This is a genomic window from Cohnella sp. AR92, assembly GCF_003990975.1.
In the GTDB taxonomy this organism is placed as follows: domain Bacteria; phylum Bacillota; class Bacilli; order Paenibacillales; family Paenibacillaceae; genus Cohnella.
In genome coordinates, this window is sequence record NZ_RZJR01000010.1 from 115,344 (window position 1) to 173,014 (window position 57,671).

51 protein-coding genes (2 of these 51 cut by a window edge) are annotated in these 57,671 nt (G+C 56.2%); 35 read left to right on the forward strand and 16 right to left on the reverse strand.

The features are described 5' to 3' along the window. On the forward strand, positions 1–1,079 hold the 3' portion of the coding sequence (locus tag ELR57_RS17800; protein WP_126960431.1) for an ABC transporter substrate-binding protein. Its footprint begins 601 nt before the window's first position; 1,079 of the gene's 1,680 nt are visible here — the last part of the coding sequence; its start codon lies off the left edge, out of view; it ends in the stop codon at positions 1,077–1,079. Between the two features lie 106 nt (positions 1,080–1,185). Further along, positions 1,186–4,665 (forward strand): glycoside hydrolase family 2 TIM barrel-domain containing protein, encoded by a 3,480-nt coding sequence (locus ELR57_RS17805; RefSeq protein WP_126960432.1) that lies wholly within the window; start codon positions 1,186–1,188, stop codon positions 4,663–4,665. Here the strand turns inward: ELR57_RS17805 and ELR57_RS17810 are convergent. Both ELR57_RS17810 and ELR57_RS17815 read right to left on the reverse strand, forming a co-directional pair. Next, on the reverse strand, positions 4,655–5,452 hold the full coding sequence (locus ELR57_RS17810; RefSeq protein ID WP_126960433.1) for a Nif3-like dinuclear metal center hexameric protein: 798 nt from the start codon (positions 5,450–5,452) through the stop codon (positions 4,655–4,657). The two genes, ELR57_RS17805 and ELR57_RS17810, sit on opposite strands and share 11 nt — an antisense overlap. A gap of 246 nt (positions 5,453–5,698) precedes the next feature. Continuing rightward, on the reverse strand, positions 5,699–8,992 hold the full coding sequence (locus tag ELR57_RS17815) for an endo-1,4-beta-xylanase (RefSeq protein WP_126960434.1): 3,294 nt from the start codon (positions 8,990–8,992) through the stop codon (positions 5,699–5,701). A 303-nt stretch (positions 8,993–9,295) separates the two neighbouring features. Between ELR57_RS17815 and ELR57_RS17820 the strand changes: the two genes are divergently transcribed. The 3 genes from ELR57_RS17820 (at position 9,296) to ELR57_RS17830 (ending at position 11,607) form a co-directional block, all read left to right on the forward strand. Next, positions 9,296–9,637, forward strand: a complete 342-nt coding sequence (locus ELR57_RS17820) for a hypothetical protein (protein ID WP_126960435.1) — start codon at positions 9,296–9,298, stop codon at positions 9,635–9,637. Between the two features lie 138 nt (positions 9,638–9,775). Further along, positions 9,776–10,975 (forward strand): iron-containing alcohol dehydrogenase, encoded by a 1,200-nt coding sequence (locus ELR57_RS17825; RefSeq protein WP_126960436.1) that lies wholly within the window; start codon positions 9,776–9,778, stop codon positions 10,973–10,975. A gap of 14 nt (positions 10,976–10,989) precedes the next feature. Continuing rightward, positions 10,990–11,607, forward strand: coding sequence for a class I SAM-dependent methyltransferase (locus ELR57_RS17830; RefSeq protein WP_126960437.1), 618 nt, complete (start codon positions 10,990–10,992; stop codon positions 11,605–11,607). A gap of 33 nt (positions 11,608–11,640) precedes the next feature. Here the strand turns inward: ELR57_RS17830 and ELR57_RS17835 are convergent, their stop codons facing one another. From ELR57_RS17835 to ELR57_RS17855, 5 genes are all read right to left on the reverse strand, one after another. After that, complete coding sequence (locus ELR57_RS17835; protein ID WP_126960438.1) at positions 11,641–12,426, reverse strand: nucleotidyltransferase domain-containing protein; 786 nt, start codon at positions 12,424–12,426, stop codon at positions 11,641–11,643. A gap of 145 nt (positions 12,427–12,571) precedes the next feature. After that, positions 12,572–13,150 (reverse strand): hypothetical protein, encoded by a 579-nt coding sequence (locus ELR57_RS17840; protein WP_126960439.1) that lies wholly within the window; start codon positions 13,148–13,150, stop codon positions 12,572–12,574. A 12-nt stretch (positions 13,151–13,162) separates the two neighbouring features. Beyond that, a complete protein-coding gene (locus ELR57_RS17845) occupies positions 13,163–13,942 on the reverse strand; it encodes an enoyl-CoA hydratase/isomerase family protein (protein ID WP_126960440.1) in 780 nt (259 codons plus the stop codon). A 35-nt stretch (positions 13,943–13,977) separates the two neighbouring features. Further along, positions 13,978–14,835, reverse strand: coding sequence for a 3-hydroxyacyl-CoA dehydrogenase family protein (locus ELR57_RS17850; RefSeq protein WP_126960441.1), 858 nt, complete (start codon positions 14,833–14,835; stop codon positions 13,978–13,980). A 146-nt stretch (positions 14,836–14,981) separates the two neighbouring features. Beyond that, a complete protein-coding gene (locus ELR57_RS17855; RefSeq protein ID WP_126960442.1) occupies positions 14,982–15,383 on the reverse strand; it encodes an acyl-CoA thioesterase in 402 nt (133 codons plus the stop codon). Between the two features lie 209 nt (positions 15,384–15,592). Here ELR57_RS17855 and ELR57_RS17860 point away from each other — a divergent pair, with 209 nt between their 5' ends. From ELR57_RS17860 to ELR57_RS17940, 17 genes are all read left to right on the forward strand, one after another. Beyond that, on the forward strand, positions 15,593–16,813 hold the full coding sequence (locus ELR57_RS17860) for an FAD-dependent monooxygenase (RefSeq protein WP_126960443.1): 1,221 nt from the start codon (positions 15,593–15,595) through the stop codon (positions 16,811–16,813). Positions 16,814–16,853: 40 nt separating this feature from the next. Continuing rightward, positions 16,854–17,969 (forward strand): cupin domain-containing protein, encoded by a 1,116-nt coding sequence (locus ELR57_RS17865; RefSeq protein WP_126960444.1) that lies wholly within the window; start codon positions 16,854–16,856, stop codon positions 17,967–17,969. A gap of 26 nt (positions 17,970–17,995) precedes the next feature. Then, positions 17,996–18,841, forward strand: a complete 846-nt coding sequence (locus tag ELR57_RS17870; RefSeq protein ID WP_126960445.1) for a fumarylacetoacetate hydrolase family protein — start codon at positions 17,996–17,998, stop codon at positions 18,839–18,841. A gap of 21 nt (positions 18,842–18,862) precedes the next feature. Next, positions 18,863–20,044: an acetyl-CoA C-acetyltransferase gene (locus tag ELR57_RS17875; RefSeq protein ID WP_126960446.1), complete on the forward strand. Its 1,182-nt coding sequence runs from the start codon at positions 18,863–18,865 to the stop codon at positions 20,042–20,044. A 12-nt stretch (positions 20,045–20,056) separates the two neighbouring features. Continuing rightward, positions 20,057–21,607, forward strand: coding sequence for a class I adenylate-forming enzyme family protein (locus ELR57_RS17880; protein ID WP_126960447.1), 1,551 nt, complete (start codon positions 20,057–20,059; stop codon positions 21,605–21,607). A gap of 190 nt (positions 21,608–21,797) precedes the next feature. After that, entirely contained in the window at positions 21,798–23,033 is a 1,236-nt protein-coding gene (locus ELR57_RS17885) for an ABC transporter substrate-binding protein (protein ID WP_126960448.1), read from the forward strand. 62 nt (positions 23,034–23,095) lie between these two features. Continuing rightward, positions 23,096–23,974 carry a branched-chain amino acid ABC transporter permease gene (locus ELR57_RS17890; protein WP_126960449.1) on the forward strand — a complete coding sequence of 293 codons (879 nt, stop codon included), beginning with the start codon at positions 23,096–23,098 and terminating at the stop codon, positions 23,972–23,974. A gap of 16 nt (positions 23,975–23,990) precedes the next feature. Next, positions 23,991–25,010 carry a branched-chain amino acid ABC transporter permease gene (locus ELR57_RS17895; RefSeq protein ID WP_126960450.1) on the forward strand — a complete coding sequence of 340 codons (1,020 nt, stop codon included), beginning with the start codon at positions 23,991–23,993 and terminating at the stop codon, positions 25,008–25,010. Between the two features lie 3 nt (positions 25,011–25,013). Then, complete coding sequence (locus ELR57_RS17900; protein ID WP_126960451.1) at positions 25,014–25,781, forward strand: ABC transporter ATP-binding protein; 768 nt, start codon at positions 25,014–25,016, stop codon at positions 25,779–25,781. Then, on the forward strand, positions 25,781–26,503 hold the full coding sequence (locus tag ELR57_RS17905; RefSeq protein ID WP_126960452.1) for an ABC transporter ATP-binding protein: 723 nt from the start codon (positions 25,781–25,783) through the stop codon (positions 26,501–26,503). The genes ELR57_RS17900 and ELR57_RS17905 overlap by 1 nt, the downstream gene beginning before the upstream one ends. A gap of 155 nt (positions 26,504–26,658) precedes the next feature. Further along, positions 26,659–28,875: a helix-turn-helix domain-containing protein gene (locus ELR57_RS17910; protein ID WP_158630056.1), complete on the forward strand. Its 2,217-nt coding sequence runs from the start codon at positions 26,659–26,661 to the stop codon at positions 28,873–28,875. A gap of 123 nt (positions 28,876–28,998) precedes the next feature. Continuing rightward, positions 28,999–29,919 (forward strand): ABC transporter ATP-binding protein, encoded by a 921-nt coding sequence (locus ELR57_RS17915; protein WP_126960454.1) that lies wholly within the window; start codon positions 28,999–29,001, stop codon positions 29,917–29,919. After that, positions 29,903–30,865, forward strand: coding sequence for an ABC transporter permease (locus tag ELR57_RS17920; RefSeq protein ID WP_238162583.1), 963 nt, complete (start codon positions 29,903–29,905; stop codon positions 30,863–30,865). The genes ELR57_RS17915 and ELR57_RS17920 overlap by 17 nt, the downstream gene beginning before the upstream one ends. A gap of 367 nt (positions 30,866–31,232) precedes the next feature. Next, positions 31,233–32,690, forward strand: coding sequence for an RtcB family protein (locus ELR57_RS17925; RefSeq protein ID WP_192896591.1), 1,458 nt, complete (start codon positions 31,233–31,235; stop codon positions 32,688–32,690). A gap of 7 nt (positions 32,691–32,697) precedes the next feature. Continuing rightward, positions 32,698–33,996: an AAA family ATPase gene (locus tag ELR57_RS17930; protein ID WP_126960455.1), complete on the forward strand. Its 1,299-nt coding sequence runs from the start codon at positions 32,698–32,700 to the stop codon at positions 33,994–33,996. Positions 33,997–34,628: 632 nt separating this feature from the next. Further along, positions 34,629–35,576, forward strand: coding sequence for a cell wall hydrolase (locus ELR57_RS17935; protein WP_126960456.1), 948 nt, complete (start codon positions 34,629–34,631; stop codon positions 35,574–35,576). Between the two features lie 143 nt (positions 35,577–35,719). Next, positions 35,720–37,138 carry an MATE family efflux transporter gene (locus tag ELR57_RS17940; RefSeq protein ID WP_370452294.1) on the forward strand — a complete coding sequence of 473 codons (1,419 nt, stop codon included), beginning with the start codon at positions 35,720–35,722 and terminating at the stop codon, positions 37,136–37,138. A gap of 28 nt (positions 37,139–37,166) precedes the next feature. Here ELR57_RS17940 and ELR57_RS17945 read toward each other — a convergent pair whose 3' ends face one another. Continuing rightward, positions 37,167–37,823, reverse strand: a complete 657-nt coding sequence (locus ELR57_RS17945; protein ID WP_126960458.1) for a pentapeptide repeat-containing protein — start codon at positions 37,821–37,823, stop codon at positions 37,167–37,169. A 267-nt stretch (positions 37,824–38,090) separates the two neighbouring features. Here ELR57_RS17945 and ELR57_RS17950 point away from each other — a divergent pair, with 267 nt between their 5' ends. The 3 genes from ELR57_RS17950 to ELR57_RS17960 are packed head-to-tail and all read left to right on the forward strand — an operon-like array spanning position 38,091 to position 39,922. Continuing rightward, complete coding sequence (locus ELR57_RS17950; RefSeq protein ID WP_126960459.1) at positions 38,091–38,702, forward strand: flavin reductase family protein; 612 nt, start codon at positions 38,091–38,093, stop codon at positions 38,700–38,702. Positions 38,703–38,737: 35 nt separating this feature from the next. Continuing rightward, complete coding sequence (locus ELR57_RS17955; protein WP_126960460.1) at positions 38,738–39,514, forward strand: hypothetical protein; 777 nt, start codon at positions 38,738–38,740, stop codon at positions 39,512–39,514. A gap of 12 nt (positions 39,515–39,526) precedes the next feature. Continuing rightward, positions 39,527–39,922, forward strand: a complete 396-nt coding sequence (locus ELR57_RS17960) for a (deoxy)nucleoside triphosphate pyrophosphohydrolase (RefSeq protein WP_126960461.1) — start codon at positions 39,527–39,529, stop codon at positions 39,920–39,922. Positions 39,923–40,023: 101 nt separating this feature from the next. Here ELR57_RS17960 and ELR57_RS17965 read toward each other — a convergent pair whose 3' ends face one another. Next, positions 40,024–41,112, reverse strand: a complete 1,089-nt coding sequence (locus ELR57_RS17965) for a lipocalin family protein (protein WP_158630057.1) — start codon at positions 41,110–41,112, stop codon at positions 40,024–40,026. A gap of 237 nt (positions 41,113–41,349) precedes the next feature. On the opposite strand from ELR57_RS17965, the gene ELR57_RS17970 reads away from it, so the two are divergent. The 5 genes from ELR57_RS17970 (at position 41,350) to ELR57_RS17990 (ending at position 45,109) form a co-directional block, all read left to right on the forward strand. Continuing rightward, positions 41,350–42,450: a glycosyltransferase gene (locus ELR57_RS17970; protein ID WP_126960463.1), complete on the forward strand. Its 1,101-nt coding sequence runs from the start codon at positions 41,350–41,352 to the stop codon at positions 42,448–42,450. Further along, positions 42,447–43,043, forward strand: a complete 597-nt coding sequence (locus tag ELR57_RS17975) for a glycerol-3-phosphate acyltransferase (RefSeq protein ID WP_126960464.1) — start codon at positions 42,447–42,449, stop codon at positions 43,041–43,043. Before ELR57_RS17970 ends, ELR57_RS17975 begins: the two co-directional genes overlap by 4 nt. A 73-nt stretch (positions 43,044–43,116) precedes the next feature. Further along, on the forward strand, positions 43,117–43,548 hold the full coding sequence (locus ELR57_RS17980) for a hypothetical protein (protein WP_126960465.1): 432 nt from the start codon (positions 43,117–43,119) through the stop codon (positions 43,546–43,548). A 186-nt stretch (positions 43,549–43,734) separates the two neighbouring features. After that, positions 43,735–44,328, forward strand: a complete 594-nt coding sequence (locus ELR57_RS17985; protein ID WP_126960466.1) for an RNA polymerase sigma factor — start codon at positions 43,735–43,737, stop codon at positions 44,326–44,328. After that, the gene (locus ELR57_RS17990) at positions 44,309–45,109 is read left to right on the forward strand and encodes a DUF4367 domain-containing protein (protein ID WP_126960467.1); all 801 of its coding nucleotides are present in this window, start codon (positions 44,309–44,311) and stop codon (positions 45,107–45,109) included. Before ELR57_RS17985 ends, ELR57_RS17990 begins: the two co-directional genes overlap by 20 nt. Before the next feature lie 66 nt (positions 45,110–45,175). Here the strand turns inward: ELR57_RS17990 and ELR57_RS17995 are convergent, their stop codons facing one another. From ELR57_RS17995 to ELR57_RS18010, 4 genes are all read right to left on the reverse strand, one after another. Next, entirely contained in the window at positions 45,176–45,652 is a 477-nt protein-coding gene (locus tag ELR57_RS17995; protein ID WP_126960468.1) for a hypothetical protein, read from the reverse strand. A gap of 246 nt (positions 45,653–45,898) precedes the next feature. Continuing rightward, positions 45,899–46,909 carry an iron-hydroxamate ABC transporter substrate-binding protein gene (locus ELR57_RS18000; RefSeq protein WP_238162584.1) on the reverse strand — a complete coding sequence of 337 codons (1,011 nt, stop codon included), beginning with the start codon at positions 46,907–46,909 and terminating at the stop codon, positions 45,899–45,901. 170 nt (positions 46,910–47,079) lie between these two features. Continuing rightward, on the reverse strand, positions 47,080–47,427 hold the full coding sequence (locus tag ELR57_RS18005) for a transporter (protein WP_238162597.1): 348 nt from the start codon (positions 47,425–47,427) through the stop codon (positions 47,080–47,082). An 80-nt stretch (positions 47,428–47,507) separates the two neighbouring features. Next, complete coding sequence (locus tag ELR57_RS18010; protein WP_126960470.1) at positions 47,508–47,834, reverse strand: hypothetical protein; 327 nt, start codon at positions 47,832–47,834, stop codon at positions 47,508–47,510. Positions 47,835–47,975: 141 nt separating this feature from the next. Here ELR57_RS18010 and ELR57_RS18015 point away from each other — a divergent pair, with 141 nt between their 5' ends. Then, positions 47,976–49,358: a dipeptidase gene (locus ELR57_RS18015; RefSeq protein ID WP_126960471.1), complete on the forward strand. Its 1,383-nt coding sequence runs from the start codon at positions 47,976–47,978 to the stop codon at positions 49,356–49,358. A 103-nt stretch (positions 49,359–49,461) separates the two neighbouring features. Further along, positions 49,462–50,112, forward strand: coding sequence for a GntR family transcriptional regulator (locus ELR57_RS18020; RefSeq protein WP_158630058.1), 651 nt, complete (start codon positions 49,462–49,464; stop codon positions 50,110–50,112). Positions 50,113–50,346: 234 nt separating this feature from the next. Here the strand turns inward: ELR57_RS18020 and ELR57_RS18025 are convergent, their stop codons facing one another. Both ELR57_RS18025 and ELR57_RS18030 read right to left on the reverse strand, forming a co-directional pair. Further along, on the reverse strand, positions 50,347–53,319 hold the full coding sequence (locus ELR57_RS18025) for a DEAD/DEAH box helicase (protein ID WP_126960473.1): 2,973 nt from the start codon (positions 53,317–53,319) through the stop codon (positions 50,347–50,349). Continuing rightward, the gene (locus ELR57_RS18030; protein WP_126960474.1) at positions 53,316–54,944 is read right to left on the reverse strand and encodes an SWIM zinc finger family protein; all 1,629 of its coding nucleotides are present in this window, start codon (positions 54,942–54,944) and stop codon (positions 53,316–53,318) included. Before ELR57_RS18030 ends, ELR57_RS18025 begins: the two co-directional genes overlap by 4 nt. A 212-nt stretch (positions 54,945–55,156) precedes the next feature. Between ELR57_RS18030 and ELR57_RS18035 the strand changes: the two genes are divergently transcribed. Both ELR57_RS18035 and ELR57_RS18040 read left to right on the forward strand, forming a co-directional pair. Next, positions 55,157–55,546 carry a MerR family transcriptional regulator gene (locus ELR57_RS18035; RefSeq protein WP_126960589.1) on the forward strand — a complete coding sequence of 130 codons (390 nt, stop codon included), beginning with the start codon at positions 55,157–55,159 and terminating at the stop codon, positions 55,544–55,546. Beyond that, positions 55,524–55,847 carry a thioredoxin family protein gene (locus ELR57_RS18040; protein ID WP_126960475.1) on the forward strand — a complete coding sequence of 108 codons (324 nt, stop codon included), beginning with the start codon at positions 55,524–55,526 and terminating at the stop codon, positions 55,845–55,847. Before ELR57_RS18035 ends, ELR57_RS18040 begins: the two co-directional genes overlap by 23 nt. 92 nt (positions 55,848–55,939) lie before the next feature. On the opposite strand, the gene ELR57_RS18045 is transcribed toward ELR57_RS18040, so the two are convergent. Further along, entirely contained in the window at positions 55,940–57,097 is a 1,158-nt protein-coding gene (locus tag ELR57_RS18045) for a ParB/RepB/Spo0J family partition protein (protein ID WP_126960476.1), read from the reverse strand. Between the two features lie 156 nt (positions 57,098–57,253). Here ELR57_RS18045 and wrbA point away from each other — a divergent pair, with 156 nt between their 5' ends. Then, a protein-coding gene (gene wrbA, locus ELR57_RS18050; protein ID WP_126960477.1) for an NAD(P)H:quinone oxidoreductase crosses the window boundary here: on the forward strand, positions 57,254–57,671 show its 5' portion. The gene runs 197 nt beyond the window's last position; only the first 418 of its 615 coding nucleotides appear in the window; it begins with the start codon at positions 57,254–57,256; the stop codon falls past the right edge of the window.

Here is a 57,671-nt window from a genome sequence, read left to right on the forward strand (position 1 = left end):
TCGAGAAAGCCGGCGTAGACGTAGTGGGCCAAGAAGCCAACTGGACGTATGAAGACTTCTATGCGGCGATGAAGAAAGTAAAAGAGTACACGGGCGCGAAGTATGTCATGTCCGATCGCTTCAAGGGCGATTCCACGCTGAAAGTCGCAGGCGTTGAATACGGAGTAAGAGCCGGCTGGGATTTGGCTAACGGCTTGAAGTTCGACGAGGCCGCGAAGAAGTTCTACTTCTCCAACACGACGGAAGACTACAAAGCCTTCCTCACCTACTTCAACAAACTGATTAAAGAAGGCATTCTTGACCCGGAATCCTTCACGGCGGAAGACGATCCGCAACTTGCAAAATTCTATAGAGGCGAAACGTACGTCATGGCCGCAAATTATCAGAACGTGGGCGACATGAAGGTGAAAATGCAAGTTCCGGATGCGGAGCTGTACATGATCACGATGCCAGGCGGTCCGAAAGGACAACTTCAAGTTGAAAACACCCGTCTGGAAAATGGCATCATGATCAGCAAGAATGCGCTTAAGGATCTTGGCGAAGAGAAGTTCATCGAAATGCTTCGTTTCATTGACTGGCTGTGGTACTCCGATGAAGGTCAAACGCTAAGCCTGTGGGGCGTTGAAGGGGAAACCTATACGAAGGATGCGGACGGCAACATCAAGCTAAATCCGGAAATCACGTACAATGGTCTGAACCCTGAAGCAACGAAGAAATTGAACTTCGACTATGGCTTCGCTGGCGGCGTATTCGCATACGGAGGTACGAATAAGCTGAGAACATCGAAGTTCACCGACGGCGAGAAGGATTACACGAACCGTGTCTTGACCACGCGTCAACCTCGCGAGATCGATCCGCCGATTATGGGAACTCCTGACGAGAGCGAAGAGATGAACCTGATCCAGAAGCCTCTGATGGATTATGTGAAGACGATGACGCTGAAGTTCATTACAGGCCAAGCAGACATCGGCAAGGAATGGGATTCCTATGTCGCCCAAGCCAAAGCAAGCGGCAGCGAGCGGTATACCGAGATGGCGAACAAGATCTTCGAGAAGACGAAGGGCTCTCTCGGTTATTAAACGATAGTAAGATTCAAACAGAGGGATCTACGGTCCGGTCGAATACTTCGGCCGGCTGCCGCAGATCCTGATTGTCATTTTATCGAAGAAAGCGGGCGCGGCAGAGATGAACAAGAAGACACTCTTTAACGACGGATGGGAATTCGCCAAGAGCGGACTCGACGAGACGGACTGGACGGAGCTCGTCTTCAAGCCGGTTGACGTTCCCCATGATTGGCTGATCGAGGACTCTCTCAACCTGTACGAGGACGGCATCGGCTGGTACCGCAGAAGATTCTCTTATACGGAAGAAGCCGAGAGCGTTCTTCTTTCTTTCGACGGGGTCTACATGGATTCTTCCGTATACGTGAATCGCGCGTTCGTCGGGGAGTGGAAGTACGGCTATTCCTCCTTCGAGCACGATATCACGGGCGCTCTTCAGGCCGGAGTCAACGAGATCGTCGTGAAGGTCGTCCATCAGGCGCCGAACAGCCGCTGGTACTCGGGAGCGGGAATCTATCGGAACGTCTGGTTGAGAACGAGGGGTCCCAGCTGTCTGGCGACGGACGGCGTTTATTTTAGCATAAAACAGGCAGAGGACGGGTGGGAGGTAGAGGTCGACACGGAGGTCGCCGCTGGCGAAGACGTTATGCTTACTCAGACAATCCTGCTCGGGGATGCGTCCGTCGCGTCCGTCTCCTGCGAAGTCCCTGCCGGAAATAGGCCGGATTCGCCGGTCAACCAGAAGCTGTCGATCCGCGATCCCCTCCCGTGGAGTCCGGCGGAGCCTCATCTCTATCGGCTGGTCACGGAACTAAGGAAGCTGGATTCGTCCGAGGATAACCGCTTGCAGGAGGGGCAAGGCATTCTTCTGGAGCGAGTGACTCAGAACCTCGGCTTCCGCTCGATTGAACTCGATCCTTCTCAGGGGCTCATCCTAAACGGCCTCCGGATGAAAATAAACGGGGTGTGCGAGCATCACGATCTCGGGGCGCTGGGAGCGGCGTTTAATAAGGAAGCGCTGAGAAGAAGGCTCGCGATTCTCAAGGACATGGGGGCGAACGCGATCCGGACGGCCCACAACATGCCGGCGCCGGAGCTGATGGATCTGGCGGACGAGATGGGCTTCCTCGTCGTCTCGGAGGCGTTCGACATGTGGGAGAGGCCGAAAACCCCTTACGACTACGCCCGCTTTTTCCCGGAATGGGCCGCCTTGGACGTAAGAAGCTGGGTTCGCCGCGACCGAAATCGCCCGAGCCTGCTCCTGTGGAGCATCGGCAACGAGATCTACGATACCCATGCGGACGAGCGCGGGCAGGAGATCACCCGAATGCTGATGGAGGAAGTGCGGAAGCATGATCCGAGGGGCAATGCCAAAGTGACGATCGGCTCCAACTATATGCCTTGGGAGAATGCGCAGAAGTGCGCGGACATCGTCAAGATCGCGGGCTACAACTATGCCGAGAAATACTACCGCAAGCACCGCGAGGAGCATCCGGATTGGGTCATCTACGGAAGCGAGACAGCGTCGGTCGTGCAGAGTCGGGGAGTGTATCATTTTCCATATGAGAAGCCCATCCTGACCGACGACGACGAGCAGTGCTCGGCGCTCGGGAACAGCTCGACCAGCTGGGGAGCCAAGTCGGCGGAAGCCTGCATCATCGCGGAGAGGGATACCCCGTTCTCCCTCGGCCAGTTCCTGTGGACCGGCTTCGATTATATCGGGGAGCCGACGCCGTACCACACGAAGAATTCCTACTTCGGGCAGGTCGACACGGCCACGTTCGAGAAAGACTCCTATTTTATCTACCAAGCGGCATGGACGGATTATCGCTCCCGCCCGATGGTGCACCTGTTCCCTTACTGGGACTTCAACGAAGGGCAGATCGTCGACGTCCGGGCCTGCACCAACGCGCCAAGGGTAGAGCTGCTCGTGAACGGCCGCTCCATGGGGCTTCAGGAGATAGACTGGGCGAAGGGGACGCAGCTTGTCGGCTGGTGGAAGGTTCCGTATGAGACGGGGGAGATCCGGGCGATCGCCTACGACGAGAATGGATCGGTTGTTGCTGCTGCCGCAAGAAGCTCGTTCGGAGATGCGGCGCAGATTAGGATAGGGGCCGATAAGGAGCGACTGATCGCCAACGGGACGGACTTGGTCTTCGTGGAGATCGGCATGGAGGACAAGGACGGCCGTCCCGTGGCCAACGCGAACAACCGGGTGCGGGTCGAGGTGACGGGAGCGGGCCGGCTTATCGGCTTGGACAACGGAGACAGCACGGATTACGATTCGTACAAGGGCTTGAGCAGAAGACTGTTCGGCGGCAAGCTGATGGCGATCGTGGCGGCGACTATGGAGCCGGGCAAGGCGAGGATTGAGGTGTCCTCCGAGGGAATGCGGAGCAGCTTCTTGGAGATCGAGTCCTTGCCCGTGGCCGATCCGAAGCTATTGGAGGGAACCTCCGCGAACGAGCGGAATCAAGAGAAGCCCGTCGCGATGGGGGAGATCGGAGAATTGCCTCTGCGGAAAATAGCCATCAAGAGTCCTTCCGGCCAGTCGTTCGGAGAGTCCGTGCGATTGATGGTCGTGCGCGCCGAGCTTTACCCCGTTAATAGTTCCTATCGCGAAGTAGAATGGAGCGCCGTCAACGATTCGGGAATCGCCTCGAATATCGCCAGGGTAGAAGCGAATGGTCTCGAGGCGAAGGTAATCGCCCTGGGAGACGGAGAGTTCCGCCTGCGATGCGCGAGCAAGAACGGGACGGGGAAGACGAAGCTGATCTCGCAGCTGGAGTTCAAGGCGGCAGGGATCGGCAAAGCCTTCAAAGATCCTTACGGCTTCGTCTCCGCCGGCTTATACGACTTCAGCAAGGGCGAGGTGGGCAACGGCAACGAGAGGGGAGTCGCGACAAGCCGGGACGGGGAGACCCAAGTCGGCTTCCGCGATCTCGACTTCGGTCCGTACGGCTCGGATACGATTACGCTGCCGATCTTCGCCCTGTCGAGCGAGGAGTATCCGATTCAGATCTGGGAGGGAATGCCCGGAGAAGAAGGAAGCGTCCTGCTGGCCGACGCGGTCTACCAGAAGCCTTCCCGGTGGAACGTGTATCAGGAGGAGACCTATCGCTTGTCCAAGAGGCTGCGCGGGGTGAGCTCGATCTGCTTCGTTCTTCGGCAGAAGGTGCACATCAAAGGCTTCTCGTTCACGAAACCGAACAAGGCGCTTGAGCTTCACCATGCGGCGGACAGCGACCGGATCTACGGGGATACGTACGTTATGGAGGGGACATGCGTCGAAGGGATCGGGAACAACGTCTCCCTGGAGTTCGATCAGATGGACTTCGGCAGCGAGGGGGTTACCCGACTTGCCGTGTACGGGCGGTCGGAGATCGATCGGAATACGATCCATGTTCGGTTCTCCGGAAACGGGGTGGAGGGGGGCGAAGGAGAGGGCTCGGAAGAATCCATCTGCATTCTTGAATTCTCCCGAACCGATGGCTACGAGAAGCGGCTGTTCGACCTGGGACAGGTGAGGGGCTCCCGGAAGGTGACCTTCCTGTTCCTCCCGGGAAGCCGCTTCGACTTCGGCTGGTTCCAATTCATCCGGTGAACACCCGGAAAGCAGGCTCGCCCTTGAGGAAGCGAACGGGGAGATAAGGATACAAGGATTGCAAGCGGTCCGCCAGGAGGCGCATGCCCGGCTCCTCGCTCTCCGCGTGTCCTAATAATAGAAACGATCTCGAGACGCCTTGATACGCGGAATCCCTCGCGTATTCGGGCGTTTCCCATTCCGGGCCTTCGCCCGCTAGGATTAAGTCGAGGCCCTTCTCGCGGAAGAGAGGGATGGCATTGTCTCCGCCGCCCCGGTAGCCTACCAGCACTCCGACGCGTCGGCAGGCCATGTCCGCGTCTCCCGCCAGCCGGACGAAGGGGATGTCGAGCCGCTCGCGGACTTGAACGGCGATGTCGCTTGCCTTGGCTTCCGGGATGCGAAGAACGGCGGCCGTCGGCAGCATCTCTTCTACATATTCCTCCCATCCTAGGCTATGAAGCAGGCCGGTCATGATGAGATCGGGCTCCGACCGATGGCAGTAGTCATGATGCCGGTAGATGGCAAGACCGGCATGATCGATCCATGCGCTCTTGGTTTGATAGACCGGATCGGACGGAAGCGGGCCGCTCGGCATCCGATGGCTGTAATAGATCCCTTCATGCGAGATCAATAGGTTCGCTCCCAGCTCGGCGGCACGCTCGACTATCGACTGGGTCGCCATGAACGCCGTCGCGATGCCCGTCACCTCCGTGTCCTGATGGCCCGTCTCCAGCACGTCGACGCTTCCCTCGATCGGCGGCGCGGAGCCTCTCAATTGTTCGATAACCTCTCCAATAGTCGGCATGAGGGTTTCCTTTCTGCGTTGGAGTTGGAATAGAGTGTCTCTTCTTTTATCCCCTTAAACTTCGGCGACCGGGGGGCGATTTCCTTGTGGGAGAGGCATCTAGGCGACGTATCGCCGCCAAGTGAGCCGTCCGAGCACCCTGCAACCCGACAAAGTCGGGTTACAGAGCCAAGCTCTCGCCCTACATGGAGAAAAGAAAAAGCCTCCTAATCCGCAAAGGGGATTAGGAGGCTCTATCCTGCTTGCTTAACCCCGGATCTGGGTCACGGAGAAGACGATTCTCCCGGTCGCGGCGTCATATTGACCGTCAGGCACCACGGTTACATGGCCATCGCCGTTCAAGTACCGGATGAGGATATGGTCGGGACGGCGAAGCTCGGCGGCGGTCGGCGCATAGGGAACGGAGACCGTTAAAGGCGCCTTCTGGTTGCTCCAATCGCTCGCCTTGCCATCGAAGAAAGCGCTCAGGCTTATGATCGGAAGCTGATCGTCCTTCTTCTTGCCGTTATCCGTCGGAGCTTGAGCAACGCGGAAGGACGCTTGCTCCGCTTTGGATTTCTCTTTGGTCAGCGCGTCGCTTGGAATCCGCATCGTCGCCAGCTCCGTCTGCCAACTCAGCTCGAACTTGATCTTGCCTCTCAATCGTTCGGCAGGAAGCTGAACTTCGTAAGACGTCGCGCCCGTTTGCTTGGGCATGTCGATGACAATCGTCTTGATGCCGTTCGAAGCCGGAGCGGCAAGCTCAAGAGCTTTCTTCAGGTTGCCCTCGGTAACGACTCCTTTAGCCAGGCTGCCTTGCAGCTTTACCTCCGGCGTGATCGTGACGACGCCATCCTTGACCGTTACGGGCCCTTCGCTCTTGCCGTCCAGGGTCAGTACGCCGAACACCGAAGTGTCCATGTAGCCTGAGCCGGTCGTGTCGTTCCAGGCGGCGACGCTCTGACGAACGCCGTCCTTCGCGTCGTTGATCTGCACGTCGAAGCCCAGCTCCTTGCCATTGGCCGGGGCGACGGCTTCGATCGGGATCTTCGCTTCCACCACGTAGTTCGTTCCCGACGTCTTCGTTGCCGATACGAATCCTTCGGCTATGGCCGGCGGGTTGAAGGAAGTTTCATTTTCAAAGTTGATCCGATATTGCCCGTCGCCCTCTTGATAGAACGAAGTCTTGGCGTTGTCCGGATCGAGGAAAATCTCGACGGAGTCCTGTTCCCAAGGGTTCGCGCTCGCCTTGTTCAACTGCGTGTCGCTGACTTGGGTAAGGACGTAGAGATAGTGTTCGTCCCATAGAACCTTGGCGGTTCCGGTCGCGCCTTGCCAAGCCATCTGGTAACGGTTCACCGGGAGTTCGGGAGCCTCACTCCAGATCGCGTCGATCGTTCCATCGATGACCGGGGTACCGTATTTGGCGGTTCCTTGGTTCGCTTGCGTCGATTGAGGGGGATGCTCGGCCATGTACTTCTCCGGATCGATGACTCCGTAATAGGCAGGTTTGGCTTGGAGGTTCTTATCGAAAAGCAACGGGTTGGAGGAAGCTCTCCAGCTCGTGCCGTCGTCCATGCCCCAGAAGGTGACGCGAGCGATCTTGTCGGCGTGGGAATGGAAGAGTGCCATCAGCTGCGCGTACAGGTAGGCTTGAGCAGCCGCTTGTTTCTCGGACAACTGGTAGTTGCTGCCGGCCTGAATGTCCAGCTCGGAGACGCTGACCTCGACACCCAGGGAAATGAACCTCTCCAGCGACAGTTTCACATTTTCCGGATTCGTGTTGACGTTATAGTGTCCCTGCATGCCGATGCCGTCGATCAACAGCCTGCCGGGATGACTTTGCGCATACTTGGCGTTGAGCGCTTGAACCATGCCCGCGATAGCTTGGGCTTTGCTCTGGTTATCCTCGTTATAGTCGTTGTAGTAGAGCTTGATATCCCAATCGGGGTGGTCGTCCAGCACTTCCCGTGCCGCCAGGAACGCCTGCTCGACATAGTCCGGGCCGATCGCTTTGTACCAAGGCGTCTGACGCAGGGAACCCTGCCAGTCCGCCGGATTCGCGGGGGTGTCGTTCATCGCTTCGTTAACGACGTCCCAAGAGATGACCTTGCTGCCGAAGTGCTCCATGACCGTGCGGATATGCGTTCTCAGGTTGACGAGCGCCTCGTCCCGCCCCAGAGGAGCGCCGGAAGTCGTGTCGGTATTCAGCCACGCCGGAGATTGCTGGTGCCAGACGAGCACGTGTCCGTGCATTTGCATGCCTTCGGACCGTACTTTATCCACGAGAGCGTCGGCAGCGGCAAAGGTGAAGTTGCCCTTGGTCGGCTGAAGCGCGTCCGGCTTCATGGCATTGCCAGCCGTCGCGACATTGTGGTGCATCTTCAGCAGATCCAGGCGGACGCCCTCCAGATCCTCGGCGGAGATCGCGTTGCCGATCAGGAAATCATCCTGATAAGCCGTCTTGATGGGGGTCAGGTCCTTCTGGATGGAGATCGGAGCCGATCCCGTGTTGACGAAGCTGACATCGTCAATGTAGAAAGAAGCGGTCGCGTTGCTTGAGCTCTCGACGTAGATCGTCAGGTACTCGTCGCCGACGCTGCTGTAGCGATAGGTTCCTTCGTACTGCACCCAGCCATCGCTCGTGCCGATCGTCTTGGCGGCTAGGCTGACGTAATTGGCGGTGCTGCCTTGGCCGATCTGGGTCGAGAGCTGAAGCTGCGAGCTGGCCGGGGAGATCAGCTTGACCCAGGCGGTCACTTTATACTCGCTGCCTTTGTCGACATACTTCTCTACCCGAAGGGACGGGCCGTGCCAGGTGTCCGTTCGTCCTTCCACCTTCAGCGAGTAGCCGCCGCCTTCCGTATGGTTGGCTTCATTCGTGACCGAAAGCGTCTCCGTTCCGGCTCTTCCTGCGAAGCCTCCGGTCGTCTGATCCTCGAAGGTAACCGTGCTGAACGGCAGGGCAGGCGGGCGCGTCGGATCTACCCCGCCTCCGGCGTCGCTCTTCTTCGTAATCAGCACATCGCCGATGTAGAAAGGGACGGTCGCGCCCGTATCGTTGGATTGCACGCGAAGCGCACGATCCGTGCTCGTATCGACCGTGAACTCCTTGGTCAGGGTGAAAGCCGCTCCTGCCGTTAGATTAGCCGCTGCGAGGAACGCATAGCTGTCCACCGTCTGGAGGAAGGCTTGGGAACCGCTCGGGACCGAAGCGTCCGCGTCAACGTAGCCTTTAACGGTTACCGTATACGTCTCGCCGTTAACGAGGCCGATATTGGCAAAATTAAAGTCGGCGGCATCCCAGTTATTGGCGCGGTTGCTTACGTACAGGGCGGCGCCGTCGTCATTGCCGTCGAATGTCTTGCCGGTTACGGCTGTCAGGGAAGCTCCGCCGGACTGGGACGCTGCCCCCTTGCCGCCGGCGAAGGTCTCATGGTAGACCGTTGCGACGGCTGGATCCGTCGAGTCGGCCGTTGCCGTTGCAGCGAACAAGCCGGATGGTACAAGCATGGCCGCCGCAAGCACGAGCGACACGATTGCGGTCATTCTATTCTTCATTTACTCCCTTCCTCTCCGAAAGCTAATAGGAATTAAGTTAAGCGCTTACAATTCTATTTGTTCAAATTCCTCCTCTCCTAAGGCTGATTATAGCGGTTTGGAATTCAAGAGTTTACCGGGGGAATTTAAGCGCTTACTTCATTTATTTAATAGGAAAACGAACCGTTCTTCATACCCCTTCAATGCAATCTGCCATATGAACCGGGTAATGCTTCCCTATTTTTATAGCATCGGCAATTGGTACAAGCATGAATCGCAAATCGGCATAGCTTATGGTATCTCCATATAGAAAGGGTGAGAGTCATGAGCAAAGCTAGAGTATCCTCCTACTCCTACTCCAACAATCAACGTCATCAATCCGCGGAAAAGTTCGAATGCATCTGCAAACGCAAAGAGCAGCACAAATCCTACGGCTACAGCAACAAAAGCGGCGGCCATAAGTCCGGTGGCTATAGCAGTTACGGCAGTCAGAAGTCTAGCGGCCACAGCAACCAGAGCCATCAGAAGTCCGGCGGCCATAGCAATCAAGCGTATTCCAACTACGGCATGAACAAATCCGGCATGCAAAAATCCGGCGGCTGCCACAAACAGCAATGCGGCGGGAATTACGGCGGTTACCACAACTATTACGGCCCTTGGATCTAACGAAGGGCTCCTCCTGAATAAGCGATGGACGGCCGGCGGACGAGCTCCGCCGGCTTTCTCGCCGTTGAGAGGGATTGTCCGGCTGCCGTCGAATTAGGAGGAAGGACCACCTACTATGACGAGAGAGCGAGAACGATCATGTATAAACTCTATTGCAGGCTCTATCAATCGGCGTTGCGCTTGTTCTCCCGATTCATGCCTTGGCGCGAGCCGGAGATACTTGAAGGAGAGGGAAGTTTAAGACTGCTTCCGGCGTTGATTCAGCAACGGAGGATTGGAAGGGTGCTCCTTGTGACGGATCAAGGCATTCGAGCGGTCGGCTTAATGGACAAGCTTCTGGAAGGGCTGGACAACGCGAAGATCGCTTATTTTATTTATGACGGCACCGTTCCCAACCCGACCGTCGATAACGTCGAAGAGGCGCTGGAGATCTATCTCCGGAACGATTGCTCGGGCATCATCGCATTCGGCGGCGGTTCTCCGATGGACTGCGCCAAAGGAGTCGGGGCTCGCATCGCGCGACCGAACAAGAGCGTCGCCAGGATGAGAGGCATATTGAAGGTTAGGCGAGCCATTCCTCCTCTGTTCGCGATCCCAACAACTTCGGGAACGGGCAGCGAAGCTACGCTTGCGGCGGTCATCTCCAATAGCCGGACGCATGAGAAGTTCGCGATCAACGACCATTCCTTGATCCCTCATTACGCCGTGCTGGATCCCGCCCTTACCTATGGGCTTCCTCCCGCCATTACTTCGACGACGGGAGTGGATGCGTTGACGCACGCAGTCGAAGCTTACATAGGCCGAAGCAACACGAAGCAGACCAGGCAGCGAAGCCGGGAAGCGGTAAGCCTGATCTTCGGCAATCTCTTGGAGGCCTATCGCAATGGGGACAATCGGGAGGCTCGAGCCAACATGCAGAAGGCGTCCTATCTCGCGGGCTTCGCTTTTACCCGAGCCTATGTCGGCTACGTGCACGCTATCGCCCACACGCTTGGCGGCTTTTATTCCGTTCCTCACGGGCTGGCGAACGCGGTTATCCTGCCTTATGTTCTAGATTACTACGGAGCATCCGCGCATAAGCCTTTAGCCGAACTGGCGGATCTTATCGGGATCGGGGACCCGGCCGATACGACGGAACGGAAGGCAACGAAGTTCATTGAGGCCATTCGGATGCTTAACGAGGATATGGACATTCCGCGGAAGATCGCGGGAATAGCGGACAAGGATATCCCCGTGATGGTGGAACGGGCGTATCGAGAGGCGAACCCCCTTTACCCGGTTCCTCGAATCCTGTCCAGATCGGATCTGACGAAGCTATATGAGAGGATTAAAGCCTAAGCTGGAGGTCAACCATGAGCGAGAAAATCGGTCTTAAGCAATCCTATAATAACTTCGCGGAGCAGCGGGAACGGTCGGAGCTTGCGCCTTGGAAAAGAGAGGAGCGCGATAGCTTCCTGTCCATCGTTCTTGCCGAGAAGCGCGAAACGCTGCTGGAGATCGGAGCGGGACCTGGCCGGGACAGCCTCATCTTCAAACAGAAGGGGCTGAACGTAACGGCGACCGATCTGTCGGAGGAGATGGTGCGTCTCTGCAAGGAGAAGGGATTGGATGCACGGGTGATGGACTTTTGCGAGCTTGCTTTTCCCAATGAATCTTTCGATACGGTGTATGCAATGAACTGCCTTCTTCATGTTCCGAAGGCGAATCTAGACGCGGTTCTTCAAGAGATTAGAAGAGTGCTGAAGCCGGGTGGATTGTTCTTCTGCGGTTTATACGGCGGGGAAGAGACAGAGGGCATCTGGGAGAAGGACAATTATGAGCCAAAGCGCTTCTTCGCCATGCATGAGGATGACCGCGTCGTGGAGGCGTATGGCCGTTCATTCGAGGTGGAGGATTTCCATACCGTTGATATGGGGCCGGGCCGGCCCCACTTCCAGGCGCTGCTGTTGCGGAAGAGCGGCATGCTGTAACGGGCGTAGAGGAGACGGGAGCCGGACGGACCTTCACAGATCCAGTACCGGCACCTCTCCGTCTACCCAATTAAGCTGGCTGTCGACCATGAACTGGACGGTCCAGTGATGCTTCCAGGGGTACCAATCGTGGAAACCGACAATCGCTTCATAGAGCTTCTCGACGGACTCCGGAGTCTTATGGTTAATGACATCATCCATTAATTCCATTAAGTTATCCGGCTTCTTCGGGGTCTCGCTCAGCACTCGCCGGAACCACTTGTAGGAAGGGAACAGCGTCTCGTTATAAGCGAGAATCAGCCGTCCCGAGAAGTAGACGAATTGCGTCAGGGTGTAATCGATCAGCAGCCGATCGTCCCTCTTAAGCCCCTCGTAGTAGTACCATTTCCACGTCTCGAACTGGGCGTAGAACTTCTTGATGTTTTCCTCTTTCTTCTCCGCGGGGAAGCGAGCAGCGTCCCGGATCCACTCATCCAGGCCTTCGATCTTCGAATAAGCAACCCAAGCGTCCTTGAAGGCGAACCGCGAAGGCTCGCTGCCTCGCTCGGCTACGAGCTTAATGTGACCGGGCGAGACGTACTTGCCGTCTACATATCCTCCTTCGTAGCTGCAGGACTCGGTCTCGTAATAGCCGATGCCGTTGTTCGCCAGAGCCTTCGCGTAATCCTCGTCGGAGAGTACGATGAGAATGTCGATGTCTGACGTCTCGCCAGCGTAGCCATGCGCGATAGATCCTCCGACTACAACCCCCAGAACTTCCTCCCTAACCTTCAGCTTGTTCGTGATAGCATCGATAGCGGCTTGATGATGCTTGTACATGAGTGCTGCACCTCGCAGGATTCAGAGATAGTATCGAATACTATTACAATAATACCTTAAATTTACATTGTCAGGTGGATTTTTGGGAGGGTCGAAGTTTTTCTTCGGTTTCGTTTCCTTCGCTCAGCAAGTCTCCTTGCGATCTTCAGATCAGATAGAACTTGTTGTCGAACAGTCCTATCGGCCAATACCCTAGTTCCAGCACGGGCAGCAACGCAAGAAGCGGATTCGGATCGGCCGATTCGTCGGCGACGATCTCCCAACCGGTTGCGACGCCTCCAACGAAGAGAGCAGTACCGACGGCATAAGATAGGGCATTCCCCTCATCCTTGAACGCCGAGAAGGCGCCGTCGAAAGCGGCATGGAATATTCGCTCCGGGACAAGGTCCGCCGCTGCCGTTACATACGCCGTCCGATTTGTTTGCTCCGCGCGGGTCTTCACTTGCTCGGGCAAATGGAACAGGTGATGCCACAGCGAATCGTCCGTCAGATCAAGCCGGGCGATGAAGCCGTTCAGCTCTTCTCTGGTAAGCCAATGAAAAGCAAAGTCTTGCAGACCGAATTGCTTGGCAAAAGCGAGCACGTCATGCTCTGCTTGGCGTCGCGCCGACGGATCCCATGCAGCCGAATACCAAGGGATCTCTTCCAGCCGACGCGTCAACGTCATCACGCTTGAGGCATTAGGGCCAAAAATGTCTTCAGCGCCATTCGATGCAGGGGTCATCATGATAATCTCCTAGCGTCCTGCGTATTGGGGCTTTCTTTTCTCGAAGAACGCTGTCATGCCTTCAAGACGGTCCGCGGTTGCGAACGTATTGCCGAAACAAGCGGCCTCGAGCGTGAGGCCATTCTCCAGATCCATGTCCGCACCGGCCTGGACGGCGGTCTTCATCATCCGCATCGCTACCATCGGTTTCTCGGCCAGCTTGTTTCCCCATTCCAGCGCCGCATCGAGCAGATTGTCCAGCGGGACAACCTTATTTACCAATCCGCATGCCAATGCGTCCTGAGCGCTGATCATGTCCCCGAAATAAAGCAGCTCTTTTGCTTTCGCTTGCCCGATAAGACGCTGCAGGCGCTGCGTTCCGCCTCCGCCCGGGATAATGGCCAGATTGATCTCCGGCATCGCGATTTTGGCATTGTCCGAACAAATCCGGAAGTCGCAGCAAAGCGCCAGCTCGCAGCCGCCTCCAAGCGCCAGTCCGTTAATCGCCGCGATAACCGGCTTGCCGATCGATTCCGCCTTATGAAACGCTTTGCGAGATAATTGGTTCATCTTCGTCATTCCATTGTAATCGAGGTCTTTCATCTCCCCGATGTCCGCGCCCGCAACAAAAGCCCGTTCGCCCTTGCCTGTTAGAACGATTGCGCCTACATCGTCATTCTGCTCCAGTTCTTCAAGCATCTGATACATCTCTTGGAACAGGCGGGTATTGAGGGGATTCATAGGCGGACGGTTCAAGTGGATGACGGCTACTTTGCCGTGATAGGTCAATTCAAGAGTTTCAAGCTGCATCGAGAACTCTCCTTTATTCGATAGTCAAAGCCAGGTCACTTGTCGTAATCGTACCAGCCTGCTCCTGCTTTACGGCCTGTGCGGCCTGCCCGAATCAATCGTCTGAGCGAGAGAGGAGCCGCGAATCTCGGATCTTTGAACTCATCGTAGAAATAGTCCATGACGAAGAGCCCGATGTCGACGCCCGCGAAATCCTGAAGCGCAAAAGGACCCATCGGATAATTAAGCCCGAGCGTTACGGCCTTGTCTATGTCTTCCGGAGTGGCGACGCCTTCTTCGACCAGCCGGATAGCCTCGATGAATTGAGGGATCATGATCCGGTTTACGATGAAGCCCGGAGAATCCTTCTTCACTTCAATCGGTTCTTTGCCCAATTCACGGGCCAAATTCATCAGCGCGGACACGGTCTCATCGCTGGATTTAAGCCCGCGTACCACTTCCACCAATCTCATGACCGGCGCCGGATTGAAGAAGTGCATGCCTGCAACGCAATCCTGCCGCGCCGTCGCCTCCGCTAGCTGCGTAATCGAGAGCGAGGAGGTGTTCGTTGCGATGATGACACCCGGTTCCAGAATCTCATCCAGCTTGCGGAACATGTCTTGCTTAATCTGCATGTCCTCGACAATCGCTTCAATGACAACGGTTACATTTTGCAAATCGCGGACATCGGAAGTGATCTGAATACGGGCTAACGTCTCCTCGCGATCCTGCTCGGCGAGCTTGCCTTTATCCACCAGCTTTGCTAGCGAAGAAGCAATACGGTTCAATCCTTTATTCACAAGGGCATCGTTCAGATCGTAGAGGCTTACTTTAAAACCTTTCTGCGCTGCCAATTGGGCAATCCCGCTACCCATCGTTCCTGCGCCAACCACGCCGATTGTCTGTCTGGTCATCCCCATTCTTCCCTTCGTATGGATGTTGTGCAATGACAGGTTCATTATAGAAAAATAAAGGCATAATCAACACGTACATGATGCAGGAAAAACCGGAGCGGATTTTGTCCACGATTCACATGAAAGGAAGCCCGCTCTACCTTTGCTTATGAAAGCAATCTCTGCCGCAGCGCATCCGGAAGGGCATCCGCTTTTAAAGCTCCGCTCTGGAATACGGCCCACACTCTAACCTCGTATCCTTCCGCGATAAGCGTTTCTTCTCGATAGAACCGATGGGCGATTCGGATGACTTTGGTTTTGACCTCTTCTATGGATGAAACGACCTTCACCTCATCATCGAATCTCAAAGGCTCGCGGAACCGGCAATTCGCTTCGAGCAGCGGAAGGCCGACGTTCTCCTCCATCAGCTTACGTGTGGAGAAGCCGGCGGCAAGCATGAGCTCATGCGTTGCTTGATCCATCCATTTGTAATAATTTGGATAGAAGACGATGCCCGCCGCATCCGTTTCGCCGAAACGAACCTTCATTCTCCATTCATGGTTAAGCATGGTTGTCCTCCTAGGTCGGACCCTTGCGTCCGGTTATGGTAGCTTTTTCTATTATAAAGGACATGCGGGAATGCTTTTATCGTTACTGCGCAGGAAAAGCGGAGGGGACTTTCCTACATGGCGAACGTATCCGATAAAGCGTTTTCAAATTATAATGGCTCTAAGAATGGCACGGTTAATCATGAAGACGATTGGAAGGAGAACATGCCGTGAATAAGAGTTTGCATCGAACTGTCATCATCGTTGGCGCGGGACCGGTCGGGATGACCGCAGCGCTGGCACTGCGCAGCCAAGGCTTGCCGGCCACTATCTTGGAAGCGGAACCGCAAGGCCGATTTCGTCCCGGAAGCCGAGCGATTTTTATTCATAAGGCCACTCTTTCGTTGCTGGAGGATATTTGCCCCGGTCTCGGCTTCACCTTGAAGAATAACGGCATCATCTGGCCGGTCAAAAGAACCTTCTACCAAGGCAAAGAGGTCTATTCGCGCCGGTACGCCCCTCCTGAACCGGAACAGCTTCCTCACTTCACCAGCCTTGCGCAGGTTGAGATTGAACGTCATCTATATGAAGCCTGCTTAGAGGCTAATGTCGAGTTTGTGTGGAATACGCCTATTAAAGAGGTAACGACAGATAGCATCGGCGTTTTTCTGAGTACGGAATCCGGAGAAAGCTGGACGGCGGAGTACGTGATCGGATCGGACGGCGCCCGATCCGCGGTGCGCCGTTCCGCAGGGATTGAATTGGAAGGACCTCGTTCGAAGGATTCCTTCTTGGTCGTCGATCTGAAGGAAGACGAGAACGATCCGTTGCCGCTTGAGAGGACGTTCCACTACGAGCATCCGGCTATGGAAGGACGCAACGTGTTATTCGTTCCGTTCAAGGGGGGATGGCGGGTTGACTTGCAGCTGCTGGATGGCGACGATCCGGAAGCATTCGGAGAGGTTGAAGGGGTGCGCAAGTGGCTGCCGAAAGTGATGCATCCCAAATACGCCGACCGTATCACATGGGTATCCACTTATCAGTTCTATCAAGTCGTCGCCCGTTCGTTCACCGATGCGAATCGCCGTGTCCTCTTGGCAGGCGAAGCCGCGCATCTGTTTGCGCCGTTCGGCGCGCGTGGACTGAATTCCGGCGTACCTGACGCCATTCTGGTTGTGCGCGGGATCGTGCAGGCTTTGGGGGCGGAGGACGAAGCCTCGAGGGAGCAGGCGATTGCAGCTCCTGCGGAAGAGCGGAGATTAGCCGCTCAGTATAATCGGGACGCGGCAGGCATCGCGCTTGAGCATATCCAAGGCGGTTCGCCCTACATGAGGACGAAGCGCGAATTGGCGGCTTCCCTGTCTTCCGTGCTTCCGCGCCTCGGACGTTGGCTGGACGAAGGGCCGTATGGACCGAAAACAGGGCATTCTCAAGTGACAACCAAATATTGAGGATTGGCCGCAGTAGGCGAAGACGATAAGGAGGAGAACAATGAGTCAGAGCGAAGCAAGAATAGCGTTGAACGAATTCGCCGCTAAGATTTCCGAAGAGCATCTGGGACCGTTATGGGACAATTTGGGCCATATGATTACCTTGAAGCCCAAGCATGAAGTCATTCCTTACTTATGGAAATGGCAGACGATCCGGAACTATTTGCTGGAGGCGGGACCGCTTCTTGCTCTTGGGCGCGAGAGCGAGCGCAGGGTTATCTATTTGCAGAACCCTTCTCTTCTGAAAGACGGCAAGATCGGATATTCGACCAACACGCTGTACGTCGGCGTGCAGTTGCTTCTTCCGGGCGAAGTTGCGCCTTCCCACCGTCATTCCCAGGCTGCCATCCGATTTATCATCGAAGGAGACGGAGGCGCTTACACGACGGTTGACGGAGAGAAGACCTATATGGAGCGCGGGGATTTAGTGCTGACGCCTCCATGGACTTGGCACGATCACGGCCATGAGGGCACGGAGCCCGTATTCTGGATGGACGGCTTGGATGTTGGCTTAGTCAAGACGCTGACCGGCTCGTTCTTCGAACCCTACCATGAGAACAAATATCCGCTTTCCGGTCCCCCGGACGGCTCGGTGGCCCGTTATGCGAGCGGCGTACGCGCGATCTCGGAACGGAAACGCAAGGGATACCCCTCCCCTCTGATCAATTATAAATGGTCGAACATCAAGCAAGCCCTCGAGGGGCTCGAGCGCCTCGATCCGGATCCGTACGACGGCTATGCAGTCGATTACATCAATCCGACGACAGGCGGATCGGCCGATGCCAGAATCGGAACGACCATGCAGCGGTTGACGCCAGGCATGCATACCAAGGCTCACCGGCATGTCCACAGCGCAGTCTATCATGTGTTGGAAGGAAGCGGTTATACCGTCATCGAAGGGCAGAAGTTCGAATGGGAGCAAGGAGACTTCTTCGTCGTGCCGCCGTGGCTCTGGCATGAGCATGTGAATACCGGGACCGGCACGGTCCATCTGTTCTCGGTTAACGATCGTCCCGTCATGGAGATCCTCGGCTTGGAGCAGGAGGAGGAGCTAAGAGACAACAACGGACAGCAGGAAGTCGCGCGCACATTCGAGCCGGCCAGGCTGTCGAAATAAGGCATAAACATTGGAGGGGATAACGCATGAAGTTTGCTCTATTCAACGATTTTCAATTAGGACTCGTCCAGGATAGCCGCATCTATGACATCGGTCTTGTTCTCTTCGGCGCTGAACATCCTCATCCTTGCCTGATGAAGGCTTTCATCGACCAATATGACAGTTATAAGACGAACGTAGAGGAGCTGATAAAAGAAGCGCCTTCCTTTGCCCTCTCCGAAGTGCGGCTTCGTCAACCGGTCTCTAAACCAGGCAAAATATTGGCTGCTCCCGTCAACTACTATTCTCATCAACGGGAGATGAATTTGCATAACACGGCACGCGGCCTCGGTTTCTTCCTTAAAGCGAATACTTCGCTGATCGGGCCTGGCGATCCTATCGTATTGCCGGCGTACAAAGCGGGAAGGCGCATCGATCACGAACTGGAGCTGGCCATCGTCATCGGCAAAAAGGCTAAAAACGTGAAGGCAGCGGATGCGGGAGACTATCTGTTCGGTTACACTTGCTTGAACGATGTCACGCTAAGGCCGGACGAACAGAATGAAGAGGAAAGATGCCTGCGCAAATCCTTCGACACGTTTACGCCTATGGGGCCATGGATCGTCACCGCCGACGAAGTCGGGGATGCACAGAATCTAGAGATGGCCCTTCACGTGAACGACGAACGGAGGCAGAAGATCAATACCAAAGAGATGGTATGCGGGATCGGAGAATTAGTCGAAATTTTCTCTCATGTCGCGACGCTAGAGCCGGGCGATATCATAGCGACAGGAACGCCGGACGGAGTCGCGCCAATCCGGCGCGGCGATAGGGTGCGGATAGAGATCGAACGTATCGGCGTATTGGCAAATCCGGTGGAAGCGGAAAGCTAAAGGGCAGGGGAGGCAGGAACGATGAGAGCGCATGATGTTGTCCTCGTGGACGGATGCCGCACGGCATTTACGAAATTCGGAGGCCCCTTCCGCGATGTTTCTGCGATCGACTTAGGGGTTTGCGCCGCCAAAGAGGCGTTGGCCCGATCGGGAGTTGCGGCGGAGGAGATCGACCATGTCTTCTACGGCAACGTCATTCAGTCCAGTCCGGACGCCGTGCTGGCCGCAAGGCATGTCGGCTTGAAAGCGGGCGTTCCGGAAGAAGTGCCGGCGTTGACGGTCAATCGCTTGTGCGGATCGGGATTGGAAGCGGTTACCCAAGCGGCGCGAATGATCATGACCGGTGAACTGAAGGCAGGCTTGGCGGGCGGCGGAGAGAACATGAGCCAAATTCCGCATGTCATCCGAGGCGCTCGCTGGGGGATCCCCTTATTCGAGGCCCCTATGAAAGATTACTTGCATGAAGCGCTGTATGACCCTTACGGTCAGTGCTTCATGGCCGATACCGGAGAGAATTTGGCCGTAAAATACGGGTTGACCCGCGAGGAGATCGATCGTCATGCGCTTGGAAGTCATGAGAAGGCGCTTGCGGCGATAGAGAAGGGCGCATTCCGTGAGGAGATCGTTCCCGTTGCCGTCAAGGAACGTAAAGATACCGTCTGGATCGACAAGGATGAACATCCTCGCGCGACTTCGCTGGACAAACTCGCAAGGCTTGAGCCGAAATTCAAGTCGGACGGGGTTGTCACGGCCGGCAACGCGAGCGGCATCAACGATGGCGCCGCCATGGTCGTCGTAACATCGGCCGATTACGCGCAGCGCCGCGGGCTGAAGCCGATCGCGAGGCTCGCGAGTTGGGCCGTTTCGGGCGTCGACCCGAAACTCATGGGGATCGGACCCGTGCCTGCCATACGGAAAGCGCTGCAGCTGGCAAATCTGAAAATCGAAGATTTGGATCTAATCGAGATCAACGAAGCGTTCTCCGCTCAATATTTAGCATGCGAGAAGGAGCTTGGTTTCGATCCGGCTATCGGCAATGTAAACGGAGGCGCAGTTGCGCTCGGCCATCCCTTGGGAGCATCGGGAACGAGAATATCCTTGAGCTTGATCTACGAGCTGGGCAGAAGAGGCAAGAAATACGGAGCATCCGCCCTCTGCATTGGCGGCGGACAAGGCATCGCCGCGATATGGGAGAAGATCTAGGAGGCGAACGACATGGATTCGGCTCAGTCGGCATTATCCGTACCTCAATTGTTGGAGAGGGCAGCGCTAAGCAGGCGGGATCAAGAGGCCATTTATGATCTGACTCGACGGATGACCTATGGGGAACTGCAGACGGAAGTCGCGGAACTGTCGTCCGCATTGGTCACCTTCGGGGTCAAACCGGGCGACAGGGTAGCCGTGGCGCTGCCGAATTGGCACGAAACGGTAGAGCTGTTTTTTGCGGTGGCCCAAATCGGGGCGATCCTTGTGCCGTTCAATCCGAAATATCGTTTGCACGAGGTGCGCCATATCCTGATGAATTCCGGCGCAGAAGTCATTTTCGTATGCGATGAGTTTGAGAACGTAGGGTTGGAACAGATCCCTCCGACGATACGCGTGGTTACGGTGCGTTACCGGAAGGAAGGGGCTTTATCTCTAGAACAGCTGCGCATGCTGGCAGGGCAATCCGCTTTGCCTCAAATCGCAGCCGATCCGAACGAAGACGTGTTCTGTATCCTTTATACGTCCGGAACGACAGGGACGCCCAAAGGAGCGATGCTCACTCACCGGAGCATCGTGCAATCCGCGATCACGATCGGCGTCGGCCTTCAAAGCACGAGCGACGACGTGATGATGATTCTATCCCCGATCTACCATGTATTCGGCATGTCGGTGAATTTGATGTCCTCCATCTATTATCGGATGCGTGCGGTGCTCGTTCCTAAATTCAAGCCGGCGGACGCGCTGCGGCTAATCGAACAGGAGCGAGTGACGATTCATCACGCCGTTCCCGCGATCCTTAACATCGAATTGAAGGATGAGAATTTCGAATCCTTCGATCTATCTTCGCTAAGGGTCGGAATCACAGGGGCTGCTTCTTGCCCGCCGGATACGATTCGAGGAGTTCGCCAGAGGATGGGAATGCGTCTGTGCATCTCTTTCGGCGCGACGGAGACGGGTTCCGTAACGACTACGGGATACGACGATCCGGAAAGCAAAATAATGGATTCCGTTGGAAAGCCGTTGCCGGGCACCGAGGTCCGAATTGTGGACGGAGACAGGAGAACGCTCCCATTCGGAGAAACCGGTGAGATCGCCGTCAAAGGATTCGGCGTTCTCAAAGGCTATTACGGCATGCCGATCCCGACGCGCGAAGTGTTGGACGAGGACGGATGGTACTATACCGGGGACTTGGGAACGATGGGAAGCGACGGTTACATCTGTTATCTTGGCCGCAAGAAAGAACTGATCAACCGAGGCGGATTCAATATTTATCCTCAGGAGATCGAAGGGCTGCTGCAAAACCACCCGAAGGTGCTGGAATCCGCCGTCGTCGGTATTCCGGACAAAATTCTGGGCGAGGTGGTATGCGCTGCCGTTAAACTTCGTCCGCACTTGGAAGCCACCCAAGAAGAAATAATCGAGTATTTAAAGAGTTTTATCGCCGGCTACAAGCTTCCGGGCCATATTGTCTTCGTATCCGAGCTGCCGGCTACCGCCAGCGGCAAAATTCTGAAAACCAAATTAAAGGAGGAAATCCTAGAGCAATTGAATGCAGGTTGAAGAGGTCCTAAAATCCTACCCTCTTTTCCATCAGGAATGAGGGATTGCGCTGCTTTGTTTCCTACACCGTGAACGTACCCGTTGTCATGGCTGCACGGTATAATGAAATCGGAACATATTGCAAACGCTTTCAATGTAAATGTTGTAAAAATACCGGCGTTCTTCAATATCCAATAAGGAGGCAATTCCAGTGAAAGCAGCGAAAAGGAAATGGCTGGCGATGGGGATGGCAGTAGCGGTTCTAATAGCAGCGCTTACTGCTTGCGGCCCATCCAAAAACAATTCTTCAAGCAGTCCATCTAGCAGTCCGTCAACCAGCGCGTCAACGGAAGCAAGCAATTCGCCGAGCGCGAGCCCTGAGAGCACCGAGAGCAAAGAGATCAAGATCGGCCTCGTTCTCGCAGAAACGGGTCCGGCCTCTACCTTGGGCTTGTCGGAGGTTCAAACGCAAAAATTGTTCCAGAAGCAGCTGGATGCCCAGGGGCCGATCAACGGCACTAAGATCAAGTTGGTTCTGCAAGATTATGAGACGGACGATACGAAAGCGGTTATCGCGGTCGATCGGCTCCTCTCCGAAGGTGTCGTAGCCGTCGTAGGGGCGACGCAAGTGAGTACGACCGCGGCCATTCTGCCGAAGGTTGTCGATGCCAAGCTTCCTTTCCTAACGGTCGCGCCTGCCAATTCGAAAGCCTCGGATAATGTATTCGTCATGACGCCTAGCTCCAGCACGGTCGGCAGCGTTGTTCTCGAATGGCTGCAGAAACACAACATCACCAAAGTCGCCTGGATTAACGCCAAAGACGCGTTTGGCGTGGAAGGCAAACCGGCCTTTGAAGAACTGATCAAAGGAACGGATATCCAGATTGTCGCTCATGAAGAGTTCGACGCGACGGCTACCGACATGACGGTGCAATTAACCAAAATCAAAAAAGCAAAACCGGAAGTCGTTATCGTCTGGTCCCGGACACCCGGAGCCGGCGTCGTGGCCAGAAACTTCAAAACGCTCGGCTTCGACATTCCGATGATTCAAAGCACGGCAGCAGCCAACAAAGGCTTCCTAGAGCAAGTCAAGGACGATAACAAGAACATCTTCGTCGTTGGCAGCAAGCTAAGCGTGGCGGATAAACTGCCGGATTCGGATCAGAAGAGCAGGCTCATTGCCTTCCGGGATGCGTTCAAGGCCGAATTCAACGCCGAGCCCGATCTGTTCGCCGCCCATACGAACGACGCTCTCTCCATGATCGTCGATGCGGTCAAAGCGGGCAACACGACGTCGGAAACGATCTCGAACTATTTACGGACAAGTCTCGGTCAATATCCGGGCATTACGGGAACCTTCGATTTCGCCGAGTCCCGCGGAACGGCCAAGGCAGACGGCTTGGTTGTAATGGGCATTGAGAACGACGCTTGGACCTATAACGAATAAGCGAATTGGAATCTATGGTGGACTCTGTCCGCCATAGATTTTCAATCGAAAGGGGTAGCTTCATGGACTTCGCCCAAGTGGTTCAATATCTGATCTCAGGCCTTACCGTCGGCAGCATCTACGCGCTGCTGGCGATCGGATTCGTCACCATCTACAACACGACCGGCATTTTGAACTTTGCCCAGGGAGAATTCGCGATGATCGGCGCGATGAGCTGCATTTCGTTCATCGGTTGGGGGTTCCCCATGTATGCCGCCATTCCTTCGGCGATTCTTGTCACTTCCTTCGTCGGTTTATTCCTAGAACGCACTCTGATCAAACGCGCTCGCCGAAGCACGCCGGTCCATATGGTCGTTATTACGATTGGCTTGTCCATCCTGCTTAAAGGAATTGGGATGATCATTTGGGGCACTTATCCGAAATCCCTTTCCCCTATCATTCATGCGGCTCCCATCGAAATTTTCGGTGCCGTGATGACCTCCCAGAGCCTCTTTATCTTCATCGTCTTGATTATGCTGCTTATCCTGCTGTATCTGTTCTTCGATAAAACGTATCTTGGATCCGCCTTGCGGGCGAGCGAAACGAATCCCCGCGCCGCCAATTTGATGGGAATCAACACGCAATCGATGTCGGCTTTGTCGTTCTCTCTGGCGGCCGCATTAGGGGCGATCTCCGGCATTATTATCGCTCCGATGACGGATGCAACCTACGAGATGGGATTGATGATAGGTCTGAAGGGCTTTGTCGCGATGGTCATCGGAGGAATGAACAATATTTCGGGCGCCGTTATGGGCGGTTTGTTGCTCGGAGTGCTGGAGGCGTTCTCCAACGGGTTCCTTTCCAGTACCTATAGCGATGCCATCAGCTTCTCCGTGTTATTGCTGGTTCTTTTCTTAAGGCCAATGGGCTTGTTCGGGAAAACTAGCGGCGCGAGAGTCTAGAGAGGAGACAAGCCGGATGTCAAAGCTGGAAGCTAAATTATATGGACCGCGCTGGAAGCCTTTTATCGGATTCATCGCCCTTATCCTTGCATTGCCCTTTTTCGTTCATGCGCCGCACATCTTTACCATCTTAATATTAATCGGCATTTATTCCATCACGACGGTCGGGTTGAATCTGCTCGCCGGATACGCGGGGCAGGTCTCGCTCGGCCATGCCGCGTTCTTTGCGATCGGTGCCTATGTTTCGGGGATGGCGACGACGAAGTCTGCGATCTCCCCATGGGCCGCGCTATTGCTGGCGATGGCAATCACGTTCGCGGTCGCATGGTTGATCGGCATTCCGATCCTCAAGCTGAAAGGGCATTTTCTAGCGCTAGCTACGCTAGGCTTCAACATTATCGTTTATATTCTGATCTCGGGATTGACCGATTACACGGGCGGCGCGCTCGGGCTTAACAATATCCCGGCGTTGTCGCTGTTCGGGTTGGATTTATCGGATCCCCTGCATTTCTACTATGTGATTTGGGCGCTTGCCGCTTTGGTCATTCTGTTCTCGACGAACATTGTCCGTTCGCCGATCGGCCGCCTGCTTCGCAGCATTCATGACAGCGAGATCGCGACGGAGACTCTCGGGGTTAACGCGGCGAAATACAAAGTGTATATATTTGCCCTCAGCGCTTCTTTTGCTTCGCTGTCCGGCAGCATGTATGCGCATTTCATTCATTTCATCGCGCCGCCGACGGTGAACACCAGCTTCTCTATTCTGCTGCTCATTATGGTTATGGTCGGAGGCAGCCATTCCATCTGGGGAGCGCCGCTCGGGACAGCCATTATTATGTTCCTGCAGGAAGTGATTCGCAACGTATCCCACAGTTATCTGAAGATCAGCGGTCCGGTCGAGATCGTCGTATACGGCTTTGTTATCGTGCTGGTGATGATGTTCCTGCCGCAAGGTACGATTTCTTTGTTCTCCCGCCTCGATGCCGCGTTCCCCCGAATAAGGAACAAGACTTTAAAGCAAGAGACAGGAGGGTAATGAGTGGATCCTTTGCTGGAAGTAAGCGGTTTGACAAAGCGATTCGGCGGTGTCACGGCTGTGGACGATGTGAGTTTCCAAGTCGGAAAAGGAGAAATCGTCGCGGTTATCGGGCCCAATGGCGCTGGCAAAACGACGTTGTTCAATATGATCTCCTGCTTTATCCCTCCTACGTCCGGACATGTCAATTATAAAGGGGAGAGGTTGACCGGCAAGAAAATATACGAAATGGCGCATCTCGGAATCTCGCGTACGTTCCAGAATCTGCAGATTTTCAAGAATATGACCGTGCTTGAGAATGCGATGATGGGAGCTCATATCAAGCTGAAGACGAATGTTCTGGCCGCAGGCTTCCGGTTTCCGGTCGTTAAGAGGGACGAGGAGGAAGCTTACCGGCATGCCGTCGCCGCGCTGGAATCCGTGGGGCTGAAGCATCTGATGGACGAGAAGGCGGGCCGATTGTCTTACGGTCTGCAGAAGCAGCTGGAATTTGCCCGCGCCATTATCTACGATCCGGAATTCGTCTTGCTCGATGAACCGATGGCGGGACTGAACGATGCCGAGACGCGCAAAATGTCCGAATGTATCGTGAATTACAAAGAGAAAGGCGGCTCCTTCCTGTTTGTCGAACATAAGGTAGCGACTGTCATGGAGATCGCCGATCGGATCGTCGTCATTGACTTCGGACACAAGATTGCCGAAGGCAAGCCTCAGGACATTCAGCGCGACGAGCGAGTCATCAAAGCCTACTTGGGCGAGGAGGCGATCTGATGCTGAAGATCGACAATTTGAGCGCTTCCATCGGCAACGTCCGGATCTTGCATTCGATCCATATGCAAGTCAACGAAGGAGAAATCGTCTCCGTCATCGGTGCGAACGGAGCGGGTAAAAGCACGCTGCTCAATACGCTGTCCGGCTTGTATAAACCGACAGAAGGAACGGTCCAGTTATTTAGCGAAACGATTAGCGGCTTGCCCGCCCACAAAGTTGTGGGCAGAGGGCTGAGTCTCGTGCCGGAAGGCCGACAAGTGTTCAGCAATCTCACGGTTAAGGAAAATTTGCTGTTGGGCATGTACTCCAACTATTTTAAGAAAAAAGAGCTGGCGAAACCGAATTTAGAGAAAGTGCTCGAGATGTTTCCCGGATTGAAGAAACATCTGAACAATCTAGGCGGGTTGCTGAGCGGCGGGGAGCAGCAAATGCTGGCGATCGGCAGGGGCTTGATGTCCGATCCGAAAATCATTCTCTTGGACGAGCCGTCTATGGGGCTCGCGCCTATGATTGTGAACGAGATATTGGCGAATTTAAAATTCATCAAAGAGCAGCTGGGAGTTATGGTCATTCTGGTCGAGCAGAATGTGAAGGCGGCTCTGAATGTGGCCGATCGCGTCTACGTAATGGACCAGGGGAGAGTCACCTTAAGCGGAACGAGAGACGAAATAGGCAAGAACGAGGACGTCATGTCCGCGTATTTAGGCGTCAAGAGAGCTTGAGCTTATCTCTCGGCTCTCTCCAGATTGAACGGTTCTAAGCGTCTTCGGCTGCAAGGCCGAAGACGTTTCTATTTCAATTGAACACAGCCATTCATTCAGGATATGATAGAACTATCAAATAATTGTAAATAATAGCGTTTCATGGAGGAATGGCGATGGCCGAAACGTCCAAGGAAGGTTATATTCGAGACAAAGTCGTCACGCATCTGAGGAAAACGGCGCGTCGGATGGTTCAGTTCGATACGCTTGAAGAGACGCTGGTTTATTTGATCGACTCCTTCTCCAATCAATTCGGCTGCGATTACATGGCCATTCTAACCATCGAGAATCAATCGCTTAATCCCCGAACCTTCCGGGGCGCTATGCTGCCGTTGGAGCAACGCTACCCGATTGCCATCAAGGAATGCTTGCCCGGCATTCTTACGGAACCTCTCTGTTCATTCGACCACATCCCCGAGAAGCAAAGCTGCGCGTTTCTGTCCGCCTTGGACAGCGGCTTGCTTCAGACCTGGTTCACCATTCCCATCCATCACGAAGACGGAAGCAGCCTCGGGCTGTGCGTCATCGGATTTCGTTCGTTCGTGCCTCTGCTCCTCGATGCGGGCCATCTTTTTCAGGAATACGGCAAAGACATTGCCACCGCCTTCGAGCTTGCCCGCCAGAAAGAAAGCGAGAACAAGAAGATCAAAGGCTTGGAGTGGCTGAGAGAAAACTCCTTCCTGGGAGGCTCATCGCTCGAGCAGATCACCGAGAAGATCGTGGAACGCGCCGGCAAAGGAACCAATGCGCAGGCTGCCTACATCTATCTATACGACGAGCCGGCCAATTGCTTGGTCCTTCAACCGCCCGTTTACGGGAGAACGACGAACGTCCCCCGAATCGATTTTCGCGAAAGCTACGACTTGAATCCCTATTTCTCCTATTTGGAGAAGCCAGGCGGCAACGAGATTACGATTCCGCTGATCGTCAATTTGAAGTTGATCGGAATTCTACACGTGGTCGAGAAAGAGAGCGGCGCTTTCACCGCGGAAGATTTGGAGCTTCTGCAATTTCTTGCGTCCCATGTCTCCGTGTTGATTGAGAATGCCAGACTTTATATCAGCGAGAGAGAACGGAAATTCCGGCTTGAGACGTTTATGAATCAGCAGCGGGAGCTGGTCAAACACACCGTGGAAGAAGACGGCTTCGGCAGCATTTCCGTTTTTCTATCCGACATGGTCGGCAGCTCCGTGTTTCTGTTTGACCGTTTCTTGCATCTGATCTCTCATCACGTGCTGGAACGGCACTCCGAATTGCCGCATGCCCTATTGCTTGCAGTCGACAACGAGAAAAAAAACCTGCTCAAAAGCAGCCAAGCGGAAAGTTGGATCAAAGTCGACGACCGGCACGAAATCGGGCTGTGGCGGGTGACCGGCGGCGGGGATTCGTTAGGCTACCTTGGTCTTGTCATTGCGAGAGACCGCCTGGATATCGTGCTGCAGATGACTTTAAATCATGCTTTGAACGTTTACGCGATTCAGTTCATCAAGCAGAAGCTCGTACTCGATGTCCGGGAACAGGTCAAAGACAGCTTCTTTAATCAACTATTCGTGGAGAACATCGAGGACACGAGCAAAATACTCGAATACGCGAATCTGCTCAATTGGAATATAAGACTGCCGCACAGCATCGGACTCTTATCGTTCGAGATCTCCAAGAGGGACGGACAGACTCCGAATTTGCTTGAAGAAGACGCCCAGAAGACCTGGATTTGGGGGCGCATTCGGGATCTCGTCAGCCGGACGGAACCGGGAATCGTATTGACGCGCAAAGACGGTTACTTTATAACCATCGTGCCCAAGGACAAAGAAAGGCCGTTCGAACCGTTCTGGAAATCGTTCTATGAGCGGTTAAACAGAATGATCCGTTCCGAGTTGGAGAATGCATCGATCTATGTCGGGGTTAGTCAACAAGCGGAAAAAATGGAGGACTATTACCTGTGTTATAAGCAAGCGCAAAAAACGCTCGCGATCTTATGCAACCGCTTTCCCGATAGAGGATACATGACGTTCGAACAGCTTGGATCCTACTCCGTATTGTATCATTTGGGCGATCCGCTGGTTGCGCCGCTGTTTCTTAGAACCTATCTGCAATCTTTGCTCAACTACGGCAAAAACCGCGATTTATACGATACGCTTCGGGTCTATCTGGAGACGAACGGGAATATCAAGGAGGCGGCAGCCACGCTGTACATTCACCGAAGCTCCTTAAAATACCGGCTGGAGAAAATACGCGAAATCCTGAAGTTGGATATCGATAACGCGGAGCAACGGTTTAATTTAATGCTGGCTTACAAGCTGCACGATCTTTACGGCGAAGAAGACAAAATATAGGTTAAGGGTCCAACCCCAACCTCGACCTAAGGAGGGGAATGCCCCTCATCCGCGGACGGTTCATCGCTCGGCCCCTTATCCGATATACTTCAGCTATTGAAGAAATGAGGGGGTACTTTCGGAATGACAGAAGCGGTATTGGAGCTTCGCAGCGTAACGAAGAGAATAGGCACTTGCCGCATCGTCGATAATCTCACCTTCGATGTTCCGGCGGGAGAAGTATTCGGGTTCCTCGGTCCGAATGGCGCGGGCAAGACGACGACCATTCGCATGATCGTCGGGCTGATCTCGATGACGAAGGGCGAAGTCAGAATCAAGGGAGTCTCCGTCCGGGACCAGTTCGAGCTGGCCATGACGCATGTCGGCGCGATCGTCGAGAATCCGGAGATGTATAAATTCCTGACGGGGTATCAGAATCTGGTTCACTTCGCCCGGCGTCATCACGGCGTTACCAAGCAGCGGATCGACGAGGTCGTCAAGCTTCTCGGGCTGCAGAACCGCATCCATGAGAAGGTGAAGCGGTACTCGCTCGGCATGCGCCAGCGACTGGGCGTCGCTCAGGCGATCCTTCATCGGCCTTCCTTGCTCATCCTGGACGAGCCGACGAACGGGTTGGATCCCGCGGGGATCCGGGAGCTGCGGGATTACTTGCGCAATCTGGCGCGGGAGGAAGGAATCTCGGTTCTCGTCTCCTCGCACCTGCTCTCCGAGATCGAGCTGATGTGCGACCGGGTCGCCATCATCCAGTCGGGCAAGCTGGTCGATATCCGCTCGATGGAAGAAGCGCGGACCCAGACGCAATCGAAGATTCTGCTGGAGGCCGGAGACATCGATGCGGCTCGCCAACTGCTGAGCCAGCTGTTCGATCCTTCCCAGGTTGCCGCCGCCGGTTCGTACCTGGAGATTGCCGCGGACAAGTCCGTGATCCCGAACATCGCGCGGGTGTTGATCGCCGCCGATATCGAGGTGCTTGGCATTCATGCCGTGCAGAAGTCGCTGGAAGAGCAGTTCCTGGAGATTACCGGAGGTGAGATGGTTGTCTAGCCTGTCGCAGCTTATACGCAACGAGAACATGAAGATTTACCGCCGTCCGCGGACTTGGCTCATGGTTCTCTTCCTGGTCGGGGCCGTCGCGCTGATGAGCGGAATCATGAAATACGACGAGAGCCGAACCGACTCGGGGGACTGGAAGGCGAGCCTGACCCAGCAGAACCAGCAGATGAGCTCGGATGTGCAGAATTCAAGCATGGACGAGGATCGCCGCAACAGCCTTGAGAACCGAATCAAGCTGAACGATTATTACCTATCCCAGAATATCAATCCCGACGAACTCACGATCGGCGACTACGTCAAGAGCTCCGCTTCCTTGATCCTCTTGGTGACGCTGCTGACCGTCGTCGTTGCGGCGGATATGATCGCGGGCGAATTCACGTGGGGCACCATTAAACTGCTCCTTGTCGGGCCGGCCTCCCGGACCAAAATCATGCTTGGAAAGTATCTCTCGACGCTAGCCTTCGCTTTGTTCTTATTGGTCGTCTGTTTCTTGGCCGCCTTAGCCGCAGGGGGCATTCTCGCCGGGTTCGACGGGCTGAGCGCGCCGGACATCTCGATCAACGCGAGCGGCATCATCCATGAGAGCAGCATGCTGATCGCTTCTATCGAGAAGTATGGCTATAACGTCATTATGTTATTGATGTACGTGACGATGGCGTTCATGATCTCGGCCGCGTTCCGCAGCTCCTCCATGGCGATCGCGTTCTCCCTGCTGTTCATGCTGGTCGGCAACACGCTTTCGGCTATTCTGAGCGGGTACAGCTGGGTGAAGTACTTGCTATTCCCGAACATCGACCTGACGCAGTATATGGACGGCAATACGCCGCTTCGTCCGGAGATGACGATGTCGTTCTCCATCCTGATGCTTGCGATCTACTATGTCGCCTTCCAGTTGATTGCCTGGCTGCTGTTTACGCGTAGAGACGTTGCGGCCTAACTGGATCGAATGAGGCCCATTCCCATGTGAAAAGTTTTGTTAATCGCCTCAATAACAATTTTCTATTTTCTTATTGACAATCATTCCCTTGGCTCGTATTATAGACACTATCTTACTAAGGAAAGGAGGCCGACGGACATGTTCGGTATTCATCAACGCCGCAATGTCGCCAAGCCGCAGCTTCAAACGTTCATTGTCCATCGGCCTCTACGGGCCCGAGCAACGTCAAGATAAGGCAGCGTCTCTCCCTCGGAAGGAGCGGGAACGCACCGCCTGTTTTCACGATTTGCAAGAAGACCGTAAGCGAATGGGCTTGCGGTCTTTTTGCGTTCTTATTTTCCAATATAGAGAGGAATTCAGCTAATTAATGAGCATGAACATAAACCCCGTTTATTATCGGCGAATCGATCTCCCGGCCGGGGATCTGCACGTATTCGCCCACGACGATCTCTTCCATGCCATGGGAGCCAAGGTGCTCGAGATGGCCAACAACAATCTTCAGATTCCGAATATTCGGTACATGAGCTATACGCCCGACGCCCACGTCGGAGTCGGAACCTGCATCGGGACCACGGCGGTATGGCGAGCGGAGGACGGCTTCGTGTCCCCTTCCATCGTCGGCAGCGACATCGGCTGCGGGATGCGAGTGCAGCTGACGAATCTGCAAGCCGAGGACCTGCAGGATGTGAAGCTTCGGCGCAAGCTGGTCAAGGCGATCGAGAAGAGAATCCCGGTGGAAAACCACGCCCGAGGCTTCTTCTCCGACATTCGGCTGGAGGACGTCCTTCGCAAAGGATTGCACGGCCTGCCGGGCAAGTATGTGCCGGATGCCTATACGCCTCGCAAAGCGACCTCGCTCACCCATGTGGAGAGCAGTCGGTTCCGGTTCGACGAGAGCGAGCTGGATCGCATTCCGTTGCCGTATTGGCACCGGGCTCACCGGCAGTTGGGGACGCTCGGGAACGGCAATCATTTTATCGAGCTTCAGGCTCTGAGCATTAACGAGGAGAACCGCAAGGTCGCGGAAAGCTGGGGGCTGCGGGACGGCCAGGTCGTCGTCATGATCCATTCCGGCTCCCGTTCCTGGGGCGGATCGGTCAACCAGATCTGCGGCTCGGCCGTCGCCAAGACGATGAGCCGGCTGGGACTGGGAACGGCGGATCCGAAGCTCGCCTTCGCGCCGCTGGACAGCGAAGCCGGGCAGACGTACGCGAACCTGATGTACTCGGCGCTTAACTTCGCGGTCGCCAATCGCCACTTGATGGCGTTCGCCGTCCGCGACGCGCTCAAGGAGACGCTCGGCTCCCAGGCGGAGATGAGCACGCTGTACGATCTGATGCACAATTACGCCTGCGAAGAGAGCTTCGGCGCACGAGAGGGCGAAGGGGCGGAGGACGGGCAGTCTCTGCTTATTCATCGCAAAGGAACGACTCGCGCCCTGCCGCCCGGACACGAGGGCAATCCGGAGCCGTACCGGGAGACGGGACATCCCGCTCTGATTCCCGGCTCGATGGGGACGGCGTCCTACCTGATGGTCGGCATGCCGGACGGCGAGCGCAATTATCATTCGATCTGCCACGGCGCCGGACGGGTGCGTTCGCGGAACGCGACGAAGCAGCTCGTTACCGTCGACGAGTTCGCCTCCTCGATGCGCGTCGGGCAGGAGGACGAGATCGTTCTGAATCATCGGGCGCTGGAATCCCTGATCGACGAGTCCCCGCAAGCTTACAAAGACGTAGACCAAATCATCGACAGCGTCGTTCAGGCGCGGCTGGCCGCAGTCGTGGCCAAGTGCCGTCCATTGGCGGCTGTCAAAGGAGTGTGAGAGAGAGATGACTATGCTATTGAAGAAGAAAGAACCGCCTTTTCTCGTTAGGGCGCAAAGCGAGACGCTCGACCCTGACAGTTACTTTAACTACATCGCCATCGTCCAATCCATTATCGAGTTTCTGTCCGAACGGTATGGATGCGAATTCCGGCTCTACTATCAAGACGACGGATATGAAGTATGGAACGGATTGGAGGAAGACCTCAAGAGGAGATATGACGGTGTCGAGCATCTGGCCAGCCTGTTCGATCTCGTAGAGACAACGGTATTCGAATACAGCTCCGAGTCCGCTTCGGAGCAGAAGGGCTATACGATTCGTCCGGCCGTTCGGAACAACCTGTTCGGGTATTCCGAGCATCGGGTGGCGTTGGCTCGGGTGCCGAGGGTGACGCAGAACGGACTCGGCTACGAGGACTTGATCTTCGGCGCTTCGGAGGAAGGATTGCTGAAGTTCCTTGAAGAGATGAGGGAACGGCAGCTGAACGACCCGAAGATCTTGCTGTTCACGGACACCCGCGACGGGCTGGAGCAGAACCGCGAGCCCGTGAACGGCACGGTCGGCCGGGACGACGTGTTCATGGAGGAAGAGCTGAAGACGCAGATTTATCGCTCGGTCGACGAATTTTTCTCCAAGGACCGGTCGTTCTTCCAGACGTACGGCATCCCGTACAAGCGGGGGATCCTGCTCTACGGCAAGCCGGGCAACGGCAAGACGACGCTCGTGAAGTCGATCTCCTCGACCACGAACGCGCCGGTCGCTTACTGGCAGATCACCGAGTACACGAGCAGCGGCTCGATTCAAGAGGTGTTCGAAGCGGCGGTGCAGATGGCGCCGATGGTGCTCGTGATCGAAGACATCGATTCGATGCCGGCTTCCTGCCGCTCCTTCTTCCTGAACACGCTGGACGGAGCGACCTCGAAGGACGGCATCTACCTGATCGGGACGACGAACTATCCCGAGAAGATCGATCCCGCGCTCATGAACCGGGCGGGCCGGTTCGACCGGGCCTACGAAGTCAGGACGCCGAACGAATCGCTGCGCCATGCTTATCTGGTGCGCAAGGGGCTGAACCGCTTCTTGGACGATGAGATCGTCGCGCAAGCGGCCAAGCGCACCGAAGGCTTCACGCTCGCCCAGCTCAGCGAGCTGTACGCGTCCGCCGCGCTGCAGATGCATTACGAGAACAAGGTGGATCTCGAGCGGCTGCTAGCGGAGATGAAGTCGGACTACTCCAAGGGCAAGAGCCGCGAGTGGATGACGGACGGGCAAGCGCGCAAGGTCGGATTTACTTTGGCGGACTAAATGGCGCATAGAGAAAAGCGATATCCCGCGGGCCATGAAGGCGAGGGGATATCGCTTTTCGAATTCTTTGAACTCAATAGCGGGGGAGTCAACTACCTTCTTGATTCGGTTTATTTTTCCGTCATTGACGTCCTTCACGTAAACCAAGACCCTATTGTCCTTCTCGTTAAGCTCGACAGCGCTGATGCCCAGGTCTTTCATAGGGTCCGATAAGGCCTCGATCGTTTGATTCAGGTAGGCTAGTGTATAGCTCACGCTGTGATACTTAACATTGTTTAATTTAGTACTGGCGTCCCCGACAACATTCATGATAGCTCCCATCCTCCAGATAGACCCCCGAATATTGTTCATTATTAACCTCTACTCCTAATGCGGTCAGGAATGAGGGCTTCTCCCGTTCGGCAGATCCGGCGCTGTAACCCGATAATCCCCAACTCCCAGTTCCGTTTTCGCTTACATTCCATCCAGTTTTTTACTATAACGCAAGCTGTCCAAGAAAGGTTTCAGCCCCGCCAAGCTTCCATGAGAAGCGTTAGCATTCCATGAGAAATCGTTAATAATCAAAATTTTCCTGTGGAAACGCTGTATAATAACCGACAGTGTAGTTAATTCGGACTAGAATAGGCAAGGGAGTGACAGACATTAATAGGTTCTATCGATTGGCCGTATTAAGCCTGGCGCTGCTTCTGGCTGTCGGCACGGGTTCGGCATTCGCAGCAACGAATAGTACTTTATACATAGAAGATCAGAAAGTAAGCCTGGACCAAAGCCTTCGCCTGATCGATGGGGTGACTTATGCTCCGGTTAAGGAATTGGCGTCCCTGATGGATTGGCACGTCGCGTACGACAGCGGCTCCAACTACGTCGTGGTGATGAACGACATCGGCGACAAGCTGGCTTTCCGCACGGGAGAGTCGGAGATTCGCTACAACGGCAAGGCCTATGACATCGCCCAGACGGCGGATCTGATCGACGGCGCTTCCTATCTGCCGCTTCGCGTCCTGACGGAAGCCATGCATGCCAAGATCGGCTGGCAAGCCGACGAGAAAGCGTCCATTATCCTGCAGCAGGATGTCTATACCGTTCAAAGCGGAGATACGCTCGCAAGCATTGCCGAAGCGAACGGAACGACCGTTGCCGCGCTGAAGGCACGCAATCCGTTGATCGGCGCCGCGCTTAATGCCGGAGATACTTTGAAGGTGATCACTCCGGAATTCATGGATCCGGCGACGGCCGACGTGGCGCTTCTCGCCAAGCTGATCCAAGTGGAAGCCGGCTACGAGTCTTACGAAGGGAAGCTGGCCATCGCCAACGTCGTTCTGAATCGCGTGAAGAGCGGCAAGTTCCCGGACACCGTGAGCGGCGTTATCTACGCGGCAGGGCAATTCCCTCCGGCGCGGAACGGCAATCTGCAGACGCTGTCGGCTTCCAGCGAGTGCGTTCAAGCAGCCAAGGAGGCGCTGGCCGGCGAGAACAACGTTCCCGGCGCGCTGTACTTCTTCAATCCGAAGCTGGAACCGAATAAGGCCAAGACGGCAAGTCTGGTCAAGAAGATCGGCAACCATATGTTCGTGAGATAAAGTTAGGTAGAGGGCGGCATCCCGGGAAAAACCACTTCCCAGGTGCCGCCTTTGTCTGTCAAGGGAATCTGGCTGCGTTGACAGCCCTTCCCTGCGGTGTTAGCATGAAGCCGACTTTTACTCCATGCAAAGAATGTGATGATGTGGCCCAGACCGAGACCCGAACCCGTCCGCCATTCAGGCAAAGGGTCGGCAGACGGCAAGCGTTCCTGAATAAGCATCTGACCGGCGAAGCGTTCGACTATCGGCAGCTGACCTCGCTGTACATTCCGCTGCTGATCGATCAGGCGTTCATTATCGGCTTGAACCTGCTGAATACCGCCATGATCAGCTCCTCGGGAGTAGAGGCGATCAGCGCGGTCAACATGGTCGATTCGGTCAACCTTTTTCTCATCAGCATCTTCGTGGCCTTGGCGACCGGCGGGACGGTCATCGTCGCTCAGTACAAGGGCAGCGGCAATACGGCGATGGTACCGAAGGCGGCCGCAAGCTCGATCTCTTCGGTATCGCTGTTCGCGCTCGTCATCGCCATTCTGATGATGGCGTTCCACAACCCGGTGATGAATCTCCTGTTCGGCTCGGCGGACCCGGAGGTCATGGAGCTAGGCAGAACCTACCTGCTCGGCAGCTGCGCATCGTTCTTCGGAATCGCGATCGTCGAGGCGGTGTGCGGGGCGCTTCGCGGCATAGGCAAGTCCAAAGCTTCCCTAACCTTGTCGCTTATTATGAACTTAGCCTATGTTCTCTTGAATCTGCTGTTCGTTCAGCTATTGGATATGGGCGTGCTCGGCATGACGATCTCGGTCAACGTGGCGAGGTACCTGGGAGCGGTATGCGCCATCGTATTCCTGGTCCGGATCGACACGGAGCTTCGGGTGCGGATTAAGAATATCTTCCTCATGAAATGGGGGATGGTCCGCCGGATCATGACCATCGGCATTCCGTTCGCGGCGGAGCAGATGTTCTTCAACGGGGGCAAAATCGTCACGCAGACGTTCATCGTCGGGATGGGAACGTACGCGATCGCGACGAACGCGATCAGCAATTCGTTCGCCGGCGCGCTGCAGATTCCTTCGAGCGCTCTGTCTCTCGCGCTCGTGACGGTGGTCGGGCAATGCATCGGCGGCAGGAATATCCAGGATGCGCGCAAGTTCACGCGTTCCTTCCTCTGGATCTCCGCCGGGTTCTTCGTGGTGACGACGGCGATCGTGCTGCCGCTGTTCTTCCCGATCGTCAAAGGGCTGTTCCATGCTCCGGACGCCATCATGGACGATCTGCTCACGCTCTTCCTGATAAACGCGATCGCCCAGATTCCTCTCTGGTCGATGAGCTTCATGATTCCGTCCGCGCTGCGGGCGGCAGGGGACTCGAAGTTCACCTCGATCGTCTCCCTGCTCTCGATGTGGCTGTTCCGGATCGTGCTCGGCTACATTCTCGGAATCCGGCTGGACTACGGAATCATCGGCATCTGGCTGGCGATGAATATCGAATGGGGCGTTCGCGGAGCGATCTTCTTCTGGCGATATCGCGGAACGAAGTGGTACAAGAAGCGGATTATCTAACGATAGGGAAGGCCGGAAGGAGGCGAAGCTACTCCTTCACGACCAGACCGAACAGATTCGCGAAGATATAAGCCTGTTCCCGAGAGATGATGCAGCCCTTCAAGCTCTCCGCATCCACGCTGAGCCCGTTGAATTCGTTCTCGCTCAGATCGATGCCGGAGAGCTCCGTTCCGGCGAACGAAGCCTGATCGAGCCGGTTGCGTACGAGCTCGAAGCTCTTGAACTTCGCGTAGCCGAAGTCGGAACGGTTTAGGGAGCAGTCTTGGAACGCCGCCTGCTTAAAGTCGGCGAAGCGGAAGTTGGCGTAATCCGCCAGGTTGTTGTCGAAGACGGCGTTCCGGACCGTCGCGTCGGACAGGTTGAGGCCGAGCATCTTGCAGTCCTTGAAGACGACGCGGTGAAGGATGGCGCCGCTGAGGTCCAGGTTGGACAGGTCGCACTTCTCGAACCGGACATCCGTCAACTCGATTCCGTTCAGGGAGGTGTCCGAGAACGCCACGTTGCGGAACACCGACTTCTCGATGCTCACTTTTCCGGCTTCGCACTCTTCGATCGTTCCATCCCGGAACAAGCTCTTCTCGTATCGATCGTCGGGTTGGAACCCTTGAAGCCGGATCTCCCGAAGAAGGCTTTCTTCCGGGATCTGCGGAGACTCCAGCTTCGGGACTTGTTTGCGCGCGCTCATTCCGATTGCTCCTCGTTCGTTTCCCGTCCGGGAACGTTAGTTCCCCCATTATAATGCTTCTAACCGCAGACTGGCAAAGGCATCGGTTACGCGAGGGTGTCCGGCTGGACCGTACGGTCGCTATTGCGGAGATCGGAATGACGGCACGAGGCGCCCTTCCGGAGGGTGCCTTTTTGGACATTCGGCGCCATTGCTCTTGTCGAAACTTCTAGTGAAGGCCAAAAACAGGTACAATGGAAGCAAAGGGAAGGACATGGAGGGAACCATATGGCCGTCATCGATCCATCGAATCAAAGCGAACGGGACAACTACAAGCTGCTGATCGGAAGCATTCTTCCGCGGCCGATCGCGCTCGTGACCACGATCTCCGAGGAGGGCGTCGTGAACGCGGCTCCGTTCAGTTACTTCAACATCGTTTGCTCCAACCCGCCGCTGATATCGGTGTCGGTGCAGCGGAAGAACGGCGTGCCGAAGGACACTTCGCGCAATGCCGAGTCGTCGGGAAGCTTCGTCGTGCACATCACCGACGAGTCGAACGTCGAGGCGGCCAACGCCGCGGCGGCGAACCTCCCCGCGAACGAGAGCGAGCTTCCGGCCGCAGGGCTGACGGAGGTGCCGAGCGTCAAAGTCCCGGCTCCCGGAATCGCGGAGGCGAAGGTGCGCATGGAGTGCGTGCTCGAGCATAGTTATCCGCTCGGAGGCACAGAGGAGGCTCCTCAGTGCGACCTGCTCATCGGAAGGGTCGTCTGCTTCCATATCGCGGACGAGCTGCTCCATAACGGGCGGATCGATGCGGAGAAGCTGAAGCCGGTCAGCCGGCTGGCGGGCAGCAATTATTCGAAGCTTGGCGAGATTTTTGCGCTGGCCAGGCCGGAATAACGAGGAATCCGATAAAATCGAGAGGCGGTATGGACATGAGCTATTCGTTCGTCATCGAACCGCTGCTGTTCTTCGAATTCGATTCGGAGGACGAGCAGATCGAGAAGTGCAAGGAATGGGGGCTTCTGTCCGGCAAAGCGAGCCGAATCAAGAGCTTCTATTATAAGGGCAACGGCATGAATGAATCCGTCAGCGTCATCGGCTTCGTCGACAAGATGACGGCGGTGATCGAGTTCGAGAACAAGAAGAGGCATTGCATTCACCCTTCCTTCCTGAAGGAGATGCAAGCTTCGAATTACGGACAGAAGAACGCCTCCCGCGCCGAGGGCGAAGCCGATGCCGGGACGGATACCGACGATGCGGTCTCATCGGCGGAACAGGCGATCGAGCAGGCGATCGTCGACATATCCGAACCGCCCGAGGAGGCGCTGGTGCCAGTCCAAGCGGCAGCCCCAAAGGCTTCGAAGCCGTCCGCTGAAGAGGATAAGCCGAAGGCGAAGAAGGGCAAGGCCAAGCTCGAATTGCCCGAGGAGAAGGTCAAGATGGTCGCCACGGTACAGGAATTCACGACCGTGCCGAACCACTTCTCCGACAACGACGACGAAGTCGTCATCTATGAGCAGGTCCGGATTCTGGAGCCGGAACTGGAACTGGGCGCCGCCTGGTCCAGCCACAGCAATACGCTGAAGAAGCTGGAGCTGGCGATCGGCGACACGATCTCCTTCGAAGCGAAGGTCGCCGCCAAGAAGCTGACGAAGCATCCGGTGCCGTACAAGATCAATAACCCTTCCAAGATTCAGAAGTCGGAATAGCGGGGGCAGGATATGCTGGAGGTAGCGGCTGCCGTTATCGAGAATGACCAAGGCCTTGTCCTTGTCGCAAGGCGCAAGGAAGGCAAGTCGCAGGCGGGGCTCTGGGAGTTCCCCGGCGGGAAGCTCGAAGCAGGGGAGTCGCCGGAGGACTGCCTGCGCCGCGAGCTGCGGGAGGAGATGGGCATCGATATCCTCCCGTACGAGAGAGTCGGGTCGAACGTGCACGATTACGGAGCCGTCACCATTTGTCTAATGGCTTACCGCGCGAAATGGCTGGGCGGAAGCATCGTCTTGACGGATCATGACGCCTGCTGCTGGGCGAAGCGCGAGGAATTGACTTCGTTCGAGTGGGCGCCGGCCGATATCCCGATCGTCGAGAAGCTGTTGGCCAGTCGGGAACGGCGCTAGTCGCACTAGAGAGAATTTGGACAGCAAGCATAACAGCCTCCCGAGTTCTCGGGAGGCTGTTATGCTTGCGTTGCAATGATGCCGCCTCCGGTTGCTTCCAGTTACTTCTGAGGATAACCGACCAGCTCGAGGAAGCCGTAGCCTTCGATAGCTTCGGCGTCCCCCGCCAGGGTGTCCGCCGTTCCGCTTACGGAGCAGACGCCCTCCCAGATCGCTTGCAGCGGCCCGATAATCGGCATCTCCTGATGATCCAGCAGCGGAGTAACGCTTAGGGACATGCCGAATTCGGGCAGTCGGATGCTCCACTCCACCGGATACTCCGCCTTCGCCCAACCTCCGCTCCAGGTGCGGACGGGCTTCAGTTCCACCTTCTCCGTCGTGGCGATGGAGCCGTCCTGCCGGATGAGCTTCGCGATGGAGTAAGGCTCGGATTTCGCGTTCGCATAGCGCAATCGGCTGATCAACAGCTCCTGTCCGGAACGAAGCTGAAGGCCGAACCAATCCCAGCCTTCCCCCTGAAGCAGGCCGTAGTTGCGCCCCCATTGATGATCGAACCAGCCTTCTCCCTGAACCGATTCCATGCGCCCCTCCTTGTGCAGTTCTCCCGTGACGACATTGCGGGTCGAAGAATAATAGCGAAGTCCGTTGATCTTGCCCTTCTCGTCGATGAGGGAGACCGGCTTCATGGGCTCGAAGTTCAGCCGAAGCCGATGATTCCCCGATGTCAGCTTCAATTGGAAGCTCGGGCTCGAATCGTCCGCGAAGGCCATGCCGCAATCGCCGTAGATCACGTGGGTCGGACGGGCTTGTACGGATGCTCCGGGAAGCAGTTGATGCGGTTCGGGCAAGGAAGCGGTCAGCAGCTGTTTATATTGTCCCCAGGTATGGCTATCCAGCGGATTCTTCATGAGGTAGACTGGAAGATAGAGGGAAGCCATCTGATAGGCAAGCATTCTATCCAGAAGGGAGGCGCAATCGAAGCGTTCCCGATCCAGCTGAACGAGCGAATGGATCATATAGTGGCCCTTGGGCGCGACCAATTCCCCGACGCGGAAGAAGGAGGCCATCACCGCATAGCGATGCCCTTGGCTCCCGCTCAGCAACGCATAGGCGTACCACCATTCCGCGTTCGAGAGGGAATGGCCGGAGGCGTCTTGAGGCAGGGAGATCGAGGCGGGCAGTCTATTCATTCGAGAGCATCCCCCCATCAGGATTATCTTCCACAGTATGTAGGCGAGGGCGGAGGGGTGATATCCTTCATCCGATCCGAATCAGATCCAATCCAATCCTAACGCGCCGCATCAAGCGCCATCGACGTCCATGGAAGCCGAGCGCGTTTTCCCAGAACTCCAGCAGAACTCCAGCAATACTCCAGCAATAATAGAAATCTCTCTAACATACAATGTAGCAACCGGGAGGCGATTCTCATGGTGCTCTTGTTCCTCATTGCGCTTGCCTGCATGGCGGGCTTCGTTCTGTTTCATCGGAATACCGTTCCAATCCAGTCTTCTCCGGTTCCGGGGCTCGATAAGCTTAAGGTCTCCGTCATCATCCCCGCGCGGAACGAGGAAGGCAATCTGCCTCATCTGCTTTCTTCTCTCCGGAGCCAATCCTTGCAGCCTCATCAGATCATCGTCATCGACGATTTCTCGACGGACCGGACCCGAGCCATCGCCGAAAGCTTCGGGGTTACGGTCATAGAAGCGCCGCCTTTGCCGATTGGATGGACGGGCAAGAACTGGGCGGTATGGAATGGATACCGGCAGGCCACCGGCGATCATCTATTGTTCCTAGACGCCGATGTTCGTTTGGCTCCTGATGCTCTTCGATCTCTGTTGGCCGTTCAAACGCAGAGGGGAGGTGTTCTATCGGTCGTTCCCTATCACCATACGGAGAAGGGATACGAGAGGCTGGCGCTGCTCATCAACATCTTGGGAATCTTCGCGTTCACGTCGCCGTTCGAGAAGCGCAATCCGCGGCAAGGCTTGTACGGCTCCTGCATTCTGGCTACCCGCGCGGATTATGAGAAGGCCAAGGGGCACGAGTCCGTCCGCTCCGAGCTTCTCGACGACCTGACCCTGGGGGGACGATTCAAGCAAGCGGGAGTTCGAGTCTCCAACTTCATCGGAGCGGGGCTCGTCTCGTTCCGCATGTACCCCGGCGGGATACGCAGCGCCGTCCAAGGCTGGGGCAAAGGAGCCGTGCTGAGCACGGGAATGCTGAAGCCGCAGACGACCTTGCTGGTGGCGGCTTGGCTGATCGGCTTGCTGGCGGCCGAAGCGGCTCCGTTCCTTGCCTTCTTCTCCTGGGCTTGGCCGTTCTTCATCGGCTATGCCCTATTCACGCTGCAGATCCTCTATTTCGTTCGCTACACGGGACGCTTCGGCCGGCTGGTTCCTCTCATCCATCTCTTAAGCACGGCATTCTTCCTGTTCATCATGCTGTACTCGTTGTTCCGGGTGATCTTCGTAGGAAGCGTAGCATGGAAAGGCAGAAACATAGAGATAGGAGGCAAACAGAATCGATGATCATCCTCTGGACGTTGATCGCCTTTCTATCCGGTTCCCTCATGTTCTCTTATTGGCTCGGTCTGCACGCTCATCACAATCTAAAGCAGATCGGGGACGGCAACCCCGGCGGCGCCAACCTATGGAACGCAGCAGGCTATTCGTACGGGTTGGCCGGAATCGCCCTGGACTTTCTCAAAGGCTATCTGGCCGTCCTGATTCTCCAGCATACGACGCACCCTTCCGGAATCAAGCTGTTCCTGATCGCGCTGGCTCCTATCGTCGGCCATTGCTTCTCCCCGTTCCTCGGAGGCAAGGGAGGCAAGGGGATCGCGGTTACGTTCGGCGTGTGGAGCGCCCTGACGGACTTCTCGGCTTCGCTGGCCTACGCGATTATCCTGGCTATTCTATGGGTATTGTTCCGCTTTGTTCATCGCGGCCGCTCGATGTCCTCCGAGGTGAACGCCCTGCAAGTCGTTCTGGGCATGCTTCTGCTCCTGGTCTTTCTAATCAAACATAGCGGAGAGGCAACCCTTCTATGGATCTGGGCAGGGAATTTCGCCTTGCTGCTGTATGCGCATAAACGAGAGCTGTTCCGATTATTTCAAGGATAAAATAGAGTGCAACCAAAGATCGTTTAAGGGGGTTAATTAGTTAGACCGATCGATAAGGAGCAGAGTTGAGCCGATGGAGAGGAATCCTGCGCTGTTCAATAATCAAGAATTAGGCGAGAGGCGGAACGGGAAACCGGAGGAGAAGCCGATCCGGTGGGATGACGATACGATTCCGGGTTTCCCGTTCAAGGTCGCCGATGTAAGCGGAGCCGCCCAACGAATGGTTGTCTATAAGAACGCAGACCTGTCTATTGAATTGTCTATCCGAATTGCCTATAGCGAATATGATCTGGGAGAGGAACTGCTATGCTGGAACGGTCTCTCCTCTGCCGGAGATCCGGCTTCTTCGACTGCCGCGCATGTGGATATCGGGATCTATAGTCATCGCAACTATATCGTCACCGTTATTCAGAAGTCCGTCCGCGACGCGAGCCCGGAAGTAACGAGAACAGCGGCGCTGACCGTCCTTCGGAGAGTCGCCGGTAAACAAGCGGCCCTGATATAGAATGCTCTCCGCCTTCTAGCAGACAAGCCAAGAATGCCATGCCTCAGCGCCCCCTATTCTTTTTGTCATTTTGGAATAAATAGATACAACATAAGACAAAAGGATCATGTATAATTCTATAGTAGGGCGATGTGAGATTAGGTAATAGGCAACTTGGCGGTCAGGCGGAAGGGAGCATCTATCGGAATGGCGAGTCCACTTATGCTCCTCATGGCGGAGGACTTCGAGGGGATGTCCCCATCTATCCAGAAGGAGATCTTTCGGGAGTATTATGAGCTTGTCTACGGGTTAATTATCTATCTGGTGAAGGACCATGCGACGACGGAGGACCTCATTCAAGAAACATTCCTCCACGTTCTGAAGAAGATGCCTTCGATCGATAGCGAAGTCAAGTTTAAAGGCTGGATTCGAACGGTGGTCAAGAATCGAGTCTATACATATCTAAAGAGAAATCGGAAAATCCGAGACGAGATGGCCGATGACCGTACGGTTTTTCTGGACAACCTGGTCTTCGTCAGCCCGATGGGCTCGACGGAATCGGAGATCGAGCTGAAGATCATGACGGAAGAGATCGGCCGATGTCTGCAAGAGCTGAAGCCCGAATACCAAGCGCTCATTGAGTTGAGATGGAAGCAGGAGCTCAGTTACAAAGAGATGGCGGCTATGCTGGATACGAACGAGTCCACGGTCAAGCATAAGCTCCATCGGGCAAGAGAAGCCGTGAAGAAGAGATTCGTTAAGTTGTGGGGGGAGCAAGCGGATGCAAGACGAATTCGATAACCTGTTCGATGCCGCGTTCGCTGAAGCTGCCAAGAAGCAGACCCTCGCGCCAAGCTCCGACCCGTTATGGGAGAAGACGCAACGAGCATTAAGGAAGCGCCGTACCCGGAGAAATCGACTGAGAAGCTTGCCGCTGATCGCGTTTTCCTTCCTGCTCGGTGCGCTTCTTTTCGGTACCCCCATGGCTTCCGATGCGTTCAGTCCGTTCTTCCAGGAAGTCAAGTCGTTACCGGGTGGAGTGGTCAAGGTCATCTTCGGGTCTTCGTCCGGCAAGGAGATCGATGCGAAGACGGCGCCTCCCCCGGAATTTGAAGCTCCTCCATTGGTTAATTCGGATGGCATTCCGGAAGGAATGGAAGTTCCGAATTCGCGGCCCCGTTCCGAGAACTTCTCCGGATGGGAAGAAATCCGATCGTTGTACGACGGGATAGCTCCGGATAACTCCACGATTCCGGAAGGCTACAAGCTTCTTAAGGTAGAAGCCAAATTCGACTCCAAGAGCGGGGCTCTTCTAATGGCGACTGGGATCTATCAATCGGACGCAGGGAGCCTGTTTACGATCATGACGTTCAAAAGAGAAAAGAATGAAGTCTTCAATTCGGAATACAAGGAAACAGACGGGACGTTGGAGAAGCTGAAAATCCATGGCTATGAAGCGTTTCTCTTCATCACATTGGATGGAACCTCGAGCCTGGAATGGGTGACCGGAAGCTGGAGAATCGCGATTGTCGGTCAATTGCAACGCGATGAGCTGATCGAGATCGGCAAAGGAATCCAATAGAGAGAAGGCCGTGCCTGCAGCTAATCGATTCGCTGCGGGCACGGCCTCTCTGCTTCTAGGATCGCCTTAGCCGACAAGCAGGCTGCTCGTATAGGCCACGGCCGACTCGGTCGTGGCTCCTTGCTTCGCATAATGAGTAACCTTGCCGCGATAATAGTAACCGGAAGGGGTCGATAGGTTGGCAAAGTCCGAGAAGTTGCTGCTATTGGCTGCCTTGATCGTGACGGCCGACCCTATATCTACCCAATCCGAGCCGGTCCATCGTTGCAGCTGAATGACCGCTCCCAATTCGGAGACGACGGACTTCGATTGCGTAACCGCGCTAATCTTCGACGTCTGGTTGCCATTATCCGTCATTCCTACATTCGAATACGAGAGGTACGTATATCCCGTATAGGATGTGTAAGGGATGACCTCGACCGGAGGCGCGGATGTTAACGGCATTGTCGCGGCCCGAGCGATTGGCGAAGCCCAGAAGAAAGCAAGGGCGGCGATCATAAAGGTCATAAGCAACGGGCGGCGAAGCGGCTGCAAGCTGGACATGGGGAACTCCTCCAATCATCATTGAATTCACCATGTAAACACTGGAACCAAGACGGAAGTTGCATGGTTTATCGAAAAAAAGAAAATAAAGTCGAATAATTGGGGAATAGATCGAATGAGTAGGAGCGATTCGCCCTATCTTCCTCTTAATCTAGCGTGCCGAATGGATGATCGCCGATTGCTTCTCGTGGAACGACAGAAGCCGAGGCTGCGTCTTAATGCAGCCTCGGCTTCATGGGGAGGGGCTTATTTGACGACGCTCTTCAGGACGTTGTCGATGATCTGGCTGTTGGCGATGGTACCCGTATAGAGCCAGCTCGTCTCCGGGCCGAACTCGTAGACGTGCCCGTTCTTGACCGCCGGAATGTTCTGCCAGACCGCGCTCTTCAGCTCTTCGCTAGCCGCGCCGTCGCTGTTGATCAGGAAGAGATGATCCGCATCCAGCGTAGCGAGCTTCTCGAGCGAGACGGCCCGCCAGTTGCCCGTCCCTTCCGCCGAGATCTCCTTCACGAGATTCGGAACGTTCATGCCGAGATCGCCGTACAGCACGGCGCCGGCGGACAGGTCGTCGCTGACCATGTAGAAGTTCTTGGCGACGAGCCAGATCGCGGCGGCGGATTGCGTGCCGATGGACGCTTGGATCTTCTCCTTCGCATCCTTCGCCTTGGCGTCATAGCCGTCCAGCGCCTGCTGGGCTTCCGAGCTCTTGCCGAGAACTTCGCCCACCTTCAGAAGCTCCTGTCTCCAGTCGTTGTTCTCCTCCGCGCCGACGACATAAGTGGGAGCGATCTTGCTGTATTGGGCGTACTTATCGCCTTCGACCAGAGAAGCGGAATCCATGATGATCAGGTCCGGCGAGAAGCTGGCGACTTCCTCGAAGGGCAGGTCGTAGGAGATCTTGGGTACGTCTTTGAGGCTGCTCTGGAGGTAATCTTGAATGCCGTTCGGCACCGACCATTGAGCGGCCGGAGTAACGCCCAGCGCGACAAGGTTGTCTTCCAGGTAGGAAGCGATAATGCGCTGCGGATTGGCGGGGATCGTCACCTTGTTGCCGAGAGCGTCGGTCAAAGTGCGGTCCGCCGCCGGAGCGGACTCGGAAGCGGATGGAGAAGCGGCGGCGGAAGCCGGCGCCGATGCGCTTGGAGACGGCGATTCCCCCGCGTTATTGTTATTGTTGCCGCATGCGCCGAGAACGGTCGCGATCGCGAGCAGCCCCGCCGCTGCGGCAGCTCTTTTTTTACCTTTGCGTGTAAGCACAGTGAATCCCCCTAGAATCTTGTTTGTATCGGTTCCTCGTTCAATGGAGTTTATGATAACAATTCTCATTATCAATATCAATACTTTTTTGGATTGTTGCGCAAGATGACATACATAAGAAAATCCTCCCCAGAAAGATTCTGAGGAGGATGAATATACCGAATTTCCTATTAGAAACAGCTGAAGGAAGAAATTTGTCTCAGGTCAAGGCCGGAGAACACCCAGTTCCTGCCGGTCCAGCGAAAGCCGGAGACCGAAGTGCGGCCGACGAAGACGGGGTAGAACCAGAACCCGGGTCCGAAGGTCGGCCAGATGTAGGTGTTGCGGAACAAGCAGAAGGAGATCGCTCCGGGGTCGACTGCAAGCGGGGTAGCGGCGGGCTTCGGCGGGGGAGATAGAGGCGGCGGTGCGGTAGGGGGCTGGGCTCCTTGCCCGCCGATTGGCGGGGCAGGAGGCGGCGGGGTCCCTGGCCCGCCGAATGGCGGCAATTGAGGGCCAACAGGCCCAAACGGAGGCATAAAGGCCAAACCAATTCACTCCTCGTCGGGTTTCGGATATCGTTGCTTCCATTCACGTTGCGGCTTAGGCGTCGACTTTTTTATAACAAAGAGATGGTCAGCAAATTAAACAAAACAAGCGGAAGAACGAAGTTGCTGTAGGGATTGGCGGCAGGAAAGGCACCCGGGAAAAAGGCTCGGGAGTGCCCTTCCGTCGACAGCCTCAGGTAAAGGATTCCTTTGTCGCAATGGGCGATATGGCCTTCGAACACGTCGCCGTCCGTCGTCTCCACCTTGACCAGCTTATGCGTATGCGGCAGGCAGAGGCGGTGGACATGATCTTGCAGGGACTTCAGGTGCTGAACCAATTGGGGCTCCGGCCGATAAATGACGGTGGGCTCGGAACGCTCGGCAACAGGCAAGCTCATTGGATTAACCTCCGATCGTTCAAGCGTAACTTGGAAATATTGTATGCGAATGCCCAGCCAGGGGTGATTGGAGAGTCGCATCGCAAGCGCAACAGTGGTAAAATCGATGAAGAGATCGGCAAGGTGAAAGGGGTAAGCGCGTTGAGCAACTATGAACGATATTTCGCCGACAAGCGGGAGGAGCACTTGAGCGAGTTGAAGGAATGGCTGTCCATTCCCAGCATCTCGGCCCTCTCCGAACATAAGAAAGATATCCAAGCAGCGGCAAGCTGGCTGGCGGACGCCTTGAAGCGCGCGGGAATGGAGACGGTGGAGATCCTGGAGACGAAGGGGCATCCGATCGTCTACGCGGAGCGCATGAAGGCTCCCGGCCGTCCGACTCTGTTGATATACGGACATTACGACGTTCAGCCGGTCGACCCGCTGAATCTATGGACGACGCCTCCGTTCGAGCCCGACATTCGAGACGGCAAGCTGTACGCCCGCGGCGCAACGGACGATAAAGGCCAGCTGTTCCTTCATATTAAAGCGGTGGAGGCGATTCTCCGCGAGGAAGGCGAGCTTCCGGTCAACATCAAGTTCTGCATCGAAGGGGAAGAAGAGATTTCCGGCGAGAGCCTTCCCGAGTTCCTGAAGGCGAACAAGGAGAAGGTGGCGGCGGATGCGGTCATCATCTCCGATTCTTCGCTGCTGGAGCCTGGCAAGCCGTCGATCTGCACGGGGCTGCGCGGGTTGTGCTCGCTGGAGGTAACGGTGTCGACGGCGAAGACGGACCTGCACTCCGGACTGTACGGAGGGGCGGTTCCTAATGCGCTTCATGCCCTTATCTCGCTACTGGACACCCTGCACGACGAGAAGGGGAGGGTGACGGTCGAAGGCTTCTATGAAGGAGTGCCGGAGCTGACGGACCTGGAGAAAGCCGATCTGGCCAGCTACAATCCGGACGAGAAGAAGCTGGCGGCAGACCTCGGACTCGACGCTCTCTATGGCGAGGAAGGCTTCTCGTTCACGGAGCGCACCGGCGCAAGGCCGACGCTGGAGCTGAACGGAGTATGGGGCGGCTTCCAAGGAGAAGGAACGAAGACCGTCATTCCGAAGGAAGCGCACGCCAAGATTACCTGCCGTCTCGTCGGAACCCAGGATCCGCAGAAGACGCTGGACCGGGTGGAGAGCCATCTGAAGGCGAACGTCCAGAAGGGAGCGAAGGTGCGCGTCGAGCAAGGCGAGAGAGCGAACGCCTTCACGTGCGATCCTTCCGATCCGATGCTTCAACTGGCCGCCGACGCTTACGAAGAAGTGTACGGCAAGCGCGCGGTGTTCACGAAGGACGGCGGGTCGATTCCGGTCGTAGCCACCTTCTCCCGCGTGGTCGAAGCCCCCGTCGTGATAATGGGCTTCGGCCTCCCGGACGAGAACCTGCATGCGCCGGATGAGCACTTGAATCTGGTTAACTTCGACAAGGGCTTGCTGACTCTCGTTCGGTATTTGCACAAGACGGCGAAGGTGGAGCCCTCCCGGAAGTAAAAGAGGCATTAGGATTTTAACGAGGCGCAGTTCCCCCGAGAATAGAGGATGGGGGACTGTGCCTGATTGATGCAGCGACTATAGGAAGATGGGATCGGGGACAATGGTGAATCGAGTAGATACTCACGAATTCGGGGAGTCGCTCCCACAGCAGATTTACAAGATGATCTTGAAGAAAATCATCGCCAAGGAGATCAAGGCGGGGGAGAAGATCGTCGAGGAAGACATCGCCCGCGAATTGAACACGAGCCGCGCTCCGGTACGCGAAGCGCTCTATTTGCTTCAGATAGACGGCATTGTCGAGCGGCTTCCGAGACGGGGAACCGTGGTCAAGACGTTCTCGGAGAAGGAGATCGAGGAATACAATCGGGTCGCCTTGGAGCTGATTCGGATCGCGATCGATTATTCGCGCGAGAAGTGGAACGAGTCGAATCGAGCTCAATTGGCCCAGTACGCGGACGAGGTCCAGGCGGCCTTCGAACGGCAGGACGTGATCGAATACGAGACGATTGCCGGCTATATGCTTCTGTTTATTTTCCGCGTGGCTGACAACAAAGCGTTGATCCGGCTGTACGAGACAGCGATGAATATCTTGGACGTATTCGTGCAGGTTCGTTGGACCCGGCGTTTGATGGGCAGCTTCCATGCCAAGCTGGTCGACCTGCCGGCGGCGATTCTGGAGTCGGACTTCGAGAGAGCGAAGCAGGCGGCCCGGGAGGCGCTGGACGAAGGGGTCAATCTATCGGAGGCTTAAGCGGGAACGGAGGCATAGGGAGAAGGGGAAAATGGAACCTTTGCCTCGGGGATGAAGATACGGAAAATTCTTAGTATCGTCAAACTCTTAACAAATTGTCGACAATCGACTATAAATTCCGGTCGATGACGGCTTCCTCAGCTTCAAGACGAAATAAGCAGACGGGAATATAGAGGATTTGGCAGACAAAGGGCAGCCGCGAACATGCGCGGCTGCCCTTCTTGGCGTTGCGGCTTAGAATTCGGCGCTGCTCCTCCGCAGAGTGAACAGATCCTTCAGCTCCTCCGTTGAGAGCTCGGTGATCCAGCCTTCGGAAGCGGAGATGACGTTGTCGCTGAGCTGCTGCTTGCTCTCAAGCATCTCGTCGATTCTCTCCTCGAGGGTGCCGAGCGCGATGAATTTATGAACCTGCACATCGCGCGTCTGGCCCATCCGATAAGCCCGGTCGGTCGCTTGATTCTCGACGGCGGGATTCCACCAACGGTCGAAGTGGAACACGTGGTTCGCCGCCGTCAGGTTGAGGCCGACTCCCCCGGCTTTAAGAGACAGGATAAAGACGTTCGGCTGCTCCTCGGGCGGGAGAGTCCGCGATTGGAAGTTCTCGACCATCCGGTCGCGGGCGGTCTTCGAGGTGCTGCCGTTCAAGTAAAGGACGGGCTCTCCCAGCTCCTGCGACAGAATCCTCTGCAGCATCTCGCCCATCCCGATGTATTGGGTGAAGATGATGCAGCGTTCCTCCTCCTCGCGAACCTCTTTGACCATGGCCAGCAGCCGCTCCAGCTTGGAGGAACGGGAAGCGATCCGTTCGGCGTCGAGTTCTTCCTTGCCCGTCTCGGCATTCGGCTGCAGCGGCAGCGACTCCTGCAGAAGCAGGGCGGGATGATCGCACAGCTGCTTGAGCTTGGTCAAAGCGGACAGAATCGCTCCCTTCCGCTCGATTCCCTCGAGCTTCTTCATTCGCTCCATCAGCTCGTTGACCGTCTGGTCGTAGAGGGCGGCTTGCTCGCCGGTCAGATTCACGTAGGTCTTCATCTCGTTCTTCTCCGGCAGATCCAGCTGAATAGCGGGGTCTTTCTTCTTGCGCCGGAGCATGAACGGCTTGACCAGCTTCTGAAGGTCGGCGGTTCGCCGCGGGTCCTTCTCCTTCTCGATGGGATTCGCGAATCGTTCCTGGAATCCCTTGGCGGTGCCGAGAAAACCGGGGTTCATGAAGTCGTAGATCGACCAGAGCTCGGACAGCCGGTTCTCGATCGGGGTGCCCGTTAGGGCGATGCGATGCCTGGCTGGGAAGCTGCGTACGGCGGCGGATTGCTTCGTCTGCGCGTTCTTGATGTTCTGCGCCTCATCCAGGCAGACCGCGCCCCAATGGTATTCGCTCAACCATTCCTGGTCGAGGGAGGCCGTCGCGAAGGAGGTGAGGACGACATCCGACTCGGATGCGGCGGCGAAAAAGTCGTCGTTCGTCAGTCTGCGGCTTCCGTAATGGAGCATGGCGCGAAGCGAAGGAGCGAACTTGGCGAGCTCCTTCTGCCAATTGCCGAGCACGGAGGTCGGACAGACGATGAGCGATGGCGCGCCGCCGCTCGAGTTCTCCTTCCGGTGAAGCAGGTAGGAGATGAGCTGCACGGTCTTGCCCAGGCCCATATCGTCGGCCAGGCAAGCGCCGAGCCCGAAGCTTCCCAGGAAGACGAGCCAGGAGAAGCCGTCGCGCTGATAGCCGCGAAGCTCGGCCTTCAGGCCGGCGGGAGCGGCCAGCTTCGGCCATTCCGACTGCTGGTTGAGCTGGCGGAACAAGCCGAGAAGCTGCTCGTTCAGCACCACCTCCAGCTCGAAGCGTTGAGCTCGCTCCTCGGGGGATTCGGGAGCCTCCGTCCCGTCGGGAACGGAAGAGGCTTCCGTCTCCTGGGACAGCAGGTGAAGCTGAAGCACGTCCTGCAAGCTCAAGCCTTCGGAGCGGTCCATCCCTTCCATCGCGCGGTTGATCTGAGCGAGCAGGGCGGGATCGAGCGGAATCCATTGGTCGCGGAATTTCACGAGGCGCTGCCCGGAAGCGACCAATTCCTTGAACTCGGCTTCGGACAGCTCGGCATCCCCGATGGAGACGCGCCAGTCGAAGTCGATGATGGAATCGAGGCCGAACATCGAGCGGCCGCCGCGCCCCTTCTCTTCGCCGCCGTTCACCTTGGCGCGAAGCTTCGGTTTCTTCCGGCTGGCGGCTTCCCACCAAGCCGGAAGGAGCACGATCCAGCCGGCGTCGATCAGGCTCCGGCTGTCCGCGGTTAGGAATTGCCACGCCGCCTTGTCATCCAGCGGCGCGGCAAGGACATCGTCGCCGCGGGCGGAGATGCGCGGCAGCGGCAGGGTCGCGCGCAGCCGTTCCAGCCAGCCGGCGCAGCGTTCCTGCACGTACGGCGTCCAGCTCTCGGGCCAGGCGCCGAACGCTTCGCCTTTGTCTGACAGTTTGGCGCGATAGACGGAAGCCGCTTGCTGCTTATCCTGCAGGACAAGCCGCAAGCGCCACTGCGTATGTGATTCCCACGGCTCGATCAGTTGCAGCGCGGGACGGAAGGGGGCCGTGTCGGTTCTCCAGCCGATGGACAGGAGCCATGCGTCTGAATCCATGCCCTTGGCGGAGCCCGACCGGTTCGAGACGAACAGGGCGGGGAATTCCCGGCGCAGGTCCGCATCCGCTTCTTCCGTCCCGTAGTGCATGGAATAGACCGAAGCGGAGAAGGCGGCGGCGATTCCTCGTCGGAAGCCATCGTCAAGAAGGCGGTCGGCCAGAAGCGCTTGCTCCTCCAATTCGAGCCCTGATTCGTCCCAGTTCCATTCGAGCTCGCCCGACTCGAAGGCGGACAGGCTTGGGGCGTAACGCTTCTCCTCCAAGCACCTGGCCAACAGCGGAGCCAGCTCGATCAGGTCGGCGGCCCGCTCCTCCCACGCCCAGGAGATGTGCTTGACGGCTTGGCTCCGGTCCGCGAAGAAAGGGATGACCTGCTCGGCGGGCAGCAGCACCATCTCCGTCTCTCCGGCGGTCTGGATCGTCAGCTCGGTGCCGAAGAGAGAAGGGACATGCCAGGCGAACAGGCGCTGCTTAAGCGTAAGTCCCGGAACGAAGCTGAAGCTGTCGTTCGCGCCGTAGATGAGCGCGTCGCCGAACTCCGTCAGCATCAGATTCACTTTTATCGTATCCATCAGCTTGGTCATGGAATTAACTTTCCTCTCCTGAGCTCCTCTTGCAGGGCGCGAAGCCGGCTGTGCCGGAAGGTGAAGGCGGCGATGAACAGCTCCCAGCGCTCCTCCAGCTTGAGCTTCTTATAGATCTTGGAGATTCGCTTCAGCATCTTCACCGCTTGCTTGTAGCCGCTCCGGTTCTTCTGCAGGATGCAGCGCTCCACCGCCTGGTGGTAGAAGGGCAGCAGCAGCTCGGGAGCTTCCTTCTCGATAGGCTGCAGCTCGCTGACCCGAAACTCGAGCGGATCGCTTCCCATGCTGAGCTGGCAATCCATCCACTCTCGCCATTTTCCATGCTCGATCAGCTTCTGCTCGTACATTCGCCGCGTGCCGGGAAGCATGCTCACGAGCATCTCCCACATCTGCTCTTCGGCTTCGGGCCGCTTCTTAGCGACGGATTCCCAGAACCCGAAGTAATTGTCGAATACGCCTTGGGTGCGGTTGCCCAGCAGGGGGCCAATGACCTTCAGCCAGACGACCATTCGCTCCCACTGCTCGTGATGCTCCAGCTCGGCTGGATAATAGAGCAGCTCGTAGGTGAGATAGCCCTCGAGAGTAGACACCTGGCGCAGCAGTACCCAGGCCTCAGGGTCCTCTCCCAGGTAGAAGTGCATGCGCGCGCGAGCCAGCAGCCAAGGAGTCCGCTGCAGCGTATCCCCGAACTCGTCCTTCCCGGCTTCCAACCGAGCGAGTTCCTCGCGCAGCAGCGTCGGTTCTGCCCCCAGATGAGGGCTGACCCAACTGGCCCACAGCTCGTAGTAGCACGGACCGTAGCAGAGCCGATCCTTCGGCCGCTCCTGAAGCATTCCGCGGCGCAAGTAGTCGATCGACTGCTTCACCCGCGTCCATTGCTCCGGTTCTTGCTCCAGCGGCAGCCGCTTGTCGAAGTAATCGACGATGCTCTGCTGCAGCTCGGAAGCGGCAAGATCGGTGTTATAAGGAAGGTACGAGCCGAAATGATGCTCGGACGAACGGTAAGGATTCATCAGCTTGGCCAGTACGAACAGGCGGGCATGCATCTGGAACAGCATCTCGACCGCAGGCGTCAGCTCGGGCTTCGGATCGAGCACCGCCCGCAGGGCGCTGGCCGCGTATTGCGGATTGCGGTGCATATTCTCATAGGGCTGAACCGCCAATTGGAACCATTCGTTCCACTCTTGCACGCTCATCTCGGGGATGCGGAGCGCCTGCTGCTCCAGGACGTGCTGCTCCTCGCTTCTGCGAACGATGGACAGCTTCGACGAAGCATTAGCCTTCATCGCGAGGGAGGAGCGGGCGTTCACCAGCTCGTGCAGAGGAGCATTATACTCCTCGGCGAAATCAAGCAGCAAAGCGGCCATATGCTTGCAGCCGCCCTGAACCGGACAAGTGCAGGCGCTCTTCGGCAAGCTGTCCAGCGACAGCTCGACCCGGTAGTCCTCCGACCCGCGGACAATCGCGAGAAGGCGGTCGCCGCTCTCTTCGCCCGGAATCCGAGACACCTTGCCCTGCTTGAAATATTGATAGCCGCGTTTAAGCGTCAGGTCGTCGAAGAACGACGCCGCTCTGCGGACCAAGTCGTTCCATTGTTGTTCGGTGATCGAATCGGAAGGTACCATCGTGCAATCTCCTGATCTTTTATTGGTTCTATTATAGCATGTCTTGGGAGAATTCCGGTTCGGACGTTAAGCGGGAAAATGATCGAGGTCTGCCGAATAGGTACCTAAGGAGTGGAATCGCAAACAAGGAAAATAGGTTTGAAAACGGGGTTGACTCTGCCATTGATGTCAGGGTGTATGCTAGGGACATCAGAGGGAAAGGGGGTGTCGTTCTGAGAATAGGGGAGCTGTCCAAGGCGACCGGAGCGAGCGTCCGATCGCTGCGGTATTACGAGCAGAAAGGGCTTCTGACGGCGTCGCGCGAGGTCGGAAGCGGGTATCGGGAGTATCATGCCTTCGCTATCGAACAAGTGAATACGATTCGCTTGTACTTGTCGCTTGGCCTCAGCACCGAGCAGATCGCGGGCTTCCTGCACTGCGTGATGAAGAGCAAGGAAGCGTTCTGCGCCGAAGTCATGCCCGTGTACGAGCAGAAGCTGGCCGAGATCGAGGAACAGCTTGCCCTGCTCGGCGCCATCCGCTCCAATCTGATCGAACGAATCGCGTCGATTCGGGAAGAACAGAAGGAGGAGAGCAAGCATGTCCTTGACGGTGCTGAATAAAATGGAGGATTTGAACGGGCTAACGAAAGCGAAGGTGGCGGTCGTGGAGTTCGGAGCGGTATGGTGCCCGCCGTGCCGGGTGCTTCTGCCGTTGCTCGATGAACTGGCGGCAGAGTATGGCGAAGCCGTTAACTTCTCTAAGGTCGATGCCGACGAGTCTCCGGAGCTGGCTTCGGCCTTCGGGGTCATGAGCATGCCGACCGTCGTCTTCTTCAAGGACGGAGAGCCGACCGACAAGCTTGTCGGCCTCCGCCCGAAGCAGGCGTACCGGGAGGTCATCGACCGGCTGGCTCGGGCGTAAGGGTTCGCTTCGCGGGCGGTTCCCGAGGCTGGAATGAGATTCGAATAGGAACGAGAAAGGAGCAGCAGAGGGGACTCTGCTGCTCCTTTCTATTAGGATAGGCGAGCGTTGATCGCCGCCCGCAGCTTGCGCCATTCGGCGATCTGCTGCTCGAAGCCGCCGATCAGGCGGTCGATGTCGTCTCCGAGGTTGGCCAACTGGTCGTACCTCAGGCTGTCGAGGCTCGGCAGATCGTCGCCTTCCAGGGCGGCGGCGGTCGGAATCGCCTCGAGCAGGCGGACGATCTCTTGCTCGACGATGGCGACCGGCAACTGGCCGCGCGGCGTTCTCGCGCTGGAAGACGCGGGCTCGTCCGCCGAAAGCTCGACGACCGTCGGAATCTCGAACAGCGGCGCTAGAAGGGGTTCCGACGCTTTGGAAGCCGCCGTACCATTGCCGACGGCTGCTCCATCCGCGTCCGCGCTTCCCGCCGCTTCCTCTTCGGCCAGCCTAGCCGCCTCCTCGGCTTCGGCTCGCTCCTTCTCCCGCTTGGCGCGTTCCTTTCGGTTGTGCTCGAAGGTGGACCACGTCTCCAGCAGCTCGTAGCCCGACTTGTAGAGCAGCTTGCTCTTCAAGCCGTCCGAGATGCCGGGATCCTTGAACAGCTTGGCAATCCGCTTGATGTCCGGAACGGGGGTCTCGTCCCGGGCGAAGGTGAGCGCCAGCGTATCGCGATATTCCATCGGCAGATCCTTGAGCGGAAGCAGTTGATCCTCGGTCAGCTTGTCCTTGCGGATCTCGGAGCCCGAGACGATCAGCTTCTTCACGGCGATTCCGAACTTCAGCAGCTCCAGCTTGTTCTTAATGTAGTTCTCCGGCTTGCCGAGCTTGCCGGAGAGGAATTTGATCGAACAGCTGAACTTCGGGTTATTCAGCATTTTGTCGAAGGCTTCGGCCTCTTCGATCGGGGAGAAGCCCTCGCGCGTCAAGTTCTCGGCGATCTGCTCCAAGTAAATCTCCGTTTCGTCGGTCACGTGCGAGACGATGCAAGGAACGGTCTCAAGGCCTAACATGGTGCACGCCTTGTAGCGGCGATTCCCATAGATGATCTTGTATCGCCCATTCGGCGTTGTCCGGACTTTAATTGGAGAGAGCAGTCCAAGCTCTCCGATGCTGTTCATGAGTTCTTGTAGGGCATCGTCGTCGAACTGGTACCGAGGCTGGTCGGCATCTTCGTCAATCAGGCCGATGCGAATATTCCGAATATCCATTAGGCTATGATCTCCTCGAAAAATTTACATTTATAAATAAATTATATCTTAGTCTTTAAGGGGTGCAAATATTAACAATCAAGAATAAAGACTCGGCCTAATGCGCATACCATTGTAAGATTACCTATCCATGACCACAAAGGAGCATGAAAGTGAATGGCAAACGTAAAGCTGGCCGTCATCTATTATAGTTCGACGGGAACCAATTATCAGCTGGCGCAATGGGCTTCGGACGCGGGCAAGGAAGCGGGCGCGGAAGTCAAGCTGCTGAAGGTTCAGGAGCTGGCGCCGCAGGCCGCGATCGATTCCAATCCGGGCTGGAAAGCGCACTCGGAGGCGACGAAGAACGTGCCGGTAGCGGCTCCCGCGGACCTGGACTGGGCGGACGCGATCATCTTCAGCGTGCCGACGCGCTTCGGGAACGTGCCGAGCCAGATGAAGCAGTTCCTCGATACGACGGGCGGCTTGTGGGCGCAAGGCAAGCTGGCCAACAAGGTCGTCAGCGCGATGGCGAGCGCGGGCAATCCTCACGGCGGCCAGGAAGCGACGATTCTGGCGCTGCATACGACATTCT

What these genes read in the sequence shown, in the direction of transcription:
- ELR57_RS17805 (WP_126960432.1), top strand. Translation starts at nt 1,186, where the DNA reads ATGAACAAGAAGACACTCTTTAACGACGGATGGGAATTCGCCAAGAGC.
- ELR57_RS17810 (WP_126960433.1), bottom strand. Translation starts at nt 5,452, where the DNA reads ATGCCGACTATTGGAGAGGTTATCGAACAATTGAGAGGCTCCGCGCCG.
- ELR57_RS17815 (WP_126960434.1), bottom strand. Translation starts at nt 8,992, where the DNA reads ATGAAGAATAGAATGACCGCAATCGTGTCGCTCGTGCTTGCGGCGGCC.
- ELR57_RS17820 (WP_126960435.1), top strand. Translation starts at nt 9,296, where the DNA reads ATGAGCAAAGCTAGAGTATCCTCCTACTCCTACTCCAACAATCAACGT.
- ELR57_RS17825 (WP_126960436.1), top strand. Translation starts at nt 9,776, where the DNA reads ATGTATAAACTCTATTGCAGGCTCTATCAATCGGCGTTGCGCTTGTTC.
- ELR57_RS17830 (WP_126960437.1), top strand. Translation starts at nt 10,990, where the DNA reads ATGAGCGAGAAAATCGGTCTTAAGCAATCCTATAATAACTTCGCGGAG.
- ELR57_RS17835 (WP_126960438.1), bottom strand. Translation starts at nt 12,426, where the DNA reads ATGTACAAGCATCATCAAGCCGCTATCGATGCTATCACGAACAAGCTG.
- ELR57_RS17840 (WP_126960439.1), bottom strand. Translation starts at nt 13,150, where the DNA reads ATGACCCCTGCATCGAATGGCGCTGAAGACATTTTTGGCCCTAATGCC.
- ELR57_RS17845 (WP_126960440.1), bottom strand. Translation starts at nt 13,942, where the DNA reads ATGCAGCTTGAAACTCTTGAATTGACCTATCACGGCAAAGTAGCCGTC.
- ELR57_RS17850 (WP_126960441.1), bottom strand. Translation starts at nt 14,835, where the DNA reads ATGACCAGACAGACAATCGGCGTGGTTGGCGCAGGAACGATGGGTAGC.
- ELR57_RS17855 (WP_126960442.1), bottom strand. Translation starts at nt 15,383, where the DNA reads ATGCTTAACCATGAATGGAGAATGAAGGTTCGTTTCGGCGAAACGGAT.
- ELR57_RS17865 (WP_126960444.1), top strand. Translation starts at nt 16,854, where the DNA reads ATGAGTCAGAGCGAAGCAAGAATAGCGTTGAACGAATTCGCCGCTAAG.
- ELR57_RS17870 (WP_126960445.1), top strand. Translation starts at nt 17,996, where the DNA reads ATGAAGTTTGCTCTATTCAACGATTTTCAATTAGGACTCGTCCAGGAT.
- ELR57_RS17875 (WP_126960446.1), top strand. Translation starts at nt 18,863, where the DNA reads ATGAGAGCGCATGATGTTGTCCTCGTGGACGGATGCCGCACGGCATTT.
- ELR57_RS17880 (WP_126960447.1), top strand. Translation starts at nt 20,057, where the DNA reads ATGGATTCGGCTCAGTCGGCATTATCCGTACCTCAATTGTTGGAGAGG.
- ELR57_RS17890 (WP_126960449.1), top strand. Translation starts at nt 23,096, where the DNA reads ATGGACTTCGCCCAAGTGGTTCAATATCTGATCTCAGGCCTTACCGTC.
- ELR57_RS17895 (WP_126960450.1), top strand. Translation starts at nt 23,991, where the DNA reads ATGTCAAAGCTGGAAGCTAAATTATATGGACCGCGCTGGAAGCCTTTT.
- ELR57_RS17905 (WP_126960452.1), top strand. Translation starts at nt 25,781, where the DNA reads ATGCTGAAGATCGACAATTTGAGCGCTTCCATCGGCAACGTCCGGATC.
- ELR57_RS17910 (WP_158630056.1), top strand. Translation starts at nt 26,659, where the DNA reads ATGGCCGAAACGTCCAAGGAAGGTTATATTCGAGACAAAGTCGTCACG.
- ELR57_RS17915 (WP_126960454.1), top strand. Translation starts at nt 28,999, where the DNA reads ATGACAGAAGCGGTATTGGAGCTTCGCAGCGTAACGAAGAGAATAGGC.
- ELR57_RS17925 (WP_192896591.1), top strand. Translation starts at nt 31,233, where the DNA reads ATGAGCATGAACATAAACCCCGTTTATTATCGGCGAATCGATCTCCCG.
- ELR57_RS17930 (WP_126960455.1), top strand. Translation starts at nt 32,698, where the DNA reads ATGACTATGCTATTGAAGAAGAAAGAACCGCCTTTTCTCGTTAGGGCG.
- ELR57_RS17945 (WP_126960458.1), bottom strand. Translation starts at nt 37,823, where the DNA reads ATGAGCGCGCGCAAACAAGTCCCGAAGCTGGAGTCTCCGCAGATCCCG.
- ELR57_RS17950 (WP_126960459.1), top strand. Translation starts at nt 38,091, where the DNA reads ATGGCCGTCATCGATCCATCGAATCAAAGCGAACGGGACAACTACAAG.
- ELR57_RS17955 (WP_126960460.1), top strand. Translation starts at nt 38,738, where the DNA reads ATGAGCTATTCGTTCGTCATCGAACCGCTGCTGTTCTTCGAATTCGAT.
- ELR57_RS17960 (WP_126960461.1), top strand. Translation starts at nt 39,527, where the DNA reads ATGCTGGAGGTAGCGGCTGCCGTTATCGAGAATGACCAAGGCCTTGTC.
- ELR57_RS17965 (WP_158630057.1), bottom strand. Translation starts at nt 41,112, where the DNA reads ATGAATAGACTGCCCGCCTCGATCTCCCTGCCTCAAGACGCCTCCGGC.
- ELR57_RS17970 (WP_126960463.1), top strand. Translation starts at nt 41,350, where the DNA reads ATGGTGCTCTTGTTCCTCATTGCGCTTGCCTGCATGGCGGGCTTCGTT.
- ELR57_RS17975 (WP_126960464.1), top strand. Translation starts at nt 42,447, where the DNA reads ATGATCATCCTCTGGACGTTGATCGCCTTTCTATCCGGTTCCCTCATG.
- ELR57_RS17980 (WP_126960465.1), top strand. Translation starts at nt 43,117, where the DNA reads ATGGAGAGGAATCCTGCGCTGTTCAATAATCAAGAATTAGGCGAGAGG.
- ELR57_RS17985 (WP_126960466.1), top strand. Translation starts at nt 43,735, where the DNA reads ATGGCGAGTCCACTTATGCTCCTCATGGCGGAGGACTTCGAGGGGATG.
- ELR57_RS17990 (WP_126960467.1), top strand. Translation starts at nt 44,309, where the DNA reads ATGCAAGACGAATTCGATAACCTGTTCGATGCCGCGTTCGCTGAAGCT.
- ELR57_RS17995 (WP_126960468.1), bottom strand. Translation starts at nt 45,652, where the DNA reads ATGTCCAGCTTGCAGCCGCTTCGCCGCCCGTTGCTTATGACCTTTATG.
- ELR57_RS18005 (WP_238162597.1), bottom strand. Translation starts at nt 47,427, where the DNA reads ATGCCTCCGTTTGGGCCTGTTGGCCCTCAATTGCCGCCATTCGGCGGG.
- ELR57_RS18010 (WP_126960470.1), bottom strand. Translation starts at nt 47,834, where the DNA reads ATGAGCTTGCCTGTTGCCGAGCGTTCCGAGCCCACCGTCATTTATCGG.
- ELR57_RS18020 (WP_158630058.1), top strand. Translation starts at nt 49,462, where the DNA reads ATGGTGAATCGAGTAGATACTCACGAATTCGGGGAGTCGCTCCCACAG.
- ELR57_RS18025 (WP_126960473.1), bottom strand. Translation starts at nt 53,319, where the DNA reads ATGACCAAGCTGATGGATACGATAAAAGTGAATCTGATGCTGACGGAG.
- ELR57_RS18030 (WP_126960474.1), bottom strand. Translation starts at nt 54,944, where the DNA reads ATGGTACCTTCCGATTCGATCACCGAACAACAATGGAACGACTTGGTC.
- ELR57_RS18040 (WP_126960475.1), top strand. Translation starts at nt 55,524, where the DNA reads ATGTCCTTGACGGTGCTGAATAAAATGGAGGATTTGAACGGGCTAACG.
- ELR57_RS18045 (WP_126960476.1), bottom strand. Translation starts at nt 57,097, where the DNA reads ATGGATATTCGGAATATTCGCATCGGCCTGATTGACGAAGATGCCGAC.